Source organism: Rhizobium sp. BK275 (assembly GCF_014193555.1).
GTDB lineage: Bacteria > Pseudomonadota > Alphaproteobacteria > Rhizobiales > Rhizobiaceae > Rhizobium.
In genome coordinates, this window is the sequence record NZ_JACHZL010000001.1 from 1030245 (window position 1) to 1087125 (window position 56881).

Below are 56881 nucleotides of genomic sequence, written 5' to 3' on the forward strand. Positions count from 1 at the left end.
TCCTTTACATGGTGGATTCCGGCATGAACATGGTCGGCTTCCCGTTTGCCGCCCGTCATATCTTCCAGGGGCTGGTCCTCATCATCGCGGTCGGCGCCAACGCGCTTCTCAACCGCGAAGAAGTCCATCTCAAGTTCATCTGAGGCGGGGTCATGAGCGGAACAGCACTCGTCGAACTGAAGAACCTCGAGAAGGAATTTGCCGGCACCAAGGCGCTGAAAGGCGTGAGCCTCAGCTTCCTTGCCGGCGAGGTCCATGGCCTGCTCGGCGAAAACGGCGCCGGCAAGTCGACCTTGATCAAGATCCTCACCGGCGTCTATTCCCCCAGCGCCGGGGAAATCCTCCTCGAAGGCGCGCCCGTGCGGGTTCCCAGCCCGCCCGAGGCACATCGCCTCGGTCTCGGGGCCGTCTACCAGGACGCCGAACTCGTTTCGAGTTTCACCGTTGGACAGAATATCCTGCTTGGCAACGAACCGGGGCGGTTCGGGGTCAGCGACCGGGCGATCCACGACGATGCGACGGCGATCCTGGCAGAAATGGGCATCGATCTCGATGCGCGCCGTCTGGCTGGCACGTTGTCGGCAGCCGAGATGCAACTGGTCACGCTCGCGACGCTCTTCCATCGCCGCTACAAGCTGATCGTGCTGGACGAACCGACGGCTCGCCTTTCGGCCGCGGAATCGGAGTTGCTCTTCCGGATCATCGAGCGCTTCAAGAAGCAAGGTATCGCCATCGTCTACATTTCCCATCGGCTGAAGGAGGTGCAGGAGATCTGCGATCGTGCGACCATCCTGCGCGGCGGGCTGGTCTCGGGCACACTGAACCGGGGCGAAGTCACCGAGGACCGTGTCACCGAACTGATGGTCGACCGCAATCGTGCAGAGCTGTCGACCTACAATGACGGCAGCCGGGTTCGCCAGGAGGTTCTTCTGGACGTGAAGGAACTGGCGACGGCCAACCTGTCTCCGCTCTCCTTCACGGTCCGTGCGGGCGAGGTTCTGGGCATCACGGGGCCGGTCGGTGGCGGCATGGAGGACGTTGCGCGCGCACTGGGCGGTGTCGTCCGCCATACGGGCAGGGCCAGCCTGCGCGGCAAGGCAATCGATGTCGGGACACCGATTGCCGCGCGCCGTTCGGGCGTGGCCCTTATTCCCGAGGACCGCCGCAAACAGGCGCTCTTTCCGGCGCTGTCGGTTGCCGAGAACATCTGCCTTCCCGTGTTGAACAGGCTGGAGCGATTTCTCACGATCCGCCCCGGCGCGACGAAGGCATATGCGGATGGCGTGATGGGCCAACTTGCGGTGCGCCCGCGCAATTCCGCCATTCAGGTTCGCTTCTTTTCGGGCGGCAATCAACAAAAGGTGGTCATCGGCAAATGGATGAGCGCCGGGGCATCGCTCTACATCATCGTCGAGCCGACGAACGGTGTGGATGTCGGGGCGATCAAGGAGATCTACGACATCATCCTGCAGCTTGCGCAAGAAGGCGCGGCGGTGTTGCTTGTGTCGTCGTCATTGCGCGAGACGCTGGCACTGGCCGATCGCGTGATGGTCATCCACGACGGCAACCGCGTCGCGGAAGCCCCGAAGACCGACTGGACCTACGATGAGCTACTAGCCGTGACACTCAGCGGCAAATCGAAAACCGCGGCATAGGCCGCAGCATATTCACGACAGGAGGAGACCCCATGAGTACCGATATCAGGCTCTACATGTTCCAGACCGGGCAGATCCGGCAGAAGGAAGTCGACATCAAGCTCGGCTACAGCCAGGATCCGTTTTTCACGCCAATACCCTGGTATCTGATCGTCCATCCCAAGGGCAACATCGTCATCGATGGCGGCACGGCCGTCGAGGCAGCCCACGATCCGGAGGGCTGGTGGGGCGATACGACCAAGAAATACTACCCGATCATGGATCCGGCGGAAGGCTGCGTGAACCAGCTCGCCAAGATCGGCATGAAGCCGGACGACATCAAGTTCGTGCTTCACTCGCACCTGCATCTCGATCACTCCGGCGCCTGCGGCAATTTCCCCAAGGCTCGCCATCTGGTGCAGCGTCGCGAGATCGATTGGGCCTTCTCGGCCGACTGGTTCATGCAGGGCGGCTACATCAAAAAGGACCTGACCAAGGACGGCATCACCTGGGATGTTATGGAAGACGAAGACCAGTACGATGTCTTCGGCGATGGAAGCGTACAGACGTTCCTGTCGCCGGGGCATACGCCGGGTCACCAGTCAATCATGGTCCGCCTGCCGAACACCGGCCCCATCCTGCTGGCGATCGACGCCGCCTATACGATGGATCACTGGAACGAGAAGTGCCTGCCCGGAGCGCTCACATCGGCACGCGAGGCCGCCGCATCCGTGCGCAGGCTGCGGCGTATCGTGGAGAAGGAAAACGCGATCGTCGTGCCCGGTCACGACATGGAAACCTGGCAGACCTTCAAGAAGGCGCCCGTAGAATACTACGATTGACCAGCACTGGAACGATGCCGTCGGCGGGTAACCGCTGACGGCAGGCGTTGACACGCCCACCTTTCATACTCGACCCAAAACATAACCCGCGACGGCCGCCGCAAAGCGTCCGTCTGAGAGCACCTGTTTTCAAATGCATGATAAAATTCTGACTGAGATAGAGCAGCGGTGGAACGATGCGGCAGAGACCTGGGATAGCAAGGCGCTCGCCCGGATATACACCAGCGACGCGGTTTTTTTTGGCTTGCTGCCAAGGCTCTATGTTGGGCGCTCGGAGGTGGAGGAGTATTTCGGCAGCTATGAGGCTGTTCTCCAGGGCGTTACGCTTTCTCTCATCGATCAGAATATCCGTTCAATGAGCGAAGGCCTGTTTATCGCGCAAGGCTTTGGCGACATCGTAAATCGTCATCTGGACGGTAAGATCGTCCATAACAGGGTCCGCTCTTCGTTTGTTGTGGTGGAGACGGAAGGCGAATGGCTCATCGCGCTACATCATTTTTCGACCGTGATGTCGTCCAGAAGCGGGACATCCTGACTCGGCAAGCGTATGGCTTGAACAATCAAGTGTTTGCAAGGATTTGCCCTCTATCAATATCGCGAATCCAGCCTGATCTTGCTATTTCTTGCGGCGTATTGCTGGAGGCCAAAGCCTGGACTTCAGCTGGTCGACGGTTCACATCCCTTCATGGCGAACACGCTGATCAGGCATCTTGCTTGATGTCAATTGTGGTTCGGCTCGCCGGCGCCTTTGCGTCGTCATGTCGGACATTCGACCAACACCTGCACCGACGCATCGTAGCTGGCCGATGACCCGTATGGCCTCGTCCATGTCGGACGGAGGCCTTGGTTTCCTCCAACCGTGTCATCGCGACACGTCCAAACGTGTGGCCGCGACCTCGGCGAGTACAGACAGAGCCATTGAAGTGGAGTCTCGTGTCGGGTCGAAGAGACCGATCGGTGCCTTGATTCGTGCCAGTTCATCTTCGCGGAAGCCTGCCTTCCGCAGTACTTCCTGCCGCCGTTGATGCGCCCTGCTAGGTCCTTTCCAACCGGGTAGTGTAGCTCGGCGGTGGCCGCCGTGGCTACGCGAGCATCTCTTGCTTATGCGCGCGAGGGCGCCACTACCAGGCGCGAGGTTACTCGTTCAAGTATCCGGCTATGCCCTTGATCTCGGTAAACTCGTGCAGTCCGAACTTCCCGTACTCGCGACCATTGCCGGATTGCTTGTAGCCGCCGAAAGGTGCCGCTGCGTCCCAGGCGGAGCCGTTGAGGCGAACGGTTCCGGCGCGCAGCCTGCCTGCGAGCGCGCGCGCCTCCTTCGGATCGCCCTGAATGTAGGCTGCCAGGCCGTAGGGCGTGTCGTTGGCGATCGCAATCGCTTCCTCTTCATTGTCATAGCCGATGATCGATAGCACTGGGCCGAAGATCTCCTCCCGCGCAATCGTCATCTGGTTGGTGACGCGGGCAAACACGGTCGGGCGCACGTAGTAACCTGCGTTGAGATGCGACGGGCGGCCAGGGCCACCCGCGACCAGCGCCGCTCCTTCCGCGATGCCGCGTTCGATCAACGCCTGGATCTTGTTGAACTGCGCGGCGCTTGCGACTGGTCCGAGGTTGGTGCGCGGATCCGAAGGGGGACCGACCACGAGCGCAGCCGCTTCCCTCGCGGCGATTGCGCTTGCTTCGTCCATTCGCTCCGCCGGCACCAGCATTCGCGTCGGCGCGGTACAGGTCTGGCCGGAATTGCCGAAGCACCGTCGTACGCCGGCGGCGACCGCGGCTGAAAAGTCGGCGCTGCGCAGGATGATGTTCGGCGACTTGCCGCCGAGCTCCTGATGCACCCGCTTGACGGTCGGTGCCGCGGCCTGCGCCACGGCAATGCCGGTGTGGGTCGACCCGGTGAAGGACACCATGTCCACGTCCGGGTGGCTGGTCAGCACCGCACCAACCGTAGGCCCGTCGCCCTGAACGAGGTTGAAGACCCCCTTCGGCACGCCGGCCTCATCCATGATCTCGGCGAGAATCACGGCGTTGAACGGAGCAATCTCCGAAGGCTTGAGAACCATGGTGCATCCGGTGGCGAGCGCCGGAGCGACCTTGCAAGCGATCTGGTTGATCGGCCAGTTCCACGGCGTGATCATCGCGACGACACCGACCGGCTCGTGCAGGATGCGTGTGGTCCCCTGCATGTAGTCGAAGGCAAAGGTCTCGCAGGCCTTCATCGTCTGCTCGAAATGGACAGCGCCGATGCCGGCCTGCTCAGCTCGGGCCATGGCGAGCGGCGCGCCCATTTCCCGTGAGATGATATCGCCGAGCTCGTCGTTGCGGCGCTTCAGGATCGCAACAATTCGCTTCAGCAGTTCGATGCGCTCTTCATTGGACGTCTGCGAGAAGGAGGCAAAGGCCCGCCGCGCGGCCGCGACCGCCTTTTCCGCGTCGGCGGCGCTGCCGAGTGCGATCGTACCCATCGGCTGCTCTGTCGAGGGATCGATGACCTCAAGCGTTTTCGACACGGAGGGCTCGATCCACTCACCGTCGATATAGAACTTGTCGGCATGTTTCATTGGTGGCTCCCATGGTTGGCATCTGGCGCACCATCGGAGGCGCATTCCAAGAATCCGGCTACGGCCACGATGGCTGCATCCGTGTGCGGCAAGGCCGCAAATTCGCCCAGCGGCACGGGTTTGATGGGCGGGCGTAGCCGATAGTAACCGACCTCGCCGGCCGGAACGCCACGGCATTGAGCCAGCAGTTCAACCGCGGTCAGACCGCACAGCCGGCCCTGACATGGTCCCATTCCGCATCGTGTGAACGCCTTCATCTGGTTGAGGCCCGGCACGTCGAGCGCCGCAACTTCACGCAGTTTGCCGGCCGTTATTTCTTCGCAGCGGCAGACGATGGTGCCGTCGTCCTCGGGCACGCGAAACGTTTTGCCGGGCCGGAACCGATGCTCGATGAAAGTCCTGCCCCTGAGCGCAAGAGCGAGCTTTCGCGCGAATTGGTTCTGGCGCTGTTCGTAGGCACCACGGCCAATGCGATTTAGGTTCAGCGCCGCAGACAGGCCCGCGAGTTCTCCTTGGTAAGCTGAGGCAACCGCGCCGACAATTCCCGCCGCATCACCGGCGATCGAAATCCCCGGAACCGAACTGGTACCGCGACCGTCGACGACCGGGCGGAAGGCTGCCAGGCGATCGTCCCAGACGTAATCGCACCCGGCTGCGAGCGTGAGATTGAGATTCGGCGCGATCCCCTGGTGTAGAAGGAGCAGGTCGCCTTGAATGTGTCGGGACTTGTTGCCGCGATGGACCCGCAAGGCGCTGAATTGTCCGGAACCGGCCGCCTCGAGCGCTGTCACCCCGCGGATGACACGGGTTCGACGGTGAACGTCCAAAAGAAGTTTCAGGCCCTTGAGGGCATAGGGTGACGTGGCAAAGCCAAGCAGATGAGGCAGGGCAGAGCGCCAGTTCTCGAGCGGCGTGGTATCGACGACGGCTGTCACGGGCACGCCTGCCCGCAGGAGTTGGCTTGCCAGCAGGTACAAAAGCGGCCCGGTCCCGGCGAGGATGGTTCGTCCCGAGGGCACCAGGCCCGACGACTTCATCAAGATCTGCGCCGCTCCTGCCGCCATGACGCCGGGCATGGTCCACCCCGGGAACGGGAATGGACGCTCGAGCGCGCCGGTCGCGAGAATTACTCGGTGGGCGGCGATCGGTCGAGCAATCCCGCCGAGCGAAATCCCGACCTCGAGCGGATGCGCGCCGTCGAAAACTTCTTCGTCAGCAGGCCCGACGCTCCACACAGTCGCACGGGGGGCGTAGCTCAAGTTCCCTTGCCGAAACCGCTCGATGAGCGTCCGTCCGGCAGTGTAGTCTGGCCCCATGCGGGCGAGGTCGGCATCTGATGCATGCTCGACCGACCGATAAATCTGCCCGCCAGGGGATTCATTTTCATCGGCAAGCAAAACCGCGAGACCGTGGATCGAGGCTTCGATGGCTGCCGAGAGGCCGGCAGGACCCGCGCCAACGACGACGACGTCATAGGCAGGCGCGAGATCGGTGGCAGACTGAATGCTTCTAATCATTCTTCCTGCCTCGGCATGGTCGCGCCGTCCTGTGTCTCGATCCGCATCCCTTCCGCAACGTTGGTCATGCAACCCTGCCGGTTCGGCCGGCCATCGATTTTGACGAGGCACTCGAAGCAGACACCCATCATGCAGTAAGGACCACGGGCGGCGCCGGACACCGGGCTGCGACGCGTGCTGTCATATCCCGCGGCCAACAGTGCGGCGGCAACGCTATCGCCTTGTCTGGCCATGGTCGGCATGCCGTTGAATGTGAATGATATTGAACTCTCCCTTCGGTCAGGCAGCCGCCGGAACATGGAACCTCCGGGAATGAAATGCGGAAAGATCGTCAGAAAGCGCGCCGGCTGAAATCTGCCGCGGCAGGACCAGCGCATGATTGGCCGCCAGAGTCACGCCGGAATGGCAGGCACATGCGAACGCACCAGGAAACCTCTCTGAGTGCTCGTAAATGGGGTAGCCGTCCGGCGTCACCACTCGGAATGCGGCCCAGACCCGCACTGCACTGGCGTCCTTTAGAAGTGGGAATGTGCGCACAGCGCGTTCAGCCATGACCGCAGTAATCGGCCCGCGCGGCCGCTGGTGATCGATCGTGGCTTCCTTGCTTTCGCCGATCAGCACAGAGCCCTCGTCTGTCTGCCGCAGATAGCCGGTGGCATGGCTGAGGAAAGGCTTCAGCCGCTCGGTCACAATGATCTGGCCGCGGCTGGGCGAGAGCGGAACGTTCAGCCCGACCATCGGAGCGAGCGCGGTGTTGCCGATCCCGGCAGCAAGGACGATCTTGCCGGCACCGAGTCGCCACCCGTCTCCGGCCAATTCGAACGTAGCTGCGCGATGACTGATTGCAATCGTCTTCCGATGCGGCAGATAATGAACGCCACGCTGCTTAAGCGCCTTATGAAAGCCCGCGAACAGCCGCAGCGGATTAACGTGTCCATCGAGCGGGCTGAAAATTGCGCCTGCCACTGTGTCGCCGACCAGGGGCAAATGGCGGCGCGTCTCCGTTTGGTCGAGTATCTCATATTCGAGGGGTGGCGTTCCTTCCGCGTCCATTCCTGGTTGGGCGGCGAGCTTCGCCATCGATGCGATACCGCGTTCCAGCTCCGTTGCGGTGAGCCGAATTGAGAAGCCGCCCGACCGGACAAAGCCAGTGTCGATGCCGGTTTCGGCCTTAAGTTCGGCTGCCAGCCGGTGCCAGTTCGCCGTCGAGGTTCGCGACCATCGCGAATACGCGGCATTGCCGAGGCCCTTGCTTGAGCTCCATACAAGACCGAAATTCGCCCGGGCGGCTCTGTTTGCCACATCGCCTTCGTCGACGATTGCAACCCTTTCCCCGCATTTCGATAGACCCCAGGCTATCGATACGCCTACCAGCCCTCCGCCGATGACGATTACGTCGTAATCCATTCCGCTAGCTTCCCTCGGCGCGTATTCCGACGGCCTTCTCCGGATCCGACCTCGCAATCAGATTGCTCCGACTTTGACTTTCGAACCATCAAGGAGGCGCGACAGGCGGAAGGGGGTGGGGTCGACACAGGGTGTATCATTGGCAACCAGGTCGGCCGCCAAGCGGCCGATACCCGGGCCAAGGCCGAAGCCATGGCCGGAGCAGCCCGCGGCCAAATAGAGACCTCTCACACCGTCAGCCGGCGAGATGACCGGCACCGCGTCCGGCGTGAAATCCACGTAGGCTCCCCAGCTGTCGGCGACTTCGACCCCCGCCAGCGCAGGAAACTGCTCCGTGACCCGTTTCAAAATAGCCGCGATGGTGCGGCGGCTCGGCGGTGGGTCGAGAGCGCGGATCCGCTCGAAGGCCGTCGGTTTGCTCTTGTTCAAGCTTCCGAATGCCTCAGGACCCTGAAGGAAGGATTTGCCGATGCCGAACTGCACTGCTTTCAGGCGCTTCATGAACATCGGCATGAACCAGCGGGCGTATCGAATACCTTGTGGGGTGATATCGAGCATCGCCCTGCCGCTGATGGCAAGCGTGTAGCTGCCATCCAGCCGGCGGGTCAGCGCGCACTCCGGCGTATAGATCGCCTCGCCCAGATTCGCCGTGGGCCGCGTACGAAGCGCCGTTTGGCGCACGCTTGCCTGCGGAAAAAGAATTCCGTACTGACGACAAAACATCGACGTCCAGGCACCGCCGGCGCAGAGGACGGCTTGTGTCCGAATGAGCCCCTTTTCGGTAATCACTCCCGCCACCGCGCCGTTGACCAGATCAAGGCCTCGGGCAGCGCACTCCTGGTGGATCGTCGCGCCAAATTTGCGAGCGCCGTTCGCGATCGTCGGCGCGGCGATGGCAGGCTCGCCCTTGCCGTCATCGATCGAATGCACTCCGCCCAGCCATCGGCGGCCGTTCGCCGGAACCGTGGCAGCCGCTTCCTTGGCGCTCAGCATCGTCGTATTGACGTTGAACTGCCGGGCCGTAGCACGCCATGCTTCCCATTCCGCCAGTTGCTGGGGATTGTCCGTAGCGTAAAGCAGACCGCATCGACGGAAGCCGACGTCCTCTCCGATTTTGGATTCAAACTCACCCCATAGCCGCAGCGCGACGCCCGAGAGCGGCAGCTCGCGCTCATCCCGGTTCTGTTGGCGGCACCAACCCCAGTTGCGGCTCGACTGCTCGCAGCCGACATGGCCCTTTTCGACCAGAGCGACGGACAGTCCCCGCTCCGCGAGAAAGAAAGCTGCCGTTGCACCAATGATGCCGCCCCCGATCACGACGACATCCGCCTTGGCGGGGAGCTGCTGATCGTTCTGTATGCGTTTGATAATTGGAGACATTGGATTGACCTGAATTTATCTTGGCGGCTGATCTATACGGCACTGTTCCTACCCCTCCGGAAGAAACATCTGCGGCAATGACGGTTATCGCATCGGCTTGGAACGACGGTGCGAGCCGGGCGGGATACGCCTAGGCCTTGCCGTCCGACGCGCGATACGTGTCGATGACATCTTCGGCCGGAAGCAGCCTGTCGCAGATGAAATGCCCTGTGGGCAGGGGCAGACTGCCTGGATCAAAGATTGGTGTCATGGCGCGTCCTGGAAGTGAGCTCATGGGAAGCTACCGGAGGAAGGCGAGCAGCATGCGTCGAATGATCATGCAGGGACGACGGAAAATTCCGTGTTCGGCGGCACGACAGACAAATGTTCGGTCGTTGAGCATGTAAGTTACGGAGCATCGTCTGACGACAGTGGTTTCGAATCGACTTCCGGTCGTAACACGACAGATGCCGCGATCGGTTCATATCACCCGCTGCTACAGAAAATTGAAGAGCGTGCACAATCAAAAACAGAGATGAAGCCATGACTACAGACGTTCATGAGTTCCCTGCGCTTGCCATGATCCATACGGTCCCCGGAATCATCCCCGCGTTCAACGAACTCGTTGGCCACCATCTGCCCAGTTGGCGCACATTCAACATGTTAGATGAGAGCCTGCTAGGGAACACGATTCGCGAAGGCGTGCTGTCACGTCAAACGATGCGGCGGCTTGCGACTCACATTTGGTCGGCGGTGGATGCGGGGGCTTCGGCGGTCCTCGTCACCTGTTCCTCGCTCGGTCCTGCAGTGGATGCGGCAGTGCCGCTCTGCCCCGTACCCCTCTTCCGTATAGATGACGGGATGGCAATTGAGGCGATCCAGCGCGGGAGCCGAATTGGCGTCCTTGCAACTCTTGCAACGACAATGAACCCCACAACCCGCCTAATTGAACGCCATGCTCATAGGATGGGTCGGAACGTTTTCCTCACCAGTCGTCTTTGTGAAGGAGCCTTTGATAAATTGCGAAACGGGGACAGGGCGGCGCATGATGCGATGATACGTGAGGGTCTCGCTTCGCTCGTGGGCGGTGTCGACGTGGTTGTTCTTGCTCAAGCATCAATGGCAAATGCTCTAAATGAGATGAGCGAGGCATCGGTGCCAGTACTTACTAGCCCTGAACTTGGTGTGCTGCACATGTCCTCCGCACTAAACGCGCGCTTCCGCGTCCAGGAAAGTGTGCAAAGTTAGAGCAGAGGTTTGCCGGTTTTCAGCAGTTCCGAACAGGCCGTCGTGAACCTGCGCGATCTGATCGCAAGGAGGTGACCAAAGAAGGCTTCGTGCATCAGGCGGCGCGGCATCGGCTGAAGGAGACAGTTTGCTGCAAGCCGTCCCATCGGATGGTGTGCGCGGGGAGAAGGGAAAGGGAAATGCTTTTAGGAGTGATCGCCGACGATTTTACCGGCGCAAGCGATATTGCAAACACAATTGCAAAGGGCGTGGCGCCTAACGGCGGACTGCGTACCGCGCAGTTTCTCGGCGTACCGAAAACCGCTGCAGCTGCCGACGTCGAGGCGGGTGTGGTTGCCCTGAAAAGCCGAACTATTCCAGTCGAGGAGGCGGTAGCGCAATCCCTTGGCGCCTTGAACTGGCTTCTGGCCCAAGGCTGCCGGCAGATCGTCTTCAAGTACTGCTCGACATTCGATTCCACCCGTGACGGCAACATTGGACCCGTGGGCGAAGCGCTTGCGGACGCTCTCGATGTGAAAAGCGTCGTCGCATGCCCGGCTTTCCCCGGTGCTGGCCGCACTGTCTACATGGCGCACCTGTTCGTCCATGACCGGCTCCTGAGTGAATCCGGGATGCAGAACCATCCGCTTACGCCCATGACGGACCCCGACATTCGCCGATGGCTGCGATACCAGACCCGATCGTCCGTTGGGCACGTCGCGCTTGATACGGTTCGCAAGGGTGCCGAGGAAGTCGCCGCTACGCTTGCCGCGAAGGATGACACGTTGGTGATCGTCGATGCGATATCCGATCAGGATCTCATCACTATCGGGTCGGCGATTGCCGACCACAAGCTGGTAACAGGCGGGTCCGGCATAGCGATTGGTCTAGCCGAGAACTTCATTCGGTGCGGCCTCGCTACAGGAAACTCTGGCAGGTTGATCGGAAGAGATGGGCCGGAAGCGATCCTGGCGGGAAGCTGCTCAGGTGCGACCCGTGGACAGATCGATGTCCATAAGCGAAACCACCCGACTCTAGCCATCGACGTCGACAAGGTGATGAGCGGCGAAACCACCTCCGACCACGTCATAGAATTCATAACGGGCAATCATGGCGAGGCCCCGCTTGCCTACTCCTCCGGTACACCTGAAGAAGTCAAGGCCATTCAGGCGAAGTATGGTCGCGAGGAAGTCGCAGCCAAGCTCGACGCCTTTTTCGCCGACACAGCCCTCAAACTGGTTCGATCGGGCGTGACACGGTTGGTTGTTGCTGGCGGCGAAACGTCTGGCGCAGTCGTCTCGGCTCTGGATCTTGGGTCGCTGACGATTGGGCAGGAAATTGATCCGGGCGTGCCAGTCCTCCTTTCCGACGGCGAAAAGCCGATCGCTCTTGCCCTGAAGTCGGGCAACTTCGGCTCTGCCGATTTCTTCGTCAAAGCGCTGAAAAGGTTGAAAGCAAGTTGAGTAGCTCGGAAAACAGACTCCGCGAGGATATCGTACGCTTGTCGCAGTCGCTCTATGAACGTGGATTCTCGGTTGGTTCCGCAGGAAACATCAGCGCGGCCGTTGATGACGTTATCCTCATGACACCCACGAATTCCTGTCTCGGCTTTCTAGATCCCGTCAAGATCAGCAAAGTCACTCGTGATGGTCGGCACCTGTCAGGGGACCAACCATCCAAAGAAATTTTTCTGCACAAGGCATTTTATGAAACGCGGCCCCAGGCCGGAGCGGTGGTTCATCTTCATTCAACCTATGCAACCGCGCTCTCCTGTGTCACCGACATCGACCCTGACGATTGCATCCCGCCGCTCACCCCATACGTTGTGATGCGCGTGGGCCAGGTCAAACTCCTCGAATACGTGCGGCCGGGAGACGAGAAGGCGGGAGATTTGATCCGGGCGCTCGGGGGGCATTATGCTGCGGTGCTTCTCGCCAATCACGGCCCGGTCGTCACCGGAAAAGATATCTCGTCGGCCGTCTATGCGGCGGAAGAACTGGAAGAGACGGCGAAACTGCTCCTCATGCTGCGTGGCCTGCCAAAGCGGATGCTGTCGGATGAAAATGTGGTTGAGCTCAAGTCCGTTTTCAGCGCGTATTAGCCCTCCGCTGTAGCTGTAAAAACCAGAATTTTTGGAGACCATCGTTAGATCAGAATGAGGCGGTACAGGTGTAAATTGTGCTTGCCTGGGGATCTTTGGCTTTGGGCGTCAGTCAACAGACAGGGTTGAGCGGCAATAATTTCCGCTTCTGGACCCCAAGCGAGCCTTCGCTGGCTGGTCAGCATCAGCAGAGATGGTGGGTGGAGCAGCCCGTCGCCAAGCTGATCGCCGAATGACGTGTTCGCGCCGCATTCCGAACCGGCAGACTCCTGCTTGGCAATGAGAATCGCAGACGTTCAACCGCGATCGGGGTTGTGAACTGACCGAAGCTGGAACTTGTTACCCTGCTACATTGTAAATCTCGGCAAGGTCGCGTAGATCCCAGTTCCCGCCAGACAACACTGCACACACTTTTTCGTCGCGCTTGACGTCTATGCTGCCCGCCAACAGTGCTCCGACGCCAATCGAGGCGGCTGGTTCAGCGATCAGTTTCGCATCCTTGGCAAGAGCACGCATCCCGGCGATGATGTGCTCGTCTTCAACGAGAACGATCTCGTCCACATATTTTTCGATAATTGGATACGGGTTTTGACCCGGAACGCTTATCCTCAAACCATCCGCAATGGTGTTCTTCAAGGGGAGCGATGTGCGCTCCTTGTTTATCCGGCTGTGAAAATATTTCGGAGTCAGAGCAGGCTCTGCCCCGATGACGCGAACCGATGGTTTCGTTTCTTTTATCGCGGTGGCGATCCCCGAGATCAGGCCTCCGCCGCCCACGGGAACAATGACCGTATCTACGTCGTCCAGGTCCTCGAGTATTTCACACCCGATCGTTCCCTGACCGGCCATCACGATGGGGTCCTCAAAAGCGTGAACAGTTGCGTATTTGTTTTCTTCAGCGATTTCATACACCCTTTTCCATCTGGCGGCGGTGTCGCCATCGAAAAGAATGACTTCTGCCCCGAGGGCTTTTGTGTTCTCGATCTTGATTTTGGGCGTGGTCACCGGAACGACCAATATCGCTTTTACGCCCAGCATCCTGGCGGCATAAGCAAGCCCTTGGGCATGATTGCCCGACGACGTCGCAATAATGCCGTTTGCGATCTCTTCTCTCGAGAGCGAGAGAGCCTTGTTCAGGGCGCCGCGGATTTTGAAAGCGCCAGTAATCTGCAACGTTTCGGGTTTGAGATATAGCTGACAACCAGCGGCTTTCTCAATTTTGTCCGCGCGCAAGAGCGGCGTGTGTCTGACGTGCGGTTTCAGTCGTTCCTGAGCTTCACGGATGTCCTGAATCGTGGGGTAATTGCGCATGGTCATCACTCAAAAAACTGAAAGAACGTGCCGACGTTATTGGCTATGGCGTTCTGATGGACTTTGCTGGCTGTCGTATTGTCGTGTATGGCCATCCCAGTGGAATCGAAGATCGTGATTTCCTCATCACTTTCTCGTCCTGGCTTCTTTCCCAACAATACCTCGCCGATCTCGCCATAAATGTCGTCTTTGGCGATGATGTTTTTATTCAACGGGTGCCAGGTCTCGCCCTTTTCTGTGCATTGCGCGATTGAGTCCACGACTACCTTCGCGTTCCTGAAGAGCTCCGGATCCAGCTCCTGTTTGCCGCGTTGGTCGGTGCCGATTGCAACGATGTGCGTGCCGGGTTTCACCCAATCTGCTTCCACAAGCGACCCCTTCCCGCGAGTCGTCGTAATCAGGATATCGGCCTGCTCAACGGCTTCTTTTTTTGAGTTTGCCATGATTACGGGAATGCCAAATTCGCTTTCGATATCCGTCTTGTATTTGAAAAGCGTGTCCGCGCGACTGTCCCATGCGTGGATCACTTCGATCTTCATGATCTCGTTGATCGCCCGGATTTGCATTCGTGCCTGATTTCCTGTCCCGATCGATGCGATCGTCCTGGCGTTCTTCCTCGCCAGGGCTTTGACGGAGACGGCTCCGGACGCCCCCGTTCTGAGACCAAGGATCAAGCTTCCATCCATAACGCAAATCAACGCACCGCTCCTGGCATCAAACAGGAAAATGGTCGCCATGCCATTGGGCACGCCGTGTGCTGTCGGGTTATCAATGAACCCTCCGGAAGAGGCTTTCATGGAGATCACTTCATTGGCTTTGTAATAACCAAGCTTGAAGTCAATTTCCCCACGAGGCGGTGGGAGATCTATTCCGATATAGTCGGGTTGCTCCACCTGATCACTGTTAAAGGCTTTGTAAGCCTCTTCCACCGCGCCGATGATTTCCGTCATGCCGATTAGCCGTCTTACTTCATCCTTCTTAAGCAGCAGCGTTTTCATGCATGACCTCTCGATTTTTGGCTTCATGGGATGCACCGGCACGGCACACCCTGAACCACAATCACCATAGTGGGAGATCGGCGAGACCAGTGATCGCATTCGCAGCGACCTGAAGCAGATTGTTTTGTATCGTATGGGGGCTTTGGCAGAGAGTTGCGGCAGGCGTCTGTCCGAGCTCGGGCGAAAAAAATTGGAGGAGGTGCTTGCTCAGGTTGGTCCGCATGCGGGGACCTCATCTAAAAGTCAGCGACTTTACCCCAGGCAGATTTTCGGAAGCGATCCGGATGGTAGGGGCGGGGATCGACGATCGGCTCGTTACCGGTCACGATGTCTGCGATCAAGTGGCCGGCGCCCGGACCGATACCGAAGCCGTGCCCGCTGAAGCCGGCGGCGAGGATGAAACCCGGCACGGCGGCGATTTCGCCGATTCCCGGGACCCCGTCCGGCGTGCTGTCGATATAGCCCGCCCATGCGGCGGCGATGCTGGTGTTCTGCAGGGGAGGCAGGAGGTCGAGCGCGCGCAAATGGGTGAGGCGAATGGTGGTTTTATCGACCGCGGGATCAAGGATTCGCATGCGCTCCATCGGCGTGGGGGCGTCCAGTCGCCAGCGGGCCAAGGTCTCATGGCCGGAGCGGAAGCCCTCAAGCCCGCCTGGGGCTAGGCTGCGCCAGCGTTTGACGAACATCGGCAGAAATTGCGGCGAGAACCTGAGTTGTTGCGGCGTCGGGTCGACGCGGCCGCGACCGCTGATGGCGAGTGTATAGCCGCCGTCGGCGCGGCGCGTCACCGAAACGGCGGCCGTATGCAGCGCATCCGGAAGGCCGATGGCGCCCGGCGAGACGGCAAGGATCGACGAGCGGATAGCGGCCTGCGGAAAGCGGATGCCGAGCTGGCGGCAGAAGGATGAGGCCCAGGCGCCGCCGGCAAGGATCGCCGTCGTCGTGCGGATCGTCCCATGCTCGGTGACGACACTGGAAAGGCGACCGCCTTCTGTCTCTATGCCGCGGGCGGCGCAAGACTGGTGCACGGTGCCGCCAAGCTTGAGGATCGCACGCGCGACGGCGGGTGCTGCACTCGCCGGATCTGCGGTGCCATCAGTCGGCGAAAAGACGCCTCCCTTCCATGGCTTGCCGGTTGCGCGGCCGCGCTCGGTCGCCTGGGCGCTGTCGAGCATATGGGTGGTGACGCCGACGGTCCGGGCGAAATCGCGCCAGCGTGCCCAGCCGGCCAGTTCCTCTTCGCTATTGCTGAGGTAGAGCAGCCCGCAGCGGCGGAAACCGGTGTCCTCGCCGCTCTCGGCGGCGAAACGGTCCCAAAGATCGAGGCTCTTTGTCGCAATCGGCAATTCGCGGGCGTCCCGGTTCTGCTGGCGGCACCAACCCCAATTGCGACTCGACTGTTCGGCGCCGATCCGTCCCTTCTCAACGAGGGCGACCTTCATTCCGCGGCGGGCAAGGTAATAGGCCGCAAACACGCCGACAATGCCGCCGCCGATCACCACGGCATCGGCGGCCGCGGGAAGTGCAAGGGATGACTCAACGTATTGCAGGGGTGCTGGCATGAGGCGGTCTCCGGTTACTAATAATCTAGCGGGCTTTGCGGATACGGCGCTGCTGGAGTTCGACCGGCCTGCAGCAGAACATGCCGTCATGCCGGAAATGCGCAGACAGTTGTGCTTCGCGGGCACGCTCAAAACCAAATAGACAGACAAGGGCAATGTGTTACGGTTAATCAAGGGAACGCGGCAGCATAATCTGCCGCCTTCTGACGGCCGCAACCCGAAAAGGTGCTTCGTGAAACTCGATCGAATCGACGTCAAGATCCTCCACGAATTGCAGAAGAACGGTCGTATCACCAATGTGGAATTGGCCGATCTCGTGGCGCTCTCTCCGAGCCCGTGCCTGATGCGCGTGAAAAAGCTGCAGGCAGAGGGCTATATCGAAGGCTACTCGGCCCAGATCAATGTCGGCAAGCTTGGCCAGACCTTGACGGTCTTTACCGAGATCACCCTGAAAAACCACCGGCAGATCGATTTCGCCCGCTTCCTGGCAGCGATCGACAAGGTCGAGCAGGTCATCGAATGCCATCTCGTTTCCGGCGGCTACGATTACCTCGTCAAATTCGTGACGTCAGGGATCGGCGAATACCAGACGATCATGGAGCGCCTCACGGATATGGATGTCGGGATCGACAAATATTTCAGCTTCGTCGTGCTGAAGTCGCCGATCGTCAGGGCGCATATGCCGCTGACGAGCCTGTTTCCGCTGTAGAAACAGGCTGCAGCGCGGCCTTCAGAGGGCCTGTCTGCTAACTCCTGCTATAGGCGCGCACCAGTTCCGGATCCTGTGTCAGCCCATCGAGCCAGGCGGGATCGAGCTTCGGCACCGAGGAGAAGAGCAGCTGGGAGTAGGGGTGCTTTGCCGCCTTGATCTTCTCGGGCGTGATTTCCTCGACCTTCTTGCCGCCATACATCACGACGATTTCGTCGCAGATCGCCTCGACGACGGAGAGGTCGTGGCTGATGAAGATGTAGGAAAGGCCGAGTTCCCGCTGCAACTCCTTGAGGAGATCGATCACCGCGGCTGCGACCACCGTATCGAGCGCCGAGGTGATCTCGTCGCAGAGGATGAGCTTCGGATCGGCGGCAAGTGCGCGGGCGAAATTCACGCGCTGCTTCTGCCCGCCGGAAAGCTCTCCCGGCCGGCGATGGCGCAGGCTGCGCGGCAGGCGGACCATGTCCATCAATTCGTCGATGCGGGCGCTGCGCGCCTTGGCCGGCATGCCGTGGTAGAAGACGAGCGGCCGGTCGAGGATATCCTCGACCGATTTTGCCGGATTGAGCGCCGTATCGGCATATTGGAACACGATCTGCATCTCGCGCAGCTGGTCGCGCGAGCGCTCGCGGGCGCTGTGGCCGAGCTCCTTGCCGTCGAAGACGATCTTGCCGAAGGCGGCCGGCAGGATACCGGCGATGGTGCGGGCAAGAGTCGACTTGCCGCAGCCGGATTCACCGATAATGCCGAGGTTGCGCCCCTTCTCAACCGTCAAGCTGACATTTTGGACGGCGCGCACCAGAGGGAGGCCATCGGCCTGGCGCTGGCCGTAACCGGCAACGACGTCCTGGATGGCCAGCAGCGGCGCCGGCACGGCCTCTATATCGGCCTCCGCATTGCGCGCCTTCGGCTCGAAGGCGGCCAAGAGCTCGCGCGTATAGGGATGTTTTGCCGCGGTCAGGATTTCTTTCGTCGTCCCCGTCTCCTGGACCTCGCCGCCCTTCAGAACGACGATCCGGTCAGCGATCTGGGCGACGACCGCTAGATCATGCGAGACGTAGACGCCTGATATGCCGCCCGTCTTCATCGCCGACTTGAAGGCGCGCAGCACTTCGATCTGGGTCGTCACGTCGAGCGCCGTCGTCGGCTCGTCGAAGATCATCAGCTTCGGATTACCGATCAGCGCCATCGCCGCCGACAGCCGCTGCAGCTGGCCGCCGGAGACCTGATGGGGGTAGCGGCTGCCGATGATCTCGGGCTCGGGCAGCGAAAGCGCCCGGAAAAGCTCGACCGCACGGCTTCTTGCCTCTTCGGCGGACATCAGCCCGTGGATGCGGGTGACTTCGATCACCTGATCCATGATCGATATGGCGGGATTGAAGGCGGCGGCGGCCGATTGCGGTACATAGGCCACTTCGGTGCCACGCAGCCTGGCGCGCTGCTTTTCGCCGAGCTTGACCATGTCCTTGCCGGCAAGGGAGACGCTGCCGCCCGAAATGCGACAGCCCGGCCGCGAATGTCCCATCAGGGTGAGCGCGATCGTCGTCTTGCCCGAGCCGCTTTCGCCAATCAGCGCAACGATCTCGCCTTCTGATATGTCGAGGCTGACGCCCCGGATGATTTCGACGCGCCGGCCGGAATCGGTGGTGGCTTCGACCCTGAGGTCGCGGATTTCGACGAGATTGGTCATCACTCGCTCCGATCGCGGATTTTCTGCGGCAGGTTGTCGATCAACAGGTTCACGCTGATCGTGAGGCTGGCGATCGCAAGCGATGGGAACATGACGGCGGGAGCCCCGAAAGGCAGGCCGCCGATGTTTTCACGCACGAGCGCGCCCCAGTCCGCATAGGGTGGCTGTACGCCGAGCCCGAGGAAGGAAAGGCCGGAGAGCAGGAGAACGATGAAGACGAAGCGGAGTCCGAGATCGGCAAGCACGGGACCGACGATATTCGGCAGGATTTCCGAGCGGATCAGATAAAGGGTGCTTTCGCCGCGGATGCGGGCGACGGTGATGAAGTCCATGGAATTGACGTTGACGGCGAGCGCCCGCGCGAAACGGTAGGAGCCGGGAATATAAATCACCGAAAGCGTCAGGATCAGCACCGGGATCGACGACCCGACGGCTGCGACCACGACCAGGCCGAAGAGCTTGCTCGGGATGGAATTCAAGGCATCGAGAAAGCGGGAGAGCAGCGTATCGAGCCAGCCTCCGGCAACGGCCGCGATCATGCCGAGCACGACGCCGCTGAAGCAGGCGATCGTCACGGCCGCAAGCGAGATGCCGACCGTATAACGCGCGCCCATCAGGATGCGCGAGAAGACATCGCGGCCGAGATAGTCCGATCCCATCCAGAACTGCTGGGATATCGGACCGAAATAATCGTAATCGACGATTTCGCCCACGGGGTAGGGGACGAGCAAATGCGCGAAGATCGCGATAAAGGCCCAGAAGAGGATGACGGCAAGGCCCACGAAGCCGACCAGGTTGAAGCGGTAGCCGAGCCGGCGCGTCACGGCGGGCCGCTGTTCGATATGGGATGTCATCGCAGCCTCGGATTGGAAAGAATGGCAACAATATCGGCGAGCGTGATGAGGATGAGGTAGCCGACGCAGAAGATCATAGCGCAGGTCTGAATGAGCGGCAGGTCGCGCGTGGCCACTGCATCCACCATCAGTTTGGCAATGCCGGGATAGTTGAAGATGGTTTCGACGATGATGACCCCGCCCAGCAGATAGGATAGCGAAAGCGCGATCGCGTTGACGATCGGACCAAGGGCGTTCGGCAATGCATGCTTCAGAACAATGCGAGTGCGGGAGGCGCCTTTCAGCAACGCCATTTCGGCATAGGGCGTGTTCAGGGTTTCAACCACGGCAGCCCGCGTCATGCGGATCATCTGTGCCGACACGCCGAAAGTCAGTGTGATCACCGGCATCGCATAGACCCGCAGCATATCGGCGAAGGTTTTCGCTTCATTCGTAAGGGAAATTGCCGGGAGCCACTGCAGATAGACCGCAAAGAACAGGACCGCCGATGTTGCTATCATGAATTCGGGCACGGAGATCACGCCAATCGTAAGCACCGTGACCGCCCGGTCATAGAGCGAGCCACGCATCATGGCGGCCGTGATGCCGAGCGTCAGCGCGATCGGAACCGCGAACAAGGCGGTTACGCCGGCGAGTTTCATAGAGTTCACGAAACGCCCTCCGATCAAGTCGGCGATCGGCATGTCGTTGGCGTAAGAGGTGCCGAGGTCGCCGGACAGCAGCCCTGTCATCCAGTAGACGAAACGCAGGAAGGCCGGCTCGTCGAGATGCATGGCCTTGCGTAGCCCCTCGACCGCCTCCGGGGTCGCGGCCTGCCCGAGCAGGATCGACGCCGTGTCACCGGGAAGCATCGTCGTTGCGAAGAACACCGCGAAGGAGACGATCAGAAGCGTGACAGCGGAGATGAACAGTCGACTGGCAATAAGGGATAGGACCGGATTCTTCATATGCAGGCCTCCCGTCGGCCGTTGGCTGACAGTATATCACGAAAACAGGCGGACGACCGGGGGCTTATCGCCCCCGGCATGTGCCGATCAGCCTTCCAACCAGATATATTCCGGGAAGGAGTAGCCCATCATGCCGCCGAGCGGGTTGGTCTCGAGTCCCTTGACCTTGGAGGACACCGCATCGACGTTGGAGAGGTAAGCCGGAATGATGGTGCCGGCTTCTTCCGACACCATGACCTGCATCTCGTTGTAGATCTCGCGGCGCTTGGCCTGGTCGAGCGAGCCGCGCGCTTCGAGCAGCATCCGGTCGAATTTTTCCGACTTGTATTGGCTCTCGTTCCATGGCGCATCGGATGCATAGAGGAGCGAGAACAGGATGTCAGGTGTCGGCCGCGGATTGATATTGCCGAAATGGATCGGCGCCTTGAGCCAGTAGTTGTCCCAATATCCGTCGGACGGTACGCGCTGCACGTCGAACTTCATGCCGATTTCCGCGCCGGCTGCCTGGACGATCATGGCCATGTCGATTGCCGAATTCGCTGCATCGGACGCGATCACCGGGATCGACTGACCGAGAAGGCCGGCTTTCTCGAAGAGGAACTTTGCCTTTTCGGGATCGAACGCTTTCGGTTTCAGGTCTGCATTGTAATAGAAGTTCGACGGTGAGATCGGCTGATCGTTTCCGATCTCGGCGAGCCCGCGCAAGGCCGATTTTTGAATCTGCTCGCGATTGATCAGATACTTCATACCTTCCACGAAGCCCTTCTTGTCGCCGGGCGCTGTGTCCAGGCGGATATTCAGGTTCGTGTAATTGCCGGCGGTCGTCTTATTGAGGAAGAATCCTTCCTTGCCATCCACGAGGCGCACAGAGCGTGGATTGATGGCGGCAGCGAGATGGATGTCGCCCGAGAGCAATGCATTGACGCGGGCGTTGTCCTCGGCGATCGCGAAGAATTCGAACGAGTCAACGTTCGGATGGTTAGGCTTCCAATAATTCTTGTTCTTCAGGCCGACCGAGCGAACGCCGGGCTCGAAGACCTCGCGGACGAAAGCGCCGGTACCGTTGCCCTTGGAGAAGTCGGTCGTGCCGTCGGCGACGATCATGAAATGGTGCATGCCGAGGATCATCGGCAGGTCGGCATTCGCGTTTTCCAGCGTGATCTCGACCGTCAATTTGTCGACGGCCTTGAAACCGGTCATCTGCTTGGCGATCTTGGCGACCTTTGAGCCGACCGCCGGGTCGAGATGACGCTTCATTGAGAAGACGACGTCGTCGGCCGTAAGCGGCTTGCCGTCATGGAAGGTGACGCCGCTGCGCAGCTTGATCGTCCAGACCTTTGCGTCCTTGCTTTCGACCGACTCGGCGAGCTCCATTCGCGGCGTGCCATCGGACTGGATATAGGTGAGGCGATTGTAGAATGCGCAGCAGCGCACATAGTCGGTCGAAAGCGAAGCTTTCGCCGGGTCGAGCGTGTCGGCCGTCGAGGACGACCAGCCGGCCGCCTTGAGGGCGCCACCGGCAACGGGCGTGGCCGCGACCGCCTGCGAGGCGCGGCCGAGGATGAGGCCGCCCGCAGACATGGCGACGCCGCCGGCCAGCATCAGTTGAAGAAGTTCGCGACGGGTCGCGCCGCGGCGGATGGCGTTTTCGATCATTGCGTCGTCCGACGCGGTCCAGTTGTTGATTTTATCGCTCATGTCATTCCCCTTTTGTCGTCCGGTTGGGGGCTGCCCGTCTTTGCGAGCTTGGCCCGAGGTTGCATTGCTTGTAGATCAATTTCGCGCAGCGGCCACCGCTTCGGCGAGGCCGGCCATCGAGGTGAAGTGATAGTCGGGCTCGGTGAATTCGGCCGGCTCGATAGTGCCGCCATATCCCTTCTGCGCATGGCGGCGCTCGATCCAGCAATTGGTCATGCCGAGCGCGCGCGAGATGCCGATGTCATGATATTGGCTCTGCGCCACGTGCAGAATATCACTTTTGGATGCGCCTTCGCCGGCCACGAAATCGAAGACGCTCTCGAAGAAAGCCGGATCCGGCTTCTCCGTTCCGGTATCGTCGGCCGTGAAAACGGCATGGAACGGGTTGCCGAGCTCGGCGGAGAAATGGTCGAAGGCCCAGCTCCGGGCATTGGTCATGGCGATCAGCCGGTAGTCGCGGGCAAGCCGCGCCATGGCCGCCGCGCTGTCGGGAAATGCCTTCCATGTCCTGGCGGAATCGCGCAGCCGCTCGCCATAGACCTTCTCGACGGGCAGGCCGAGATCGGGCGCGATGACGAGATAAACGCGCACGAGATCGTCGGGGAAGAGGATAGCATCCTCGTTGTAGCGGGCGGCGCGATAAAGCGTCAGCGCCTGCTCGCTGTCGATAGTCACACCCGCCTCGGCGGCGATCTCCTGGAGGCAGGACTTCAGGCCGCTCTCGAAATCGATCAAGGTCCCGACGACGTCGAAACTCATATATTTGAATTCAGGCAGAGACTTCGTCATGTCGTGTCCCCAGTGTCGGGCGCAGGCCGCTTCAGCCGCAGCCGCTTCGCAAAAATCTATCTCGTTCCCAAGCCCGGTTTTCCCGGGTTTCTTATGATGAGCCCCCTATTTTAAAGGGGCGCTTGGCTTCTGCTCATCTGGAGTTTGGCACCTTCTCCGCACGGATTGCGCCGAATAGGCGCCGTGATGCGGCACAAAATTCTGAATATCGGCATCCCGCAGTATTTCCTCGGCCGAGGTTCAATCCCTCAGCGCCCGCCTGACGTCGGGGTCCTCCAATGTCTGGTCGAGCGTCTTGGCGGTCCGTTCCAGGATCGCGTCGATATCGGCATCGGTGCAGCAGAGCGGCGGGGCATAGCCGATAACGCCGTTGGCGAAGGCGCGGATCACCAGGCCGTTCTCCCAGGCGCGGTCGAAAATGCGCCGCGCGGGCTGCGCTTCGGCGGGAAGCGGCGTGCGGGCCGTCTTGTCGGTCACGAGTTCGATTGCCGCCAGCATGCCGCGTCCGCGCACATCGCCGACCAGAGGATGGTCCCTCAACGCCTCGAGCCCCGCCATCAGCCGGGCGCCGGCCTTGACACCGTTCTCCAGCAGGCCGTTCTCGTAGAGCTTCAGCACCTCGAGGGCGACGGCGGCGCTGACCGGATGGGCGGAATAAGTATAGCCGTGACCGATCGCCGAAGCGCCAGCGCCCTCGGCGATCACCTGATAGACATGGTCGGCCATGAAGACGGCACCCATCGGCACATAGCCCGATGTCAGCCCCTTGGCTGTCGTCATGAAATCGGGAACGACCTCCTCCTGCGAGCAGGCAAAGAGCGGCCCGGTGCGGCCGAAGCCGGTGATCACCTCATCAGCGACAAAGAGAATATCGAGCTCGCGGCAGAGGTCGTGCATAGCCTTGAACCAGCCGTTCGGCGGAACGATGACGCCGCCGGAGCCCTGGATCGGCTCGGCATAGAATGCGGCGACGCGATCCGCGCCGATCGCCTCGACCTTGGCCCGCAAAGCGGCAAGCGATGCCGCGATGATCGCCTGCGGATCGTCGCCGGCCGGATTGCGGTAAGGATAGGGCGACGGAATTTTATGCTGCCAGTCGAAAGGAATGCCGAAGCCGGCATGGAAGACGGGCAGCGCGGTCAGGCCCGCACCGACCGTCGAGGAGCCGTGATAGCCCTGCTCGATCGAGATGAACTGGTCGCGCTGCGGCTTTCCGCGCGCGCTCCAATAGTAGCGGATGAAGCGGACCGTGCTGTCGACGGCGTCGGAGCCGCCGAGCGTGAAATAGATGTGGCTCAGATCTCCGGGCGCCCGCTCGGCAAGCTCGGCGGCAAGGCGGATGGCCGGTTCCGAACCCAAGCCGAAATAGGCCGTCGCATAAGGCAGTTCGCGCATCTGGCGCGTCGCCGCCGCGACGATCGACTCGTGACCATAGCCGGCATTGACGCACCAGAGGCCGGCAAAGCCGTCGATCAGTTGGCGGCCGTAAGCATCGGTGACCGTCGCGCCCTTGGCGGAGGCGAGAACCCGCACGCCCTGCGCTTCATGGCCGCGATAAGAGGCAACCGGATGAACGAGATGAGCGCGGTCGAGCTCGATGAGGGAATTTCTGTACATGAACGTCTCCTGCCTCAGCCGAGGGCCTGATTGACGAGTGCGAAAGTGGCGGCGACCGGATAGGCGGCGCGCGGGGTTAGCGGCTTTGCCATGGCGATGCCGCCGCCGACATGGGCGAGGCCTTGCGCGGCGAGCCAGGGGGCAAGCCCCGTATCGGAAGTCGTGTCGATACGCAAAAACCGTCCGGGGCGGCGGGCGATGAAATGCGCGGCGAGAGCCTTGGCGTCATCGAGGCCGCCGGCAACGACGGGACCGATGACTTCGCCGCGGCCGAAAGCGCGCAGCACGGCAAAGCCGCAGATGCGACCGCCGCGGCGCATTACCGCGACGTCGCCGATTTTGGCGAGATAGGCGATCAATCGCCTGCGATCGGCGCCGAAGGCGCAACGGTCGAGTTCGATGATTGCATCGATGTCGGCGCCGGTCGCGGCTTCCGTTCCCGGCAAAGCAGCGACCTCTCCCGCAACGCCCTGATGCTGCAGGATCGTGCCCGTCTGCGCAAAGCCGAGTTTCTCATAAAGCGGCAAACCCTCTTTCGTCGCGACCAAGCGGAGAGGCCGGCTGCCGGCGGTCTCCAATGCGGCATCCATCAGCCTGCGGCCGACGCCGCGTCCACGCATCGCCGCGTCGACGATCACCATGTTGATGGTGGCGCAGTCGGCCTCGTACATGGTCGTCAGCGCTGTTCCGACGACGCGGCCCGCTTCGATCGCAACCACACCTTCGCTGAGGGCAAGCGCCATCTGCCAGTCTTCCAGCCGGTGCGGCCAGCCCGCCTGCCGGGAGAGGGAGACCGCCGCTTCCAGGTGTTCGGGGCCGAAGGCCGCAAGGTCGATCTGACTTGTCTGCATTGGGATGTCCTTCATCTCTTGCCGGCAAGTGTGGTGCAGTATCGACCGGCAGATTGTCTGAAGGCCACGATCCCGGCAGTATCTTATAGCGTTGGTCGGACGCTCCGCCGCATCTTATGCTGGCAGGCGCGCACGCTTCGCAAATCCCTCGGCCGAAATGAGCAGCCGCGGCGGCGGCCATGCGCAACGTTCTGCCAAAGCCGGCTCAGGATACGAAACATTCTGCTTTGCCGGTCCGGATTTCAGTCGACCGGACGCCCGCACTGCGGCCTATGATGAGGGCAGACGAAACAACTGGAAACGCTCAGGATACCGTCATGGCTCACTTCCGTCCGAAATACATTACCTTCGATTGCTACGGCACGCTGACCAACTTTCAAATGGCGGAAGCGGCCCGCGATCTCTATGGCGAACAGCTCGACGAGGCGCGCATGGTGGAGTTCATCAAGAACTTCGCAGCCTATCGCCTCGACGAAATCCTCGGCGACTGGAAGCCCTATAAAGAAGTGGTGCACAATTCTCTCGAACGGGCCTGCAAGCGCAACGGCATAATATTCCGCGAGGAAGCCGCGCGCATGGTCTATGAGCGCGTGCCGACCTGGGGGCCGCATGCCGACGTCCCGGCCGGTCTTTCGAAGGTTGCCAAGGAAATTCCGCTGGTAATCCTGTCCAACGCAATGAACGTGCAGATCATGTCGAACGTAGAGAAACTCGGAGCGCCGTTCCATGCGGTCTATACCGCAGAGCAGGCCAATGCCTACAAGCCGCGCTTCCAGGCCTTCGAATACATGTTCGACATGCTGGGCTGCGGCCCCGAAGACATCCTCCATTGCTCCTCGTCCTTCCGCTACGACCTGATGTCGGCCCATGATCTCGGGATCAAGAACAAGGTCTGGGTCAATCGTGGCCACGAGCCTGCCAACCCCTATTACGGCTATCTCGAGATTCCCGATATTTCGGGTCTGCCCGGCGTCGTCGGGCTCTGAGGACGCGAGGCGATGAAGCTTCAATCCTACTGGCACGATACCGCTCCGGCTTTCGCCAATGCGGCGCAAGGGCCTGTCGAAGGTCACTATGATGTCGCGGTCATTGGCGCCGGCTTTACGGGGCTCGCGGCGGCGCGCCAGCTCGCCAAGGCGGGTGCGCGCGTCATCGTGCTGGAGGCTGAGAGGGTCGGCTGGGGAGCATCCGGGCGCAATGGCGGCCATCTCAACAACGGCCTTGCCCACAGCTTCATCGGCGCCAAGGCCGAACTCGGCAAGGAGCGCGCCATCGCGCTCTACCAGGCACTCGACGCCTCGATCGACACGATCGAGGCGATCGTCGCCGAGGAGGAGATCGACTGCAATTTCCGCCGCGCCGGGAAACTCAAGCTCGCCTCCAAGCCACAGCATTTCGATGCGATCGCCCGCAATTTCGAGGCTGTTCACGCCGAAGTGGATCCCGAGACGGCCCTGCTGTCGGCAAGCGACCTGAAAAACGAGGTCGGCGCGGCCTTTCATGGCGCGATGCTGTCGAAGAAAAGCGCCATGATGCATATGGGGCGCTATGTCGTCGGGCTGGCGGAAGCGGCCGGACGCCATGGCGCGATCATCGTTGAAAACGCTGCTGTCACCGACCATCGCCGGGCGGATGGCAGACATGTGCTGAAGACCGCCAAGGGCGTCGTGACGGCGGATCAGGTGCTGATCGCAACGGGCGCCTATACGACGCCCAACTTCGGCTATTTCCGCCGCCGCATCATCCCGGTCGGCAGCTTCATCATCGCAACCCGGCCGCTGACGCAAGCGGAGATCGCGGCGACCATGCCCGGCAACCGCACCTGCGTGAACTCGATGAATATCGGCAATTACTGGCGGCTGGCACCCGACAACCGGCTGATCTTCGGGGGCAGGGCACGCTTCTCTGCCGCCTCGGATCAGCGCTCCGATGCCAAAAGCGGCGCGATCCTGCGCGAGAGCCTCAGCCGCATCTTTCCGCAGCTTGCCGATGTCGAGATCGATTATTGCTGGGGCGGGCTGGTCGACATGACCAAGGACCGCTACCCCCGCGCCGGATATCAGGACGGAGCCTGGTTTGCGATGGGCTATTCCGGCCATGGGGCGCAGCTCTCAACCCATCTCGGCATGACGATCGCCGACGCGATCCTCGGCCGCCCGGACCATAACCCATTGAAGGGTCTGGAATGGCCGGCGGTGCCCGGTCATTTCGGCAAGCCGTGGTTCCTGCCGCTGGTGGGACTCTATTACAAGATGCTCGACAAGGTTCAGTAAGCCGGCTGTATCTTTTTCCTCCCAGGCAGATAGAGGGGTTGTGTTGGCAACCCCTCTATCTGTTTTATCGGCAGGAACCGGTCAGGCGAGGCCGCCGATGTGGAAGGATTTCATTTCGAGATATTCCTCGATGCCGGCCTGCGCGCCTTCGCGGCCGAGCCCCGACTGCTTGACGCCGCCGAAGGGGGCGACCTCGGTCGAGATGGCGCCGGTGTTGAGGCCCACCATGCCGAATTCGAGCGCTTCGCCGACCCGCCAGGCGCGCTTGAGGCTTTCCGTATAGAAATAGGAGGCAAGGCCGTAGGGCGTGCCGTTGGCTATGGCGAGCGCCTCTTCCTCGGTCTCGAAGCGGAAGAGCGGCGCGACGGGACCGAAGGTCTCCTCGCTGGCAAGCTGCATCTCGGTGGTCGCGCCGGTCAGGACCATGGGGGCTGTATATTGCCGGCCGGCCGGCAGCTCCGCTCTTCTGGTGACGATCGTCGCGCCTTTGGCCAGCGCATCATCGATGTGGCGGTTGATCTTGGCGATCGCCGCCTCGTTGATCATAGGCCCGATCGCCACGCCTGTTTCCGTTCCCGGACCGACCTTCATCCTGTCGACACGGGCCGCGAGCTTCTCGGCAAAGGCGTCATAGACGCCGGCCTGGACGAGAATGCGGTTGGCGCAGACGCAGGTCTGGCCGCCATTGCGGAATTTCGAGGCGATCGCGCCCTCGACAGCGGCATCGAGATCTGCATCGTCGAAGACAATGAACGGCGCGTTGCCGCCGAGTTCCAGGGAAAGTCGCTTCACGCTATCCGCGGCACCCCGCATCAACAGCGAGCCGACGCGGGTCGAGCCGGTGAAGGAGATCTTGCGGACCGCCTCGTTGGCCATGATCTCGTTACCGATCCCGGTCGGCATGCCGGTGACGATGTTGATCACGCCGGCCGGAATGCCGGCTTTTTCAGCAAGCCAGCCGATGGCGAGCGCCGAAAACGGCGTGAATTCCGAGGGCTTGATGACGACGGTGCAGCCGGCGGCGAGTGCGGGCGCCACCTTGCGGGTGATCATCGCATTCGGAAAGTTCCAGGGCGTGATGATGCCGCAGACGCCGACCGGCTCCTTCAGCACCACAATACGGCGGTCCGCCGTCGGCGAGGGGATCGTGTGGCCGCCGATTCGGCGGGCTTCCTCGGCAAACCATTTGACGAAGGAGGCGCCATAGCGGATCTCGCCGCGCGCCTCGTCGAGCGGCTTGCCCTGTTCCGTGGTCAGGATCAGCGCCAGATCCTCGATATGGTCGATCATCAGCGCGTGCCAGGCCTCCAGCAGCGCGGCGCGCTCGGCATGGGTCTTTTTCTTCCATGGACCATAGGCCGCCTCGGCGGCTTCGATCGCGGCGCGCGTTTCGGCGGCTCCCATGTCGGGCACCGTGCCGATGACCGTTTGCGTGGCCGGATCGGTGACCTCGACGCTATTGTCGGATGCGGCGGCAATCCATTTTCCGCCGATGAGCGCCTGTTGCCGGAAGAGGCCGGTTTCCTTCAAGTTCTGCATCTGTCTATCCCCGATGGAAGATGTTACAACTGAGCGAGAATGGAGGCGGTGATCGCCTCGGTTCTGTCCTTGCCCTGGATCGTGCCGATGCCGCAGGCGGTGGTCCATTCGATCGCCTTGATGATGGCGCCGGCGGCGGCTCTCTCGCCGAGGTGATCGAGCATCATGGCGCCGGACCAGATGGCGGCGATCGGATTGGCGATGCCGAGATGGGCGATGTCGGGCGCCGATCCATGTACGGGTTCGAACATCGACGGCGCGCTACGATCGGGATTGATATTGGCGGAGGCGGCAAAGCCGAGCCCGCCCTGGATGGCGGCGCCGAGGTCGGTCAGGATATCGCCGAAGAGATTGGAGGCGACGACCACATCGAGGCTTTCCGGCGCCATCACCATGCGCGCCGCCATGGCATCGATGTGATAGCTCGTGACCTCGACATCGGCATATTCATCGGCGAGCTTACGGGTGATCTCGTCCCAGAAGACCATCGAAAATTTCTGGGCGTTCGACTTCGTCACCGAGGCGAGCTTGCCGCGGCGGGCGCGCGCCTGTTCGAATGCGAAGCGCAGGATGCGTTCGACGCCCGTCCGGGTGAAGATCGATGTCTCGACGGCGACCTCGTCCGCCGTGCCCTGATGGACGCGGCCGCCGGCGCCGGAATATTCGCCCTCGGTGTTTTCGCGGATGCAGAGGATATCGAAGCCTGCCGATCTCAGCGGACCCTGCACGCCGGGCAGCAGCCGATGCGGGCGGATATTGGCATATTGCACGAAGCTCTTGCGGATCGGCAGCAAAAGGCCATGCAGCGATACCGAATCCGGCACCTCCGCCGGCCAGCCGACTGCGCCGAGCAGAATGGCGTCGAAGCCGCGCAGCGTCTCGATGCCATCGGCCGGCATCATCGCGCCGGTTTCTTTGTAGAAGGCGCAGGACCAGGGGAATTCCTCACCGTCAAGCATGAAGCCCGTCTTGTCGGCTGCCTTCTGCAGCACCAACCAGGCGGCTGCGGTGACATCGCGTCCGATGCCGTCGCCGGGAATAAGAGCGATCCGATAGTTTGTCATGGCGATATCCTCCTCAAAGGCTGATCAAGACGCTCTTGCTCTTGCGGTTGGCGTGATAGGCCTCGCGGCCGAGATCCTTGCCGATGCCCGACTGCTTGTAGCCGCCGGTCGGCAGGATATGATCGCGCGAGCGGTTATATCGGTTGACCCAGACCGTTCCGGTCTGCAGACGGCGGGTGAGCCGGATTGCCCGGGAAAGGTCCCGGGTGAAGAGCCCGGCGGCAAGGCCGTAGGTCGGATGGTCGGCAAGTGCGAGCGCCTCCTCCTCGTCCCGGAAGGTCTGGAGCGTCAGCACGGGACCGAAAATCTCTTCGGTGATGGCGGGTGAGTTCCGGTCGATCCCGGCGATCAGGGTCGGCCTGTAGAAATAGCCGGGACCCTCCATCGGCATGCCGCCGGCCAGGCATTCGCCGCCGGCTTCGACCGCCGCCGAGACGATCGAATGGATGCGATCCTGCTGCCTTTCGGAAATGATCGGCGAATATTGCGCCGCGCCATCCCAGGTCGGGGCGGCAGCCACGATCTTCATGCGGGCGACGATCGCCTCGACGAGCGGGGCGGCCGCAGTTTCCTCGACGATGAGGCGGGAGCCGGCCACGCAGGCCTGGCCGGCATTGCTCATGATGCCGGCGGCAATCGCAGCCGCCGTCTTGCCGAGATCCGCATCGGCGAAAACGAGCTGCGGGCTCTTGCCGCCAAGCTCCAGCGTCATCGGCTTGATGCCGGTGCGGGCGATGTTTTCCATGATCGCCGAACCCGCGCGCGTCGAGCCGGTGAAGCTGACCTTGCTGATGTCAGGATGTCCAGTAATCGCCGTGCCGGTGACGGGGCCGTCACCCAGTACGACATTGATCAGGCCGGCAGGCAGGCCGGCGCGAAGCGCGAGTTCGGCAAGGCGGATGGTCGAAAAGGGCGTGATCTCGGACGGCTTCAGAACCACGGCATTGCCGGCGGCGAGCGCCGGGCCGAGCTTCCAAGCCGCCATCGATACCGGAAAATTCCACGGTGTGATCGCGCCGACCACGCCATAGGGCTCGGTCATGATCATGCCGAGATTGCCGTCGTCGGTCGGCACCAGATCGCTGCCTTCCTTGTCGGCAAACTCGGCGAAGAAGCGGATCTGTTCGGCTGATACCGCGATGTCGCCTTCCACCAGATGGCCGACGGGACGGGTCGATGACAGCGCCTCCAGCCTTGCGAGCTCGGGCGCTTCCTGCTCGATCAGATCGGCCCATCGATGCAGCACCTTCAGGCGCTCACGCGGGCGAATGCCGCCCCAGTTGCTGGCCTTCAGCGCGGCCTTTGCGGATTGAACGGCATGGTCGACCAGGTCCTCGCCGGCGACAGGGCAATCGGCATAGGCCTTGCCGTCGGACGGGCGGCGCATGGGAATGACGCCCTCGGCCGGTATGAGGCGATCTCCAATGAGATGGCCGATGGGAAGGGAAATTCTGTCGGGATCGAAACTTAGGGTCATGGCAATACCTCGGATCACTGAAACGAGGCTAGCCGAACGGCCGAAGTAGCTTGATCCGATGATGGCGGGGAGGGCAGCGGAAAAACCCGTTCTGCCGCCGCCCGGCAGCTTATTGTTTTGCGTCCCGATGCATGGCGACATCGGAACGCGGAAGCCCTCTCACGCCATGACGGTGACGTAGATCTTGCGGACCGTCTCGATGGTCTTCCAAACGCCGACGAAACCGGGCTTCATGACGAAGCTGTCCCCCGCCTCGTAGACCACGGGATCGCCGCCTTCGGGCGTCAGTTCGACGACGCCAGACAGGATGTGGCAGAATTCGAAGGTCTCGCCCTTGATCGAGCGCGTGACGCCGGGCGTGGCTTCCCAGACACCGGTATGGATCATCTCGCCGCGGGCAATATCCTGCGTCCAGGTCTTGAACTGAGGGTCGCCGGAGATCAGCCGCTCGGGCAGCGGCACGTTCTCCCGCGGCGCAAAGGAAGGGTTGGGATCGATGGTCTTGAGAAGTGGCATGGAGTTTTCCTTTCGAGGTTGGACATGTCAGTAGCCGCGACGGCGGTCGATGAGGCCGACCGGATCGGATCCGGCGCGCATCCGCTTGATGTTTTCGGCAACGGCGCGGGCGGCGGTCTGGGGCTGAGTGACGCTCGCCACATGGGGCGTCAGCAAGATGCGCGGATGGCCCCAGAAGGCGTGGTCCGCCGGCAGCGGTTCCGGATCGGTGACGTCGATCACCGCGCCGGAGAGATGGCCGCTGTCCAAAGCCGCAATCAGGGCTTCATGATCGAGCTGCGGCCCGCGGCCGGTATGAACGAGCGCCGCGTCCTGCGGCAGGCGGCTGAAAAGATCGGCATTGAGAAAGCCGCGGGTCTCATCGGTGAGCGGCAGAAGGCAGACCAGAATATCGCTCTCGGCAAGCATGGCCTCGAGGCCGGCATCTCCCGCGTGGCAGCTCACGCCTTCAAGTTCATGGTGTGATCGGCTCCAGCCCGACAGGGGAAAACCGAAAGGCTTCAGCCGCTCGAGCACGGCCCGACCGAGCACGCCGAGGCCGAGCACGCCGATGCGGCGCTCCGAGGCGTGTAGCTGCGGCAGAGCCTGCCAGAGCCGGTCGCGCTGCTGGCCGATATAGGCGGGCAGGTTGCGGTGAAGCACCAGCGCGGCAAGCGTCACATATTCCTGCATCATCCGTACGATACCGTCCTCGACCATGCGCACCACCTTCACGTGATCCGGCACCTCGGCGATCTGGAACTGGTCGACCCCGGCGCCGATGGAAAACAGCACTTCGAGATTGCGGTAACGAGAGAGGTCGGACGGGACCGTCCAGGTGATCAGGTAGCGCACCGCCTCGGGGTCGACGGTCGCGGGGTCCATCGAAAAATCCAGATCCGGCAGTTCGCGCGCGAAGATCTCCTGGAAAATTGCGCCGCGGCGGGCATCGGAATTGAAGAGAAAGGTCATCGGCGTTGATCCTTAAGTCTTGCCGCAGTCAGGCGCGGCAGCGGGCGGCAAGCGCCTCGACCATCGCCTGGCAGGCGGCGAGTTCGCTCGTCAGAATGAACTCATCGGGCTTGTGGGCGCGGGCGATATCGCCAGGACCGCAGATGATCGCATCCACGCCCGCGCGCTGGTAGAGGCCGGCTTCGGTACCGTAGCTGACGGCGGCGAGCGGCGCTTTGCCGGTCAATTCCCGGAGGAGACCGGCAAGCGGTGCGGTGGGCGCAAGCGAGAGAGCCGGATAGGCGCTGAGGATTTCCCATTCGACGGCAAAACCGCGTGCCTTCTGGGCTTCCGCCGCGTTGCGCACGAGAGCAAGCGGAGAGACGGGATCGATGCCGGAGATTGCGCGTGCCTCCACTTCCAGCGTGCAGACCTCCGGAATGATGTTGACGGCTTGGCCGCCGCTGATCGTTCCGGCCTGCAGGGAGGAATAGGAAGGCTCGAATGCGCCGTCGAACGGCCCTTGCATCAGATCCTCCGCCGTTGAAATTGCCGCATTCAGCACGTCCGCCATGGCATGCACCGCGTTGAGACCGAGATCGGGCCGGGAGGAATGGCCGGAGCGGCCCTTGATGATGATGCGCGCGGCGGCCTTGCCCTTGTGGGCGAGGATCGCCTGCATGCCGCTCGGTTCCCCGATGATCGCGCCGAGCGGCGGCGCGCAGAGTTCGGGCAGCCGGGCGAGCAGGTGAGGCACACCACGGCAGCCTGCCTCCTCATCATAGGAAAAGGCGAGATGGACGGGGCGGGCAAGCGGGCTCGCCATCAGCGTCGGCACGGCGGCGAGGACGGCAGCCAGAAATCCCTTCATGTCGGAAGTGCCGCGGCCGTAAAGTCGCTCTCCTTCGGTTCGCAGCACGAAGGGGTCGGCGCTCCAGCCGGCTTCGTTGGCGGGGACGACATCCATATGGCCGGAAAGGATGTAGCCCGGCCTGTCGGAAGGGCCGATAGTCGCAAAGAGATTGGCCCGATCGCCTTCGTGGCCCGGAAGAATATGAGCTTCGACCGCGAAGGAGCGGAGATAGGCATCGATCCAAGAGACGATCGCGCCATTGGGCGTGCCGACGATGGAGGGAAAGTCGATGAGCTTGCGGAGGATCTCGACTACTTGCATGAGCATCCCTATTGCAGGCCTGCGTTGATTGCGAAACCGGCCGCCAGAGTCTTGGGAGGACGTGCAGCGCTGACGGAAGGAAACATTCCCAAACCTCTTGGGTGAATGGCGATACCGCCACTGGAATCTTTTACAACCGGCGAGGTTTTACATGCCGAAAGCCTCGCACATTTGGTTGATTGTTGCGCCGGCATGGGATTTACCAGCGATTTCTGCTGGCAATTTTCCCATAGTCTGATCGGGAAGGCGCCGGGTAGTATTCGACGGCGTTTTCCTGGATCCATTTTGGAGGAGCGCGTGACCGCTAGAAAATCGAGACTGGTTGACAGCTTCGAGATGCGCATCGCCGACATCAATACTGTCGATCTCGAACAATTGCATGCCCTGTCGATCGGCGTCGGCTGGCCGCACCGCGCCGATGATTGGCAATTTGCCCGTGATCTCGGCAAGGGTGTGGTGGCGCTGGATGAGGTCGGGCGCGTTCTGGGATCGGCCATGTGGTTTCCCCATGGTGAGGATTTCGCCACGATCGGGTTGGTCATCACCTCGCCGCGCCTTCAGGCCAATGGTGCCGGCCAATGGCTGATGGAACACATTCTGGCCCAGATTCCTGAATGCAATCTCGGTCTTAATGCCACGCGGGCGGCAAAACGCCTTTACCGTTCCCTCGACTTCACCGCCGAAGCCGTCGTCTTCCAATGTCAGGGCGAGGCGTCTTCTCCCGCTGAAGTGGAAATACCGGCCAGCGTCGAACTCCGAGCGCTCGACATGTCGGACCTCTCGGCGGTCGCCGCTCTGGACAAAGAGGCTTTCGGCGCGGATCGCACCGTGCTGCTGAGCCGAGTTCTTCTCGCGTCTAGCGGCTTAGGGTTGATCCGCAACGGAAAGATTGAAGCCTACTCCTTCTGCCGGCGATTCGGCCGCGGGTACGTCATCGGCCCCATGTCGGCAGCCTGCGATGCTGATGCGATCGCCATCAGTCGCCCGCACATCGCGGAGCACACGGGCAAATTCCTACGGCTGGACACACGTGAGAAAAGCGGAGCCTTCTCCGATTTCCTCTCCGATTGCGGCCTTCTCGTTTTCGATACCGTTACCACCATGTCACGCGGGCGCCCATGGCCGGAAGCACGCGAACGCCGTCCCGCCGGCACACCGAAAATATACGCATTGGCCGGTCACGCGCTCGGCTGATCTAAATCAGGTGACTTCGAACAAGGGAGAAAATATTCATGGCGGTGGTTCGCTTTGCGATAGGCTAAGCCGCCGCTGGCCGGTATCGAGCAAGATCTGCTTGGTGAACTCACGCTGCCAGCTACGTTTTCTACGCGTGCAAACGGCAAGCGCTGTGGAAGATTTTCACATAACGGGGATCACGCTTTTCCATCTCCCGCAACTTGTGGGGTCGCCTATTGCGAACTTATCCTCATGGGAGGAGAGGAAGGCGCTGGTTTTTTGGGGCCGGTCCAAGTTTGGACCGCTCCAGTCGGTGTGGTCGCGCCCATTCGCGCCGTGCCTCCTCCGAAAGCACCAATCCATGCCCCGGGCGCTCCGGCGCGTAGGCGAAGCCATTGCTGATCTCGATTGGCGTCTCGACCAGGTGGTCAAAGTTCTGGAAGGAATATTCCAGCCATTCCACCTCCGGCAGGGCGACAGCCATGTGAACGCCGATCTCCAGGAAGGTATTGCCGAGGCTGACCGGGATGCCCAGTTCGGCGGCCAGCCAACCGATGCGCATGACATCCGTCACCTGGCCGTGAACGTTCAGAATGTCGGCGCCGTGATGGTCGAGCAGGATCCTCTTGCCGGACAGATCGAGATATTCTCCGCTGTTGATCTGCGTCCAGTTGACAGCGTGACGCAGGGTTCGCAAACCCTCGAAATCGTGGCGCAGAATGGGATCTTCCACCCAGAGGAGATTGTGTCCTGCATCGCGTATTGCCGTCAGCTTGACCAGGGCCTCCTTAGAGCCCCAGGCTTCGTTCGGATCGATCATGATCTGTGCCCCCTCTGGCACGACCTTCTTCAAGAGTTCGAGGCGGCGAAGGTCGCGGGCAAAATCAGGATGGCCGACCTTGATCTTGAAGGCCGTGTAGCCGACGCTCGCGGCATGCGCGAACAGCGCGCTGAAGGCGTCGTCGCTTAGGTGGAAATCAAGGCCGCTCGCATAGGCGCGGACGCGGTTGCGTCGGCTTCCAAGGAGGCGGTGCAAGGGCATGCCTGCCTGCTTGGCGGCAAGGTCCCAGAGGGCCACCTGCAGCGCTTCTTGGAATGGCAGGGAGTAGGCGCGCTGGTTGCCCCCGCGCGGCCGGTTCACGCGATGAACCAGTCCGATCGCCTTTTCTCCCTTGATCACCGGCCAGACTTCGTTCTCGAAAACGGCCTCGATCTCGGCCTGATCCGGCAGGGGATAAAAAAGGGTCTGGATGAAGCCGAGCCCCACGTGGCCTGTGTCCGAGATCAGTTCGAGCGCGGCGACGTTGGTCTCGTCGGCGCGAACCTGACTGTCGCCGATTACGCGGTCGCGGGCAAATTGAAATCGGGTTATACGGAAGCGGGAGAGAGACATCGTAGTGCTCACTGATCGTTTAAAATATTGATCTGATCGATCAGAAAGGTGATATCTAACCTATGAAGAAACTGCAAGAGCCGCATGCCGCGAAGTCGGCGATTGGGGATGCCACGGCAACGCGCCTCAGCGACATAGCCTATGAGCGCGTCCTGGAAAGCCTGTTCGAACGGAAGGTGCCGGTGGGTGCCTTCATCTCGCAGAACGAGTTGTCGGCGATCGTTGGTGTTCCCGTGGCACCCTTGCGCGACGCGCTGCGCGTGCTGGAAACGGAAGGCATTCTGACCATCCACCCGCGCTCGGGCATCCAGTTCGTCCGGCCGGGTATGGAGCTTACGCGTTCCACCTATCAGTTCCGCTCCATTGTCGAGCGCGCGGCTATCAGGGTGTTTGCCGAGGAGGGCGACGAGAACCTGATGAATGCCCTGGAAGTCAGGCATTCCAGGCTTATTCGCCAGCTCGAGCGTAACGGCATAGGGCCTGAGCAGCTTCTGGAGACGGACGCGCTCGAGTTGGAACTGCACGGTGAGATCATCAGGGCCTTGCGCAATCCGCTGATCGACAGCGCCTACCGGCGCATGCACAACTACCTGCGTCTTCTGCGGCTGGAGCGAAAGGTCACGACGCCGATCCTGGTGCGCACGCTGAAGGAGCACCTCGATATACTCGAAGCATGCAGCACCAGGGACGCGGATGCTGCCGAAAAGGCCCTGATCGCGCACTTTCAGGCGGCCGTGCAACGCAATCTCGGTCTCGTTTGAACGTTTCCACGATCGCTGTCTTCGACTGAGCGTGTTGCGGGATCTCCAAAACGATGATATTGCCGTCTGATCGATCAGATTGATGATCTGATATCTCGGGAGGAGATAGTCGTGCAACTCAGCAAGCGTGAATTCCTGATAGCCTCGGCAGCGCTAAGTCTGGCGGCCAGCCTTCGCAGCGCCAATGCCGCCACCGCCATCAACTACTGGCACCATTTCGCCAGCCAGTCTGAGATGGCCGGGCTTGCAAAGATCATCCAGCTCTTTGCCGCGGCAAATCTGGACGTGGCGGTGACGCAGGAGGGCATCCCCAATTCCGAATATATGGCGAAGGTTTCGTCGGCGGTCGTTGCCGGAGGGCGCCCCGATACCGGCATGGTGATCGCCGAGCGTTTTGCCGATCTGACGGCGATGGGAGCGCTTGTTGATATCAGCGCGCGCGTCAACACTTGGGCCGGCAAGGCGAACCTGCCGGACAACCGTTGGACGGGAATGTCGCAGGACGGCGCCATCTATGCAGTTCCAGCCTATGCCTTCGTCGACTGGATGTACTACAGAAAAGACTATTTCGAGGAAGCCGGTCTTTCCGCTCCCCCGAAGACCTTCGAGGAATTCCTGGTCGCTTGCCGAAAGCTGACGGACCCTTCCAAGAACCGCTACGCGTTCGGGATGCGCGGCGGCGCCGGCGCTTTCAAATATGTCATCGATGTTATGGAAGCGTTCGGCTCGCCGCTGGTCAAAGATGGCCAGGCAGCCATCGACAAGCCGGCGGCCGTCGAGGCGATCACCTTCTATGCCGACCTTTTCCGCAAGGAGAAGGTGGTGCCGCCCAGCGCGCCGAATGACAGCTACCGGCAGATCATGGAGGGCTTCAGGACCGGTCAGACCGCGATGGTCTGGCACCATACCGGCTCGCTTATCGAGATCTCGGCAGCGCTCAAGCAAGGCGAGCAGTTTTCCACCGCGCCGATGCCCGCGGGTCCCAAAGCCCATATCGCCCGGGTCGCCTATGCCGGCAACGGGATCTTCAAGGAAGACAATGTCGAGGCCGCGTGGAAGTGGATCAGCTTCTGGGGCGAGACGGATGCGGCTATCGCGCTCCTTGAGGCAACGGGATATTTCCCGGCCTCCACGGCAGCATTGAAGGACGAACGCATCACGGGCAACCCGATCTACAATGCGGCAACGCAGACGCTGGAGTTCGGGCGGTTGCCCAACAGATTCGTAGGTGCCGCCGGTTGGTCGGAGAACGTCGTCAATCCGACGTTCCAGGCGGTCCTTACCGGTCAGTTGACACCGGAACAGGCCGTGGACCGCTTCATCGAAGGCCTCGAAGCCGCCCTTCGCTAACCTCGTTCAGGCGCGATGTCCTAATGGGGCACGCGCCTTAATCAGGGACGGCGCCATCGCCGATATTCAATGACATCAACCTCATACCGCCGACCGCTCCGCCGCCTTGGCGAACTCTCGGAGACACGCTCCTGGGTCTATCTTCTCCTGTTGCCGAGCCTCCTCCTGCTCCTCCTCGTCGTCGCCTACCCGACGATCTACGGCTTCGTCATCAGTACGCGGGAAATGCGCCTCACCCGGCCGGGTCTCAACGGCTGGGTGGGGATGAAGCACTATGTGGCGATGATGTCCGATCGGGTCTTCTGGATCTCGTTGAAGAACACCGCGATATGGGTAACGGCGGCGATCGCCGTCGAGATGACGCTTGGCTTCATCGCTGCTGTTGCGCTGAACCGAAATCTGCCGGGGACGAAGATCTTCGGCGTTTTGATCCTGCTGCCCTATTTCCTTCCGAATGTCGTGGCGGGACACATGTGGGCGCTGCTTCTCGACCCGCGGCTTGGCGTCATCAATGACATCTTCGTTCGGATAGGCCTGCTCCATGCCTACAAGGCATGGTTTGCCGACCCGAATACCGCGCTTGCCGCCACGACCCTCGTCGAAGCCTGGCATGGGTTTCCATTCTTTGCCCTGCTGTTTCTCGCTGGGTTGAAAGGGATTCCCGAGAACCTTTACAAGGCTGCCGCGGTAGACGGGGCCGGTTCCTTTACGAAATTCCGGTTGATCACGGTGCCGATGCTCAAAACAGTAATCGCCGCTGCAGTCATCCTGCGTGTCATCAGCCTTGTCAATTCTCCCGATCTTCTGCTGGTCCTGACCGGCGGCGGCCCCGGAAACGCGACGCAAGTCCTGTCACTCTACGCCTTTCAGACGGCCCACCGGGATTTCAATTTTGGCTATGCCGGTGCTCTGTCGGTCGTGATGTTCCTGATCCTGATGATTTTTGCGACGATCTACATCCGCCTGTCACGTATAACGAAAGAATGATCCATGTTTCGAACCAAACATAGCAGGCGTTTGGCAGCCGACGTTCTCACCTACATCGTCCTGTGCGCGCTCGGGATCTTCTGCCTTGGCCCGATCCTCTGGATGTTCCTGACCTCACTGAAGGCAGAAACGGACATCGTCACCTCGCAGATGCAATATATTCCCCGGCACGTGACATTTCAGAACTACGTGGCGATCTGGACGCAGTCCAACTTTCCGGTTTTGATCAGCAACAGCCTGATCGTAACCATCGTCACCGTGACCATCTGCGTCGTTGCCGGCACGCTGGCGGCTTACGCGTTTGCACGGATGACATTCCGCGGCCGCAACAGCCTCATGCTGGGTTACCTGCTGATCCGCATGTTCCCTGCCGTGATGATGATCATCCCGCTTTATGTGATGATGAAAACCGTGGGCCTGGTGGACAGCCGGTTCGGCCTTGCGCTTGCCTATACCAGTTTCCTGCTGCCGCTCTTCGTGTGGATGCTCAAGGGCTTCCTGGACGCCGCGCCCAGGGAACTCGAAAGCGCCGCGCGCATCGACGGCTCGACGCGGCTCGGCGCCATGGTCCGCATCGTCTTGCCGCTGGCGCGCAATGGTCTGCTCGCCAGTTCGGTCTTCATCGCCATCGCCGCCTGGAACGAATTCATTTTCGCCCTCATGCTGACCACCGGGCAGGGATCGCGCACATGGCCTGTCGGGCTCCAGCTGATGGTCGGTGAATTCCAGCTTCCATGGGGCGTTCTGGCCGCCGGAGGCATTCTCAGCATTCTGCCCGTCATGCTTCTTTTCGCGATCGTCCAACGGGCGATGGTCCAGGGACTGACTGCCGGCGCAATCAAGGGCTGAAGGGGACGATAATGGCTACACTCTCGCTCAAAAACATCCGAAAGTCATATGGTGCGCTTGAAGTGCTTCACGGGATAGACGTCGAGCTTGAGGACGGCGGTTTCCTCGTCCTGCTCGGGCCATCCGGCTGCGGCAAGTCGACCTTGCTCAACATCATCGCGGGCCTCGACGATTCCTCAAGCGGCGATATCGCCATCGGCGGCCGCTCGGTATCGGCTCTCCCACCGAAAGACCGTAACATCGCGATGGTCTTCCAGTCCTACGCGCTTTACCCGGCGATGTCGGTCGAGCGTAACATCGGTTTTGGTCTGGAGATGCGTGGTGTACCGGCGGGCCAGCGCCGCGAAGCCGTCGCGCAAGCCGCCGACATGCTGCAGGTCACGCATCTCCTCGATCGCAAACCGGCGAACCTGTCCGGCGGTCAGCGCCAGCGCGTGGCAATGGGACGCGCAATCGTCCGGAATCCGGACTTGTTTCTGTTCGACGAGCCGCTTTCCAATCTTGATGCCAAGCTCAGGGTGGAGATGCGCACCGAGATCAAGAGGCTCCATGAGCGGCTTGGCACCAGCATCGTTTACGTGACGCATGACCAGATCGAAGCCATGACACTGGCTACCAAGGTGGCGGTCATGAAGGGTGGCCACCTCCAGCAACTGGCCGATCCGCGAACCATCTACGAACGCCCCGCCAACATGTTCGTCGCCGGTTTCATTGGTTCGCCGGCCATGAATTTTCTCCGGGGACGCGTGGTCAAAAGCGATCGTGGTTGGCAGTTTCGCGCGGAGGGGGTTGCGCTGGAACTCGGAGCCGGAAACGGTGAATTGACCGAGCGGGATCTGATCCTGGGTGTTCGTCCGGAGGAGTTGAAGATTGTTCAAGTACACGGCGCCTTTCATGGTGTCATCGACGTGGTCGAGCCGACCGGACCGGATACGATCCTGACGACGGTCGTTGGCCCTCAAACCGTTATCGCTCGGGTAGAGCCTCGATTTTCCGGAAAGAGGGGAGATCCGGTTGCCTTTGCCGTGGATCCATCGAGCGTCAATCTCTTCGATGCAGAGACGCAGCTGAGGCTATAACGCTGCGACGGTCGCATCTATTCGCGTCGGTGCGCACGGTCAAGAACGTCACTGGCGCTCGTCAAACGTTTGGTGCGCTGTCTCCAATTGTGTTGGCAAAGTCCAGCGCGTGGACTCCCCCGATAAGGTGTATGGTAGCTATAGCCGAATTCCGTCAAACCTGTCGGCCGTGCATGTGATCAGTCTCTAATCGCTGGCGCGGTCATCGAGCGTCGAACGTTGCAGCGGTAGGTCCTGCTCGCCTCGGATCAATGGTTTCAGCAACAGAATGCTGAAGACCGTAGCGATCATCAAAAACAGTACGATCAGGACAAGATGATCGATGATCAACCAGCGCAGCCAGCGCCCCGTTTGCTCGGACATTGTCATTGACCTTCTCCAGGGGATGATTGAACTGGGGAATGCAGCTCCCCCGATCTCTCATTTCTCCGTGCCTTGTAGGGTAAAAATTATCACCTCCGCGCGCTGCAGCATTGCGCGAGGTCAAAAACGAACTGGTCTTCAAAGCGAACGCAATGTTGATGTTGATCAACGCGGCTGCCCAAGCTCTATGCCAATTATCATCAACGGGCCGAGGACATTTGCCCTTGGTTTTACCTGGGAGATGGAAGATGGCGCATAAACAGGTTCTTTTTCATTCCGAAGCCAGAGGCAAGATCCTTCAGGGGGCGAGTAAGCTCGCAGACGCAGTGCGCATCACCCTTGGGCCGCGCTCGAAGTCGGTGCTGATCGAAAAGAAGTGGGGTGCGCCCATCGTGTGTAATGACGGTGTGACGATTGCCAAGGAATTCGACCTGAAGGACGCGGAGGAAAATTTGGGCGCCCGCATGCTGCGAGCCGCCGCGGAAAAGACAGGCGAGGTTGTCGGCGACGGAACGAGCACGTCGACGCTATTGGCACATGCGATCCTGGCGGACGGCCATCGCAACGTCGTAGCTGGCGCTAGCGCCATCGATATCAAACGAGGTCTTGATCGTGCCGTTGTTCGGGCCGTCGGGGCGTTGCGATCGATATCGAGACCAGTGACCTCGGACAAGGAAAGGCAGCAGGTTGCCTCTATCTCCGCCCATAATGATGAGGCGATCGGCAAGCTGGTCGCCGAAGCCATGGCAAAGGTCGGCAAGGAAGGCGTCATCACCGTCGAGGAATCAAAGACGATGGAGACACGTCTCGATGTGGTCGAGGGAACGCAGTTCGATCGCGGTTATATTTCAGCCTATTTTGCAACCGATGCCGAGAAGATGGAATGCGTCCTGGAAGACGCAAGGGTGCTGATCTTTGACCGAAAGATCTCCGCATTGGGCGACCTTGTCGCGTTACTTGAGCAGATTGCCAAATCAGGCAAGCCATTGCTCGTGATCGCCGAGGACGTGGAAGGTGAGGCGCTTGCAACCCTCATCGTCAACCAGCTGCGCGGCACGTTCCGCAACTGTGCCGTCAAGGCTCCAGGCTTCGGCGACCGCCGCAAAGCCATGCTGCAGGATTTGGCGATCCTCACCGGAGCGCAGCTCATTTCCGAAGACCTCGGCTTCAAGCTGGACAAGGTGACGGTAGATCAGCTCGGCACAGCGGCGCGTATCGTCGTCGATAAGGACACGACGACAATTGTCGGCGGAGGCGGTTCGCAGCAGGCCATCAAAGGGCGGGCTGAACAGATCCGCAAGGAGATCGAGACGACGACGAGCGACTACGACAAGGAAAAGCTGCAGGAGCGGCTTGCCAAATTGTCGGGAGGCGTTGCGGTCATCCGCGTCGGCGCGCTTGCGGAAGCGGAGGTGAAGGCTAAGAAAGAAGCTCTCGACGATGCGATCAATGCCACAAAGGCCGCGGTCGATGAAGGTATCGTTCCTGGGGGCGGCCTGGCGCTGCTTCGCTGTGTAAAGGCGGTGGTCGGAGAGGAAGACCTCTGCGAAGGCGACGAGCGAACGGGCGTGCAGATCCTCAAGCGCGCCTTGGAAGTACCGGCCAGACAGATCGCCGAGAACTCGGCGGTCGACGGCGGTGTCGTTGTCGCCAGGATGCTGGAATCTGACGGCGCGATTGGTTTCGATGCGGCCCGCAATCGCTACGTCGATCTTCTTGAGGAGGGGATCATCGATCCGACCAAAGTGGTGCGCGTCGCGTTGGAAAATGCGGTGTCGGTTGCCAGCATATTGCTCCTCTCGGAGGCGACGATGACCGAAATTCCGGAGCCCGTCCAGCAACCGGCTGCCCCGCCCATGGAGATCTAGAACGGGTAAGCAACGCGCCCTGTCATTTGATTTCAGGAAATCGCCAGGGCGGCGCCGCGCAGCGCGAGATTTGTCGCCGTGACGAGATAAACCGGGACGCTGCGGGTAAAGCCATCGGGACCGCCGGCGGCCGAAAAGGATTCGACGAAAGCCTCGCTCCTCAGGATTTCGCGCAATTCGATCGCCAGGCTCCCGCTGAGATAGATCCCGCCTTCTGCGCCATATGCCGCGGCAAGATCACCGGCAAAGCGTGCGAGCCAATTTGCGAAATGCCGGAGCGCATCATGCGCGATTGGATCCGGCTCTGCAGACAAGGCAGCCCGAGCGATATCGAATGCGCTCCAGCTCGGGGCATCAAGACCGGCGCGAAGCCGCAATGCATCGTAAAGAGCCGTCAGTCCCGTCGATGTGAGCACCCTCTTCAGCGCAATCCTGCCAATGCCATGCCGCATCGCCTGGACGAGTAAGAGTTCCTCGTTGCTGTCGGCGCCGAACGACATCTCGCCGACGCGGCCGTGTAGAACAGTCCAACCATGCTGGTTTGGAGCGACCATAGCGGCTTCGAGATCCCGGTCGAGCAGTACGACACCCTTCGGGCCGCTTTGCGGAGATGGGCTTGTCAGTTTTACGAGCTCGTGCGGAGGCAGCGTAGGCACGCAGGAGCTGACCGCATCGATGTCGCGCATCAGACTGACGATGGGCACAGCGAAGGCGTTCTGCAATTCTCTTGCGGAAAACGTCCACGAGAGATGGGAAATGCGCGCCTGGTTGTCGGTGACATCGCCGGCCACGGCCAGACTGATCTTGCCTGGCTGCCCGGGCAGCGATTTGAAATAAGCATCGAGCGCCAGCTCGATCGAATCGAAATCGCTCGTTTTGAAATTGACGTAGTGATCGATCACCAATTCATCGATGTCGGCCACGGCAAAGCGCAAGTGACCCGGTCCGATCTCGCCAACGACGGCGTGACGGTCTGACAGCGTCTGCATGGCTCCACCTCATATGTTCGCTCCCTTTTTGTAATCTGGCGCATCTGGCGAGACCCGACCTCATCAAAGCCGCACAAAAGGATCTCCAATAGAGTTGATGCGACTGGAGTTCGACACTCGTATTGCAGGGAGCGTCTCATGGACGGCACGATGGAGCAGATCGTCTGGTTCGAAAACGTGCGGCGCGACGACGTCGCTGAAGTCGGTGGCAAGAACGCGTCGCTCGGAGAGTTGATCCAGAACTTGACGCCGAAGGGCATTGCGGTTCCACCGGGTTTTGCCACGACGTCCGCGGCCTACTGGCGTTATCTTGCGTCCAACAATATCAAAGGCCGCATCGCCTCCTTGATTGCCGAGTGGCAGGCAGGCAAGGCAGGTCTGGCGGAGGCCGGCACTGCGATCCGTAGGCTTTTTCTGCACGGAGATTGGCCCGATGAGCTGTCAGACGCCGTCAGAAAGGCCTACGCCGAGCTTGCAGCGCGGGTCGGAAGTGGCAACCTCGCAGTGGCGGTGCGCTCCAGCGCAACTGCGGAAGACCTTGCGGATGCGAGTTTTGCCGGACAGCAGGAGACGTTTCTCAACGTCAGGGACGAGAAGGCTCTTTTGGATGCCTGCCGCCAATGCTACGCCTCGCTTTTCACCGACAGAGCGATCACTTATCGGCAGGCAAAAGGCTTTGATCACCTGAAGGTCGCCTTGTCGATCGGCGTCCAGCAGATGGTCCGCTCCGACCTTGGCAGTTCCGGCGTGATGTTTTCCATTGATACGGAGACGGGCTTTGACAAAGTCGTATTGATCAATGCCGCCTGGGGGCTTGGCGAGAATGTCGTCAAGGGCACTGTCGACCCAGACGAGTATCAGGTTTTCAAGCCGCTGCTGAAGAACACGTCGTTGCGCCCCATCATCGCGCGCAAACGCGGTGCCAAGGAAAAGAAGCTGATCTACGGGTCGACAGGCGAACCGACCCGCAACGTACCGACGTCCAAGGTCGAACGCGCAGCCTTCGTTCTTGATGACGACGCCGTCATCACTTTGGCACGTTGGGCTGTGCTGATCGAAGATCACTACGGCTGCCCGATGGACATCGAATGGGCCAGAGACGGCGAGACCGGCAAATTCTTCATCGTCCAGGCACGTCCGGAAACGGTGCAGTCCGGTCGCAAGCTGAGCGAACTCAAGAACTATGTCGTCAAGCGCAAGGGCAAGATGCTTCTTGCCGGCCTTGCAATCGGCGACGCCGTCGTGTCCGGCCGCGCCTGCCTGATCGAGACAACCAAGGACATCGACACGTTCGTCGACGGATCGATATTGGTAACGGCAACGACGGACCCCGACTGGATGCCCGTCATGAAGCGGGCAGCGGCAATCGTTACCGACCACGGCGGGCGCACGTCGCACGCGGCAATCGTCAGTCGCGAACTCGGCCTGCCGGCGGTCGTCGGAACCGGCAACGCGACGCAAATACTCCATACAGGCGGGGAAATAACCGTTTCCTGCGCAGAAGGCGACGAGGGTTTCATCTATGATGGCCCTGCAGACTATGAGGTCGAAACGGTCGACGTCGCAGACCTGCCGACGACCCGCACCGAGATCATGTTGAACCTCGCCAATCCCGCGGCCGCTTTTCGGTGGTGGCGGCTTCCTTGCGACGGCATCGGGCTTGCCCGCATGGAATTCGTCATCGGCAATGCCATTCGCATCCACCCGATGGCGTTAGCCCATCTCGACAGTCTCAAGGATGCAGACGCCAAACATCAGATCGAGGAACTGACTGCAGGCTACGAGGTCAAGGCAGACTTTTTCGTTGATCATCTCGCCTGCGGCCTGGCACGCCTTGCCGCGGTGGTCTATCCGAAGCCTGCGATCGTCCGGCTCAGCGACTTCAAGACGAATGAATATGCCAAGCTCGTCGGCGGTCAGGAATTCGAGCCGAGCGAGGAAAATCCGATGCTCGGCTTCAGAGGTGCCTCCCGCTACTACTCACCGCGCTACCGTGACGGCTTTGCGCTCGAATGCCGTGCCATCGGCAAGTTAAGAGGCGAACTCGGCTTCGATAACGTCATCGTCATGGTACCGTTTTGCCGCTCGGTGGAAGAGGCTCAAAAGGTCCTGAAGGTAATGGCAGAAAATGGCCTTGCGCGCGGTCAAGACGGGCTGAAGGTCTATGTGATGTGCGAAATTCCCTCCAACGTTATTCTGGCAGAGGAGTTCGCTGACCATTTCGATGGATTTTCCATCGGCTCGAATGATCTCACGCAACTCACCCTCGGCGTCGATCGCGATGCGGGCGAGCTTTCCGACCTTTTTGACGAACAGGACCCGGCCGTGAAGTGGATGATCTCGCATGTCATCGCCGAAGCGGGCAGGTCCGGCGCCAAGATTGGCATTTGCGGTCAGGCGCCAAGCGATCATCCTGACTTCGCAAGCTTTCTGGTAGACTGCGGCATCGACAGCATCTCCGTCAGCCCCGATAGTTTCGTGACGGTCAAAAGAAAGGTTGGGGAGGCGGAACGACGGAAGGATGAAGCGGGGATGTCGCATCACTCTGCTTGATTTAGAGGGAAGCGAGGCACGCCGCCATGCCTTATATCGACAACAGCGACTTGCCTGCCTCGGTGCGCGCTTCTTTGCCGGATCACGCTCAGGACATCTATCGTCAAGCTTTCAACCATGCCTTCGACGCCCATAAAGACGATCCCCGTCAGGAAGAGGTCTCCCATAGGATCGCCTGGGCTGCGGTGAAACGATCCTATGTCAAGCTTGGCGGCCATTGGGTTGCCCGCTGACGGCAATTTCAAATGCCCGTCATCGAGCCCGCTCTTGAAGTTCGTCGACGGCATTTCTGATTTTCCGCAAAATGACACCGCGCGCTTTCTCGTCAGCGGCTTTGTCCAATCTCTCTTCGAGGTCCAGGATCAGGGACTGATAATCGTTGTGCCAGTCCTTGCGACCGGTCTGGAACGCTTCCAGACGGGGTGGCGCCCCAGGAGCGCGGGTTTCCACTGCGCCTTCGGCAGAAAGCTCGTAGGTTGCGTCCAGGGTCGGCTTGACGATGGAAAGATCAGGCCGTGTCGCCAGGAGACGGGTTTCCAGCCCCGCCACGGCCGGCAGCTCGCCATGCACTAGAAATAGCGTCCTTCTTACAGGTAGACGCGCAGCGACCCAGGCTGCCAGTTCCGTCGCGTCGGCGTGTCCGCTATAGACGTCGAGCGTGCGGATATTTGCTCGAACGATGATCTCGTCGCCCTGGATGCGGACGGTAGACGCCCCATCCTGCAGAAGGCGTCCGAGCGTACCGGTTGCCTGATAGCCAACCAGCAGCACGGTTGCCTCCTCCCGCCAAAGCCAGTTCTTTAGACGATGCCGGATACGGCCGGCTTCACACATGCCACTGGCAGCGATGACGATGTGAAATCCATGGATATGATCGATCGCCTTCGACTGTTCGGCACTCTCCGTGAAGCGGACATTCCTGGACTTCAATGCGCGCAGCAGAAGATCGCCGTTCTCAAGCTCGCTGGCATGTCTGCTGAAGACTTGCGTTGCGCGCAGTGCAAGAGGAGAATCGATAATGATAGGACACTTTGGAATCTCGCCCTTATCCATGAGGTGAGACAGGTCGGCCAAAAGCTCCTGCGTGCGCTCCACCGCGAACGAGGGTATGAGAAGCGCGCCGTCTCGATGGCGCGTGGCACGCTGGACCTCCTCACGCAGCATCTTGCGGCGCCGTTCATCCGAGGGATCGTGACGATCGACGTCGCCATAGGTGCTTTCGCAGACGATATAGTCGAAGGCGGACGGCGCTTCCGGATCGAACTGGAACAGCTTATGGCGTGGGCCGATGTCTCCTGAAAATAAAAGCCGCTGGCGATCGGAGCCGGAGCCGATCTCAATTTCAATCGAGGCGGAGCCGAGAAGATGTCCGGCATTCCAGAAACGGAAGCGAAATTCCCGAGACAGTTCCTTCCAAATTTTGAACGGGTGCGCCTGGAACTGCACGAGCGAGGACATGGCGTCAGCAGCGGTGTAGATCGGACTGACGGGTTTTCGCCCTCGTCGCTCATTTCTTCGATTGAGTTGCTCGACTTCCATCTCCTGGATATGCCCGGAATCCGGGAGCATGACGGCGCAAAGGTCCAATGTAGCCGGCGTACAGTAGATCGGGCCGGAGAACCCGTCTTTCACCAGTTTCGGCAGGAGCCCGCTGTGATCTATATGCGCATGGGTCAGAATGACGGCATCAAGCTCGGCCGCCTGGAACGGAAAAGGGCGATAGTTCAGCTCTTTTTCCGTCTTGGATCCCTGAAACATGCCGCAATCTACGAGAACGCGGCTTTCACCGACTTCAAGGAGAAAGCATGAACCGGTCACCGAGCCGGCGGCTCCGTGGAACGTCAGCCTGGGCTTGTCTTTCAGAGACATCTTCCGCTTCCCACTAACCTTGCGGTACCCTGCACTGGCCGCTTGATCCTCGGACCCGTTCCGCCAGCTCTTTACGATTCACGATAGACGAGAACGGGAAGCTTCGAATTGGCGAGCACCTTCATCGTCACGCTTCCGATCATGAAGGCCTTCAAGCCCTCCCGACCATGGGAAGCCATTGCGATTAGGTCGCAGTCATTGCTTGCAGCAGCTTCAACGATGGCCTTTGCAGGGTCGCTGCTTTTCATTCGCAGCGTCGAGCAGGTGATGCCGACCGCGGCGGCAACCTCCTCCGCGTCCCGAAGAACCTTGTCGGCCACGAGGTCCGCATGACGATCGAATTCCGCGCGGGTGTTTTCCAATTGCTCGGGATTGATCGAAAGCACTCTGAAGGGTTCGACCACAGTTAGTACCGTGACCTTGGCGCCCATGCCGCGGGCGAACTCCATCGCCTTTTTCACGGCCGCATTCGATAAAGCCGATCCATCTGTCGGAACGAGAAAATGCTTGTACACGAGAACCTCCCTGGCGATCATTTTTTAATGATACAGCGCTCATCGTGGGCAACATTGACGCAGGTCAACCCGTACGCGCCAGCATTCCCTCTCGAGAAATCCGGCCGCATTCATCTCGATCGACTGCTTATGGCGAACCTGTCGCCGGCATCAAATCCAGTTCGGTTTGACCAAGGTCAAGGTTCGAAGTGGACAGCGGCTCCATCCTTCGCAAGTCCCAACGGAGGATCGGCAATGACGTTCGCCAACATCCTGAACATCGTCAAAGAGGATGTCACCGAGGCAGAGCTGGACACGGCTGCGATGCTTGCTCGCTTCGAAAAGGGTCATCTTTCCCTTTTGCTTGTCGAGGCCGCCGAGCCGCCGCCCGTGGGGGTGAACCTGGAGTTCGTGTCCGCAGCATGGCAGGCGGAAAACCAGAAGAATCGATCCCGCCTTTTAGACCGCGTCCAGGATCTCGAGGCCACGCTTGCCCGGAAGGGGATCTCAAATGACGTGGAATATGCCTACGCGGAGATCATTCGTATCGATAATGTCGTTGGCGAGCAGGCACAGTTAAGCGATGTCGCGGTCATCGGAAACGACATTCTTGCGGATCCGGTAATCCGGGACGCGGTGCTCGACGGCTTATTGTTCCACGCTCATGTCCCTGTCATCGTCAATCCGACTGCTGCGGACAAATGGGAGGAGAATACTGTCCTGATTGCATGGACGGATGCGCCCGCAGCCTCCGCCGCGGTCAAGGCGAGCGTGCCGCTCTTGAAGCGGGCACGATCGGTGAGGGCGGTTATGGTCGATTCCTCAGGCAGTGAGCGAGAAGTCACCGCCAAGCTGCAATCATACCTGTCTCATCACGGAATAGATATCATCGTGGATTGCGTGGGTCGCAATGGACTTACCGTGGCCGAAGCGCTGGATGCCCACGCAGATCTGATGCAGTCCGACCTCCTCGTCATGGGCGCCTACGGCCACTCGCGCCTGCGCGAGCGCATCTTTGGCGGCGTGACCCGCTCTATGCTGGAGCGGCGGAAACGTCCGATCTTCATCTCTGCATGATCATGCTTTCATGTCACGACTGGGCGCTGTTCGTCTTCCCGGCCTCGAACGACCCGCTGTCCCGCCAACGGGCCGTGGCTTGCTGTCGTGATCGTGCATCGTCCCTCCTGCTCACCGTCACGATGGTAATGGATGATCACCCAGTCTTTCGTTCTGCCCAATTCATGCGCCAGGCGGCTGTTGGAAAAGAGAGCCGTGAAATGATAACCATGCCTGCGGATATGCAGAACGGGAAGCCATGCCACTTTCATCGGATTGAAACGTCGCGGGGTGATTCTTGGGAGCTTTCCTGCTCCGGCCATGCTGCGATAGATGCGGTCGATCTCAAGAAGCAGCGACACGGCGGGAGGCGGGCTTTCGGCTATCGCGACGGCCGGCCGTCGTCCCAGCCGCTCCGCCAGAACCGCAGCGATCAGATCCTTTCGGCGTTTGCCAATGCCTGCAACCGTAAGTCCGCCGATGTGCAGCGCGTGCTCCAGATCCTCGAGGGTTTCAATTCCGGCCTGGTCGACCAGGCGTCTGGCAAGCGCTGGTCCGATTCCTGGTATGGTGCGGAATATGGCTTCGGGTGCGGAGTCTCCGCGCAGCCTGTCGAGTTGGCTCCAACGCCCACTCGTCAATATTTCCGTCAATGCGCTCGCAATCCCCGGTCCAACGGCTGGAAGCTCGATCAATCCTTCACGGCCCTTGCGCGAAAAGATCTCGTCGACGGGGCGTTCGAGCGCTCCGATCACGTCGGCAGCCCGATCGTAGGCACGAGAGCGAAAACCGCTTTCGCCTTGCTGACGAAGAAGACCGGAATATTCGCGCAGCCTCCCGGCGACTTGTCGATTGACGTCCAGCGACAGGCCGGCCGAAGCCGACCCGCTGCCTGTCGACGCCTTGAGGGCAGGTGCTTCCGAAACGTCCATGTCGGTATCTCCAACGCGTATCGTGGCGGGGATCACTCGGCGCCAGCCTCATAAGCCTGGGCGGCTGCTTCGGCAAAAAAGTGGGCCACAGGGATGACCGCAATCCGCCGGTCCGAGCGATAGGGCTCGGCGAGAGCGATGGTGTCGCTGACGACGATTCCGTCTATGAACGCGGCGCTGAGGTCGGCTGCGGCGGGTTTCGAAAAGACGGCGTGTGTGGCGCAGAGGTGGATTTCCTTAGCTCCGCGCTCGGCGCAGGCTTTTGCTGCACGAAGCATCGTCGTGCCCGAGCTGATCAGGTCATCCAGAATGATGACGAACCTGTCGCCGACATCACCGGCAAAGAGGTCTCCGCTCACTATCCCTTGGCTGCGCTGCTTTTCCATGAATGCGAGGCCCACCGGGCGACGCAGCCTGGTTTCCAGTCTCTCCCGAAACATCTCGGCGCGTTTTGCTCCACCAAGATCGGGAGAAACGACGGTGACGTCCTGGTTTAAGATGCGCTTGGCAAAGTGGCTGGCGAAGGCTTCGTAGGCCACAAGGTTAATTGCTCGACAGCGAAAGGCATTCTGGAAGGCCGCCAGATTATGGGTCTCAATTGTGATCAGGCAGTCGGTGCCTGCCGTCTCAAAGAACCGGGCCACGTAGGCGGCGGTTAGGGGATCCTGCGCTTTCGTTTGCCGATCCTTGCGCATGTATGGGAGGTAAGGAGCAATGGCGGTCACGCGTGCCGCGCCGTTGGTCTTGAGCGTTGCGATGAAGAATAGCAGCTTCAGAAGCCTGTCGTGCACGCTCTCGCTTGCGTCGCGCTCCAGGCCCGACACCACGAAGACATCTCGGCCGCAAACATCCGCCAAGGGGCGGCATTTCTTCTCGCCGTCCTCAAAGGACCGCTCTTCAAGTGGAGAGATGGGAAGCTCGAGTTCTGCTGCCAGGCGCTCGCCGAAAACCCTGCTGCCCTCAAGAGCAAAGAGGAGGGGGTGAGGGCGACGCCAGTGCGGCACGAAACGTCGTCCTTGCGTTACGACCTGCCGCATGTTTGCCGCAGCCAGGAACGCGTCTATCGTCCTTCCATCGCTAGACAATGGTGCAACGTAAAGCTCCGCATCGACGAACGTGTTTGGCGCAGGTCGCGTCGTAAAACATCCGATGATAGGCTCTCCGGTCTGCTCAACGAAGCGCATTAGGCTTCGAAGACGCACAGCCCCTCGTTTGTCCGCTGCCTTCTCTAGATGTCCTTCGCCGGGACATGAGCCGAGAAGATCCTTTGCCGCTGCCAATCCCGAGACCAACCGATAGTGATTATCCGGTTCCGCGCGCAAGACGAGGCCAGCACAGGCGGCTTCGGACGACGGCGACAGGAAAGGCTCCGGATCTGGCGCTATTTTCTGACCTCGTCGGTCGAGCCAGGCCTGATGAAGCAGATTGACGTGTTCGTCGGTGGACGTAAGAGCACTGTCAAGACGACGGAACAGACGCGTCAGACGCTTATCGACTTTCGCGAACATGGTCATGGCACCCTCCTCTAAACACCAGAGAGAATAAGCTGGCCCCGCGCCACTGCCATGATCGAAGTCAAAACGGGAAAGCGGATTGACCGACATCAACCGGAGAAGACGCTCTTTCGATTAAGATTGTTCGATACTTGCTTGAGGAGTTTTCTTTGGCGACCCTGAACGAGATTGTCAGCTTTCTGAGCGAACCGTCCACCTACGGCAAGCCGGCCTTTCCGGTCACCGTTCGCGAAACCCATATGTCCTTCGTCTTCTTGCATGATGACAGGGTTTATAAGCTGAAGAAACCGGTAACGGGTCCTTTCATGAACTTTTCGACGCTCGCCGCGCGTGAGGTCAATTGTCGTGAGGAGGTGCGCCTCAACCGGCGCCTGGCGCCTGACACGTATCTCTCGGTGCTGCCCGTAACATTGCAGGCGGATGGATCGCTTTGTCTCGATGGAAGCGGCAAGGCTGTCGAGTGGCTGGTGGAAATGCGTCGCCTTCCAGACAAGCTGATGCTTGACCGGCTTCTTGAGACCGGGGCCGTCACGCCGGGGCATATGACAAGGCTCGTGGATCGGCTAGCCAACTTCTATCGAACGGGCGCTCGGCCAGCGATCGATCCTCGCGACCATCTTCGCACGCTCGAGTGCCAGAAGGACATCACCAGGGAGACGTTGAGACACGAGGGTTTCGACGTCGATCATCGAGCAATTGCGCATGTGCTGAATGACCTCGATTGCGCCTTCTATGCTGCACAGAATGCGATCGTCCAACGCATCGAGAGCGGACACTATGTGGAGGGACATGGCGACCTGCGCCCCGAGCACATATGTTTCTGCGACCCACTCGTGATTTTTGATTGCCTGGAGTTCAATCCGCGACTTCGCTTCATCGATCCCTTCGACGAGGTTGCTTTTCTTGGGATGGAATGCGCCTTCTCAGGCGCGACGGGCGCAGGCGAGACTATACGAAGTCTTCTGCAACATGCGCTCGCCGATCAAATTCCCGACAGTCTGTGGTTCTTCTACGTGGCCTTTCGAGCAACGCTGCGGGCACGCATGAGCTATTCTCATCTGATTGACGGCAGCGCAAAGGAAACGAGCGTATGGGAGCAGAAGACGGACAGGTATGTTGGCTTGGCGCAGGCCGCTTTGTATTCAGGTTTCAGCATGGGCTCGAAAATGGCACGTTGAATTTGGAGCGCTGTCGTCTACCGGCCGTCGGGGCGCGTGCCGGCCAGTATCGCTTTTGACGGATAATGCTTGCCAGACGGCTTCTAGAGGCAGGCGAAGCGGCTCTCCGGAACCTACTGCTGACTGTCTGGGGCGCGGGTGTTTATTCTGGCATCGAGAACTGCCTGCAAGAACGCCTCGCGCGCGGTGTCGCTGGAAATTTGATTTCGCACGGCCGCCGAACAGATTTCCCGCGCGAATGAATGCTTTCGACGGGATCCGACCCAATCGTTTGCGAGAAACTCGAGTGCTTCGGCCGGATTGTGAATGATCTGCGGCCCTCGCGCCTCGACCTGCACATATACCGGCTCATGCCAGGGTTCGACGAGTTCGTTAGGGACTGACATCTTCTTCTCCTCTGTGTGCTCAACGTCCTTGGAACTGATAATCCTCTCCAGGCCTGCGTGACGGCGGCTTGTCGTTTCTCGTGACGGGCCATTATCGCTCTATTACGGACAGCCAAAGGGGTCGCAGGACCTCGGGTAATTCGTCGATCAACTTTTCCGACAGACCCTGGTCGATCTCCTGCCACAGGAGATCGAATACAGCCCTGCTGGTCGCTTTTGGGTCGCGTGGAAAGTGTGGCGGAAGGTGGTTTGCTACCTGCTGCGTGAAGTCGTCGATACTTCGCATGCGCTTCTTTTCAGCGCCGATGTGCCAATTTTCAAAATAGATCCCGCGCACCAGCATCGGCAGTTGTGCCGACAGATGAACCGCCTGCTCTACCGTCAGTTGGTCGCGCAACGCGTGGAGGACGGCTCTCAAAGCGTTGTATGCTTCGTGCCGGTCGCTGAAATGGTGTTGATCGACGAGCTTTTTCAGCCATAGATTCGTGAGCTGGACCGTATGGTCCAATGCTGCGACTTGCGTGTCACTCATTTCCATCTCCTTCGATAGCCAAGTTTGCGGAAACCTGCGATCCCTTCCGGAGTGGGCTCTCCAGCTCCTCACCCGAAAGACCGATTGCCAGAGCTTCTTGGTTCAAGGGTAGAAGCCAGGCGGCGGGACAGGCATGTCAGGCAGCATAGCCACTTGCACATTGTCGATGACTTGGATCACACCCAGTGTATTCTCCGCCGCCACACGCGCCGCAGTCTTCTCCCTTAAGTCGAGGACCTTCCCCTCGAGTGTGACAATGGCTTCCTTCACGTGCACCGTAATGTTGTCGCCCCACCGCTGATGATCGAGCTCGCCCTCCAGGGCGCGGCGGATATCCGCATCGATCCTCTCGACCGAACGTGCCGCCATCTCCTTGATCATCGAGCGCATGATGTCGGATCGCGTCAGGACGCCGACGACCTTGTCGTCCGCAACGACGGGCAGGCGCTTGATGTTGCGCTCGGCCATGAGAAGAGCTGCGGCGCCGACCGCCTCTTCGGCCCCGATGGTGACAGCCGGAGAGGACATGACCTCTCCGACCTTTCGCCCGAACGCCTTGGAATAGTCTTCCGCCAGGGCGCCGCGCGTGGAAAACAACCGTTGCCAGAAGCTTTTTGCCGGATCCGTGTGCAGTTCTCCACGCAGCAAGAAGTCGCTTTCGCTGATGACGCCGGCCAGCTGTCCGGCCTCGTCCGTCACGGGCAGACCACTGATGCCATGGTCAAGCATCAAGTTTGCCGCCTCCCAGATCCGCGCCTCCGCGCCGATCGTCACGGGGTTTGGCGTCATGATGGTCTGCACTGTCGACATTTTTTGCCTCCTGTACAAACACAGACTAAAATGATGAGCGGCAAGTTCATTGACCTTGATCAACGAGCACCCAAACAGGTCTGGCGCCC

General features: G+C 60.6%; 52 protein-coding genes and 1 pseudogene (1 of these 53 running past the window's edge). 21 read left to right on the forward strand and 32 right to left on the reverse strand.

Translation table 11 applies throughout. The annotated features are described in order from the left end of the window. From FHT82_RS04700 to FHT82_RS04715, 4 genes are all read left to right on the forward strand, one after another. Nucleotides 1–143 carry the final stretch of an ABC transporter permease gene (locus tag FHT82_RS04700; protein ID WP_348647576.1) on the forward strand. The gene continues 898 nt to the left of window position 1, outside the view, so 143 of the gene's 1041 nt are visible here — the last part of the coding sequence; its start codon lies beyond the left edge, outside the window; it ends in the stop codon at nt 141–143. A gap of 9 nt (nt 144–152) precedes the next feature. After that, nucleotides 153–1655, forward strand: coding sequence for a sugar ABC transporter ATP-binding protein (locus FHT82_RS04705; protein ID WP_183726749.1), 1503 nt, complete (start codon nt 153–155; stop codon nt 1653–1655). Nucleotides 1656–1687: 32 nt separating this feature from the next. Then, nucleotides 1688–2476 (forward strand): N-acyl homoserine lactonase AttM, encoded by a 789-nt coding sequence (attM, locus tag FHT82_RS04710; RefSeq protein ID WP_183726751.1) that lies wholly within the window; start codon nt 1688–1690, stop codon nt 2474–2476. Nucleotides 2477–2609: 133 nt separating this feature from the next. After that, nucleotides 2610–3011 carry an SgcJ/EcaC family oxidoreductase gene (locus FHT82_RS04715; protein ID WP_183726761.1) on the forward strand — a complete coding sequence of 134 codons (402 nt, stop codon included), beginning with the start codon at nt 2610–2612 and terminating at the stop codon, nt 3009–3011. Between the two features lie 327 nt (nt 3012–3338). On the opposite strand, the pseudogene FHT82_RS30180 reads toward FHT82_RS04715, so the two are convergent. The 6 genes and pseudogenes from FHT82_RS30180 to FHT82_RS04745 form a co-directional block, all read right to left on the reverse strand. Next, nucleotides 3339–3518: pseudogene (locus FHT82_RS30180) on the reverse strand (XdhC family protein); the annotation flags it as partial. A 94-nt stretch (nt 3519–3612) separates the two neighbouring features. Continuing rightward, complete coding sequence (locus tag FHT82_RS04725) at nt 3613–5040, reverse strand: aldehyde dehydrogenase family protein (protein ID WP_183726763.1); 1428 nt, start codon at nt 5038–5040, stop codon at nt 3613–3615. Next, nucleotides 5037–6557, reverse strand: a complete 1521-nt coding sequence (locus tag FHT82_RS04730; RefSeq protein ID WP_183726765.1) for an NAD(P)/FAD-dependent oxidoreductase — start codon at nt 6555–6557, stop codon at nt 5037–5039. Before FHT82_RS04730 ends, FHT82_RS04725 begins: the two co-directional genes overlap by 4 nt. After that, a complete protein-coding gene (locus FHT82_RS04735; RefSeq protein ID WP_183726767.1) occupies nt 6554–6856 on the reverse strand; it encodes a (2Fe-2S)-binding protein in 303 nt (100 codons plus the stop codon). Before FHT82_RS04735 ends, FHT82_RS04730 begins: the two co-directional genes overlap by 4 nt. Continuing rightward, nucleotides 6837–7964, reverse strand: a complete 1128-nt coding sequence (locus FHT82_RS04740) for an FAD-dependent oxidoreductase (protein ID WP_183726769.1) — start codon at nt 7962–7964, stop codon at nt 6837–6839. The genes FHT82_RS04735 and FHT82_RS04740 overlap by 20 nt, the downstream gene beginning before the upstream one ends. A 57-nt stretch (nt 7965–8021) precedes the next feature. Beyond that, on the reverse strand, nt 8022–9344 hold the full coding sequence (locus tag FHT82_RS04745) for an FAD-binding oxidoreductase (protein WP_183726771.1): 1323 nt from the start codon (nt 9342–9344) through the stop codon (nt 8022–8024). 522 nt (nt 9345–9866) lie between these two features. Between FHT82_RS04745 and FHT82_RS04750 the strand changes: the two genes are divergently transcribed. From FHT82_RS04750 to otnC, 3 genes are all read left to right on the forward strand, one after another. Further along, a complete protein-coding gene (locus FHT82_RS04750; RefSeq protein WP_183726772.1) occupies nt 9867–10571 on the forward strand; it encodes an aspartate/glutamate racemase family protein in 705 nt (234 codons plus the stop codon). A gap of 179 nt (nt 10572–10750) precedes the next feature. Next, nucleotides 10751–12013 carry a 3-oxo-tetronate kinase gene (gene otnK / locus FHT82_RS04755; RefSeq protein WP_183727306.1) on the forward strand — a complete coding sequence of 421 codons (1263 nt, stop codon included), beginning with the start codon at nt 10751–10753 and terminating at the stop codon, nt 12011–12013. Further along, nucleotides 12010–12651 (forward strand): 3-oxo-tetronate 4-phosphate decarboxylase, encoded by a 642-nt coding sequence (gene otnC / locus FHT82_RS04760; protein WP_183726774.1) that lies wholly within the window; start codon nt 12010–12012, stop codon nt 12649–12651. The genes otnK and otnC overlap by 4 nt, the downstream gene beginning before the upstream one ends. A gap of 339 nt (nt 12652–12990) precedes the next feature. Here otnC and FHT82_RS04765 read toward each other — a convergent pair whose 3' ends face one another. The 3 genes from FHT82_RS04765 to FHT82_RS04775 form a co-directional block, all read right to left on the reverse strand. Next, nucleotides 12991–13968, reverse strand: a complete 978-nt coding sequence (locus FHT82_RS04765; protein ID WP_183726776.1) for a threonine/serine dehydratase — start codon at nt 13966–13968, stop codon at nt 12991–12993. Further along, entirely contained in the window at nt 13968–14960 is a 993-nt protein-coding gene (locus FHT82_RS04770) for an ornithine cyclodeaminase family protein (protein ID WP_183726778.1), read from the reverse strand. The genes FHT82_RS04765 and FHT82_RS04770 overlap by 1 nt, the downstream gene beginning before the upstream one ends. A 236-nt stretch (nt 14961–15196) precedes the next feature. After that, nucleotides 15197–16522, reverse strand: coding sequence for an FAD-binding oxidoreductase (locus FHT82_RS04775; protein WP_183726780.1), 1326 nt, complete (start codon nt 16520–16522; stop codon nt 15197–15199). Nucleotides 16523–16754: 232 nt separating this feature from the next. Between FHT82_RS04775 and FHT82_RS04780 the strand changes: the two genes are divergently transcribed. Then, nucleotides 16755–17231 carry an Lrp/AsnC family transcriptional regulator gene (locus FHT82_RS04780; RefSeq protein ID WP_183726782.1) on the forward strand — a complete coding sequence of 159 codons (477 nt, stop codon included), beginning with the start codon at nt 16755–16757 and terminating at the stop codon, nt 17229–17231. Between the two features lie 37 nt (nt 17232–17268). Here the strand turns inward: FHT82_RS04780 and FHT82_RS04785 are convergent, their stop codons facing one another. From FHT82_RS04785 to FHT82_RS04815, 7 genes are all read right to left on the reverse strand, one after another. After that, a complete protein-coding gene (locus FHT82_RS04785) occupies nt 17269–18924 on the reverse strand; it encodes an ABC transporter ATP-binding protein (protein WP_183726784.1) in 1656 nt (551 codons plus the stop codon). After that, nucleotides 18924–19778, reverse strand: a complete 855-nt coding sequence (locus FHT82_RS04790; RefSeq protein WP_183726786.1) for an ABC transporter permease — start codon at nt 19776–19778, stop codon at nt 18924–18926. Before FHT82_RS04790 ends, FHT82_RS04785 begins: the two co-directional genes overlap by 1 nt. Continuing rightward, the gene (locus FHT82_RS04795; RefSeq protein ID WP_183726788.1) at nt 19775–20725 is read right to left on the reverse strand and encodes an ABC transporter permease; all 951 of its coding nucleotides are present in this window, start codon (nt 20723–20725) and stop codon (nt 19775–19777) included. Before FHT82_RS04795 ends, FHT82_RS04790 begins: the two co-directional genes overlap by 4 nt. 87 nt (nt 20726–20812) lie before the next feature. Then, a complete protein-coding gene (locus FHT82_RS04800) occupies nt 20813–22423 on the reverse strand; it encodes an ABC transporter substrate-binding protein (RefSeq protein ID WP_183726790.1) in 1611 nt (536 codons plus the stop codon). Between the two features lie 75 nt (nt 22424–22498). Next, nucleotides 22499–23212 (reverse strand): HAD-IA family hydrolase, encoded by a 714-nt coding sequence (locus FHT82_RS04805; RefSeq protein WP_183726792.1) that lies wholly within the window; start codon nt 23210–23212, stop codon nt 22499–22501. Nucleotides 23213–23452: 240 nt separating this feature from the next. Continuing rightward, nucleotides 23453–24829: an aspartate aminotransferase family protein gene (locus FHT82_RS04810; protein WP_183726794.1), complete on the reverse strand. Its 1377-nt coding sequence runs from the start codon at nt 24827–24829 to the stop codon at nt 23453–23455. A gap of 14 nt (nt 24830–24843) precedes the next feature. Beyond that, the gene (locus FHT82_RS04815; RefSeq protein WP_183726796.1) at nt 24844–25680 is read right to left on the reverse strand and encodes a GNAT family N-acetyltransferase; all 837 of its coding nucleotides are present in this window, start codon (nt 25678–25680) and stop codon (nt 24844–24846) included. A 317-nt stretch (nt 25681–25997) separates the two neighbouring features. On the opposite strand from FHT82_RS04815, the gene FHT82_RS04820 reads away from it, so the two are divergent. Continuing rightward, entirely contained in the window at nt 25998–26666 is a 669-nt protein-coding gene (locus FHT82_RS04820; protein ID WP_183726798.1) for a haloacid dehalogenase type II, read from the forward strand. A gap of 12 nt (nt 26667–26678) precedes the next feature. Then, a complete protein-coding gene (locus FHT82_RS04825) occupies nt 26679–27953 on the forward strand; it encodes an FAD-binding oxidoreductase (protein WP_183726800.1) in 1275 nt (424 codons plus the stop codon). An 81-nt stretch (nt 27954–28034) separates the two neighbouring features. Here FHT82_RS04825 and FHT82_RS04830 read toward each other — a convergent pair whose 3' ends face one another. From FHT82_RS04830 to argE, 6 genes are all read right to left on the reverse strand, one after another. Continuing rightward, nucleotides 28035–29492: an NAD-dependent succinate-semialdehyde dehydrogenase gene (locus FHT82_RS04830; RefSeq protein ID WP_183726802.1), complete on the reverse strand. Its 1458-nt coding sequence runs from the start codon at nt 29490–29492 to the stop codon at nt 28035–28037. A 23-nt stretch (nt 29493–29515) separates the two neighbouring features. After that, nucleotides 29516–30556, reverse strand: coding sequence for a tartrate dehydrogenase (locus FHT82_RS04835; protein ID WP_183726804.1), 1041 nt, complete (start codon nt 30554–30556; stop codon nt 29516–29518). A gap of 13 nt (nt 30557–30569) precedes the next feature. Further along, complete coding sequence (locus FHT82_RS04840; RefSeq protein WP_183726806.1) at nt 30570–32033, reverse strand: aldehyde dehydrogenase family protein; 1464 nt, start codon at nt 32031–32033, stop codon at nt 30570–30572. Nucleotides 32034–32192: 159 nt separating this feature from the next. Continuing rightward, complete coding sequence (locus FHT82_RS04845) at nt 32193–32549, reverse strand: cupin domain-containing protein (RefSeq protein ID WP_183726808.1); 357 nt, start codon at nt 32547–32549, stop codon at nt 32193–32195. Nucleotides 32550–32576: 27 nt separating this feature from the next. Continuing rightward, a complete protein-coding gene (locus FHT82_RS04850) occupies nt 32577–33500 on the reverse strand; it encodes a glyoxylate/hydroxypyruvate reductase A (RefSeq protein WP_183726810.1) in 924 nt (307 codons plus the stop codon). Between the two features lie 28 nt (nt 33501–33528). Beyond that, nucleotides 33529–34653, reverse strand: a complete 1125-nt coding sequence (gene argE, locus FHT82_RS04855) for an acetylornithine deacetylase (RefSeq protein ID WP_183726812.1) — start codon at nt 34651–34653, stop codon at nt 33529–33531. A 336-nt stretch (nt 34654–34989) separates the two neighbouring features. On the opposite strand from argE, the gene FHT82_RS04860 reads away from it, so the two are divergent. Beyond that, the gene (locus FHT82_RS04860) at nt 34990–35847 is read left to right on the forward strand and encodes a GNAT family N-acetyltransferase (protein ID WP_246698089.1); all 858 of its coding nucleotides are present in this window, start codon (nt 34990–34992) and stop codon (nt 35845–35847) included. Nucleotides 35848–36079: 232 nt separating this feature from the next. Here FHT82_RS04860 and FHT82_RS04865 read toward each other — a convergent pair whose 3' ends face one another. Continuing rightward, nucleotides 36080–37222 carry a mandelate racemase/muconate lactonizing enzyme family protein gene (locus FHT82_RS04865; RefSeq protein WP_183726814.1) on the reverse strand — a complete coding sequence of 381 codons (1143 nt, stop codon included), beginning with the start codon at nt 37220–37222 and terminating at the stop codon, nt 36080–36082. A gap of 62 nt (nt 37223–37284) precedes the next feature. On the opposite strand from FHT82_RS04865, the gene FHT82_RS04870 reads away from it, so the two are divergent. The 5 genes from FHT82_RS04870 (at nt 37285) to ugpC (ending at nt 42248) form a co-directional block, all read left to right on the forward strand. Then, nucleotides 37285–37983: a GntR family transcriptional regulator gene (locus FHT82_RS04870; protein ID WP_183726816.1), complete on the forward strand. Its 699-nt coding sequence runs from the start codon at nt 37285–37287 to the stop codon at nt 37981–37983. A gap of 111 nt (nt 37984–38094) precedes the next feature. Further along, entirely contained in the window at nt 38095–39333 is a 1239-nt protein-coding gene (locus FHT82_RS04875; protein ID WP_183726818.1) for a sugar ABC transporter substrate-binding protein, read from the forward strand. 69 nt (nt 39334–39402) lie between these two features. After that, a complete protein-coding gene (locus tag FHT82_RS04880; RefSeq protein ID WP_183726820.1) occupies nt 39403–40320 on the forward strand; it encodes a sugar ABC transporter permease in 918 nt (305 codons plus the stop codon). A 3-nt stretch (nt 40321–40323) separates the two neighbouring features. After that, nucleotides 40324–41169, forward strand: coding sequence for a carbohydrate ABC transporter permease (locus tag FHT82_RS04885; RefSeq protein WP_183726822.1), 846 nt, complete (start codon nt 40324–40326; stop codon nt 41167–41169). 11 nt (nt 41170–41180) lie between these two features. Further along, nucleotides 41181–42248: a sn-glycerol-3-phosphate ABC transporter ATP-binding protein UgpC gene (gene ugpC / locus FHT82_RS04890; protein WP_183726824.1), complete on the forward strand. Its 1068-nt coding sequence runs from the start codon at nt 41181–41183 to the stop codon at nt 42246–42248. Between the two features lie 186 nt (nt 42249–42434). On the opposite strand, the gene FHT82_RS04895 is transcribed toward ugpC, so the two are convergent. Next, on the reverse strand, nt 42435–42617 hold the full coding sequence (locus FHT82_RS04895) for a hypothetical protein (RefSeq protein WP_183726826.1): 183 nt from the start codon (nt 42615–42617) through the stop codon (nt 42435–42437). 242 nt (nt 42618–42859) lie between these two features. Here FHT82_RS04895 and groL point away from each other — a divergent pair, with 242 nt between their 5' ends. Further along, on the forward strand, nt 42860–44479 hold the full coding sequence (gene groL / locus FHT82_RS04900; RefSeq protein WP_183726828.1) for a chaperonin GroEL: 1620 nt from the start codon (nt 42860–42862) through the stop codon (nt 44477–44479). A 32-nt stretch (nt 44480–44511) separates the two neighbouring features. Here groL and FHT82_RS04905 read toward each other — a convergent pair whose 3' ends face one another. Next, nucleotides 44512–45468, reverse strand: a complete 957-nt coding sequence (locus FHT82_RS04905) for a glucokinase (protein ID WP_183726830.1) — start codon at nt 45466–45468, stop codon at nt 44512–44514. A 138-nt stretch (nt 45469–45606) separates the two neighbouring features. Between FHT82_RS04905 and ppsA the strand changes: the two genes are divergently transcribed. Continuing rightward, a complete protein-coding gene (ppsA, locus tag FHT82_RS04910; protein WP_183726832.1) occupies nt 45607–48021 on the forward strand; it encodes a phosphoenolpyruvate synthase in 2415 nt (804 codons plus the stop codon). 26 nt (nt 48022–48047) lie between these two features. Continuing rightward, nucleotides 48048–48254, forward strand: coding sequence for a ChaB family protein (locus tag FHT82_RS04915; RefSeq protein ID WP_183726834.1), 207 nt, complete (start codon nt 48048–48050; stop codon nt 48252–48254). Nucleotides 48255–48273: 19 nt separating this feature from the next. Here the strand turns inward: FHT82_RS04915 and FHT82_RS04920 are convergent, their stop codons facing one another. Continuing rightward, nucleotides 48274–49884: an MBL fold metallo-hydrolase gene (locus tag FHT82_RS04920; RefSeq protein WP_183727309.1), complete on the reverse strand. Its 1611-nt coding sequence runs from the start codon at nt 49882–49884 to the stop codon at nt 48274–48276. 77 nt (nt 49885–49961) lie between these two features. After that, the gene (locus FHT82_RS04925) at nt 49962–50405 is read right to left on the reverse strand and encodes a universal stress protein (protein WP_183726835.1); all 444 of its coding nucleotides are present in this window, start codon (nt 50403–50405) and stop codon (nt 49962–49964) included. A gap of 234 nt (nt 50406–50639) precedes the next feature. Between FHT82_RS04925 and FHT82_RS04930 the strand changes: the two genes are divergently transcribed. Next, nucleotides 50640–51461 (forward strand): universal stress protein, encoded by an 822-nt coding sequence (locus FHT82_RS04930; RefSeq protein WP_246698051.1) that lies wholly within the window; start codon nt 50640–50642, stop codon nt 51459–51461. Nucleotides 51462–51469: 8 nt separating this feature from the next. Here the strand turns inward: FHT82_RS04930 and FHT82_RS04935 are convergent, their stop codons facing one another. Both FHT82_RS04935 and prs read right to left on the reverse strand, forming a co-directional pair. After that, nucleotides 51470–52372: a helix-hairpin-helix domain-containing protein gene (locus FHT82_RS04935; protein WP_183726837.1), complete on the reverse strand. Its 903-nt coding sequence runs from the start codon at nt 52370–52372 to the stop codon at nt 51470–51472. Between the two features lie 32 nt (nt 52373–52404). Continuing rightward, a complete protein-coding gene (prs, locus tag FHT82_RS04940) occupies nt 52405–53886 on the reverse strand; it encodes a ribose-phosphate diphosphokinase (RefSeq protein WP_246698052.1) in 1482 nt (493 codons plus the stop codon). 239 nt (nt 53887–54125) lie between these two features. On the opposite strand from prs, the gene FHT82_RS04945 reads away from it, so the two are divergent. Further along, complete coding sequence (locus FHT82_RS04945; RefSeq protein ID WP_183726839.1) at nt 54126–55064, forward strand: hypothetical protein; 939 nt, start codon at nt 54126–54128, stop codon at nt 55062–55064. A gap of 113 nt (nt 55065–55177) precedes the next feature. Here the strand turns inward: FHT82_RS04945 and FHT82_RS04950 are convergent, their stop codons facing one another. The 3 genes from FHT82_RS04950 to FHT82_RS04960 form a co-directional block, all read right to left on the reverse strand. Beyond that, a complete protein-coding gene (locus FHT82_RS04950) occupies nt 55178–55450 on the reverse strand; it encodes a DUF982 domain-containing protein (RefSeq protein WP_183726841.1) in 273 nt (90 codons plus the stop codon). 91 nt (nt 55451–55541) lie between these two features. Continuing rightward, nucleotides 55542–55982: a DUF2267 domain-containing protein gene (locus FHT82_RS04955; RefSeq protein ID WP_183726843.1), complete on the reverse strand. Its 441-nt coding sequence runs from the start codon at nt 55980–55982 to the stop codon at nt 55542–55544. Between the two features lie 102 nt (nt 55983–56084). Then, entirely contained in the window at nt 56085–56792 is a 708-nt protein-coding gene (locus FHT82_RS04960; protein ID WP_183726845.1) for a CBS domain-containing protein, read from the reverse strand. Nucleotides 56793–56881 lie beyond the last annotated feature (89 nt).

Bases quoted from the DNA above. Each gene is read 5' to 3' on its own strand.
- FHT82_RS04835 (WP_183726804.1), bottom strand. From the start codon at position 30,556: ATGACAAACTATCGGATCGCTCTTATTCCCGGCGACGGCATCGGACGC.
- FHT82_RS04960 (WP_183726845.1), bottom strand. From the start codon at position 56,792: ATGTCGACAGTGCAGACCATCATGACGCCAAACCCCGTGACGATCGGC.
- FHT82_RS04860 (WP_246698089.1), top strand. From the start codon at position 34,990: ATGCGCATCGCCGACATCAATACTGTCGATCTCGAACAATTGCATGCC.
- groL (WP_183726828.1), top strand. From the start codon at position 42,860: ATGGCGCATAAACAGGTTCTTTTTCATTCCGAAGCCAGAGGCAAGATC.
- FHT82_RS04895 (WP_183726826.1), bottom strand. From the start codon at position 42,617: ATGACAATGTCCGAGCAAACGGGGCGCTGGCTGCGCTGGTTGATCATC.
- FHT82_RS04905 (WP_183726830.1), bottom strand. From the start codon at position 45,468: ATGCAGACGCTGTCAGACCGTCACGCCGTCGTTGGCGAGATCGGACCG.
- ppsA (WP_183726832.1), top strand. From the start codon at position 45,607: ATGGACGGCACGATGGAGCAGATCGTCTGGTTCGAAAACGTGCGGCGC.
- FHT82_RS04785 (WP_183726784.1), bottom strand. From the start codon at position 18,924: ATGACCAATCTCGTCGAAATCCGCGACCTCAGGGTCGAAGCCACCACC.
- FHT82_RS04950 (WP_183726841.1), bottom strand. From the start codon at position 55,450: ATGTCAGTCCCTAACGAACTCGTCGAACCCTGGCATGAGCCGGTATAT.
- FHT82_RS04750 (WP_183726772.1), top strand. From the start codon at position 9,867: ATGACTACAGACGTTCATGAGTTCCCTGCGCTTGCCATGATCCATACG.
- FHT82_RS04825 (WP_183726800.1), top strand. From the start codon at position 26,679: ATGAAGCTTCAATCCTACTGGCACGATACCGCTCCGGCTTTCGCCAAT.
- FHT82_RS04775 (WP_183726780.1), bottom strand. From the start codon at position 16,522: ATGCCAGCACCCCTGCAATACGTTGAGTCATCCCTTGCACTTCCCGCG.
- FHT82_RS04805 (WP_183726792.1), bottom strand. From the start codon at position 23,212: ATGACGAAGTCTCTGCCTGAATTCAAATATATGAGTTTCGACGTCGTC.
- FHT82_RS04870 (WP_183726816.1), top strand. From the start codon at position 37,285: ATGAAGAAACTGCAAGAGCCGCATGCCGCGAAGTCGGCGATTGGGGAT.
- FHT82_RS04820 (WP_183726798.1), top strand. From the start codon at position 25,998: ATGGCTCACTTCCGTCCGAAATACATTACCTTCGATTGCTACGGCACG.
- FHT82_RS04850 (WP_183726810.1), bottom strand. From the start codon at position 33,500: ATGACCTTTCTCTTCAATTCCGATGCCCGCCGCGGCGCAATTTTCCAG.
- FHT82_RS04800 (WP_183726790.1), bottom strand. From the start codon at position 22,423: ATGAGCGATAAAATCAACAACTGGACCGCGTCGGACGACGCAATGATC.
- FHT82_RS04730 (WP_183726765.1), bottom strand. From the start codon at position 6,557: ATGATTAGAAGCATTCAGTCTGCCACCGATCTCGCGCCTGCCTATGAC.
- FHT82_RS04790 (WP_183726786.1), bottom strand. From the start codon at position 19,778: ATGACATCCCATATCGAACAGCGGCCCGCCGTGACGCGCCGGCTCGGC.
- FHT82_RS04705 (WP_183726749.1), top strand. From the start codon at position 153: ATGAGCGGAACAGCACTCGTCGAACTGAAGAACCTCGAGAAGGAATTT.
- FHT82_RS04935 (WP_183726837.1), bottom strand. From the start codon at position 52,372: ATGGACGTTTCGGAAGCACCTGCCCTCAAGGCGTCGACAGGCAGCGGG.
- FHT82_RS04745 (WP_183726771.1), bottom strand. From the start codon at position 9,344: ATGTCTCCAATTATCAAACGCATACAGAACGATCAGCAGCTCCCCGCC.
- FHT82_RS04770 (WP_183726778.1), bottom strand. From the start codon at position 14,960: ATGAAAACGCTGCTGCTTAAGAAGGATGAAGTAAGACGGCTAATCGGC.
- FHT82_RS04740 (WP_183726769.1), bottom strand. From the start codon at position 7,964: ATGGATTACGACGTAATCGTCATCGGCGGAGGGCTGGTAGGCGTATCG.
- otnK (WP_183727306.1), top strand. From the start codon at position 10,751: ATGCTTTTAGGAGTGATCGCCGACGATTTTACCGGCGCAAGCGATATT.
- FHT82_RS04865 (WP_183726814.1), bottom strand. From the start codon at position 37,222: ATGTCTCTCTCCCGCTTCCGTATAACCCGATTTCAATTTGCCCGCGAC.
- prs (WP_246698052.1), bottom strand. From the start codon at position 53,886: ATGACCATGTTCGCGAAAGTCGATAAGCGTCTGACGCGTCTGTTCCGT.
- FHT82_RS04930 (WP_246698051.1), top strand. From the start codon at position 50,640: ATGACGTTCGCCAACATCCTGAACATCGTCAAAGAGGATGTCACCGAG.
- FHT82_RS04810 (WP_183726794.1), bottom strand. From the start codon at position 24,829: ATGTACAGAAATTCCCTCATCGAGCTCGACCGCGCTCATCTCGTTCAT.
- FHT82_RS04880 (WP_183726820.1), top strand. From the start codon at position 39,403: ATGACATCAACCTCATACCGCCGACCGCTCCGCCGCCTTGGCGAACTC.
- ugpC (WP_183726824.1), top strand. From the start codon at position 41,181: ATGGCTACACTCTCGCTCAAAAACATCCGAAAGTCATATGGTGCGCTT.
- FHT82_RS04915 (WP_183726834.1), top strand. From the start codon at position 48,048: ATGCCTTATATCGACAACAGCGACTTGCCTGCCTCGGTGCGCGCTTCT.
- FHT82_RS04715 (WP_183726761.1), top strand. From the start codon at position 2,610: ATGCATGATAAAATTCTGACTGAGATAGAGCAGCGGTGGAACGATGCG.
- FHT82_RS04795 (WP_183726788.1), bottom strand. From the start codon at position 20,725: ATGAAGAATCCGGTCCTATCCCTTATTGCCAGTCGACTGTTCATCTCC.
- FHT82_RS04830 (WP_183726802.1), bottom strand. From the start codon at position 29,492: ATGCAGAACTTGAAGGAAACCGGCCTCTTCCGGCAACAGGCGCTCATC.
- FHT82_RS04725 (WP_183726763.1), bottom strand. From the start codon at position 5,040: ATGAAACATGCCGACAAGTTCTATATCGACGGTGAGTGGATCGAGCCC.
- FHT82_RS04840 (WP_183726806.1), bottom strand. From the start codon at position 32,033: ATGACCCTAAGTTTCGATCCCGACAGAATTTCCCTTCCCATCGGCCAT.
- FHT82_RS04845 (WP_183726808.1), bottom strand. From the start codon at position 32,549: ATGCCACTTCTCAAGACCATCGATCCCAACCCTTCCTTTGCGCCGCGG.
- attM (WP_183726751.1), top strand. From the start codon at position 1,688: ATGAGTACCGATATCAGGCTCTACATGTTCCAGACCGGGCAGATCCGG.
- FHT82_RS04945 (WP_183726839.1), top strand. From the start codon at position 54,126: ATGTCCTTCGTCTTCTTGCATGATGACAGGGTTTATAAGCTGAAGAAA.
- FHT82_RS04955 (WP_183726843.1), bottom strand. From the start codon at position 55,982: ATGAGTGACACGCAAGTCGCAGCATTGGACCATACGGTCCAGCTCACG.
- FHT82_RS04815 (WP_183726796.1), bottom strand. From the start codon at position 25,680: ATGCAGACAAGTCAGATCGACCTTGCGGCCTTCGGCCCCGAACACCTG.
- argE (WP_183726812.1), bottom strand. From the start codon at position 34,653: ATGCAAGTAGTCGAGATCCTCCGCAAGCTCATCGACTTTCCCTCCATC.
- FHT82_RS04765 (WP_183726776.1), bottom strand. From the start codon at position 13,968: ATGACCATGCGCAATTACCCCACGATTCAGGACATCCGTGAAGCTCAG.
- FHT82_RS04885 (WP_183726822.1), top strand. From the start codon at position 40,324: ATGTTTCGAACCAAACATAGCAGGCGTTTGGCAGCCGACGTTCTCACC.
- FHT82_RS04735 (WP_183726767.1), bottom strand. From the start codon at position 6,856: ATGTTCCGGCGGCTGCCTGACCGAAGGGAGAGTTCAATATCATTCACA.